Origin of the sequence: Flavobacterium sp. PL02 (assembly GCF_035013205.1) — a bacterium.
Lineage (GTDB): Bacteria > Bacteroidota > Bacteroidia > Flavobacteriales > Flavobacteriaceae > Flavobacterium.
Map to the genome: position 1 here is coordinate 173,014 of NZ_JAYGJP010000008.1, position 41,344 is coordinate 214,357.

33 protein-coding genes (1 of these 33 cut by a window edge) are annotated in these 41,344 nt (G+C 30.9%); 20 read left to right on the forward strand and 13 right to left on the reverse strand.

Features of this window, described 5'->3' with window-relative positions; genetic code table 11:
- From SHI72_RS19300 to SHI72_RS19335, 8 genes are all read right to left on the reverse strand, one after another.
- Positions 1-5,301: the 5' portion of a M4 family metallopeptidase gene (locus tag SHI72_RS19300; protein WP_323491079.1), read on the reverse strand. It extends 843 nt beyond the left edge of the window; only the first 5,301 of its 6,144 coding nucleotides appear in the window; the start codon lies at positions 5,299-5,301; the stop codon falls past the left edge of the window.
- Positions 5,302-5,714: 413 nt separating this feature from the next.
- Positions 5,715-7,328, reverse strand: coding sequence for a tetratricopeptide repeat protein (locus tag SHI72_RS19305; RefSeq protein WP_323491080.1), 1,614 nt, complete (start codon positions 7,326-7,328; stop codon positions 5,715-5,717).
- A 375-nt stretch (positions 7,329-7,703) separates the two neighbouring features.
- Complete coding sequence (locus SHI72_RS19310) at positions 7,704-8,717, reverse strand: hypothetical protein (RefSeq protein WP_323491081.1); 1,014 nt, start codon at positions 8,715-8,717, stop codon at positions 7,704-7,706.
- A gap of 263 nt (positions 8,718-8,980) precedes the next feature.
- On the reverse strand, positions 8,981-11,176 hold the full coding sequence (locus SHI72_RS19315) for a peptidase domain-containing ABC transporter (protein ID WP_323491082.1): 2,196 nt from the start codon (positions 11,174-11,176) through the stop codon (positions 8,981-8,983).
- Positions 11,173-12,165 carry a hypothetical protein gene (locus SHI72_RS19320; RefSeq protein WP_323491083.1) on the reverse strand — a complete coding sequence of 331 codons (993 nt, stop codon included), beginning with the start codon at positions 12,163-12,165 and terminating at the stop codon, positions 11,173-11,175. The genes SHI72_RS19315 and SHI72_RS19320 overlap by 4 nt, the downstream gene beginning before the upstream one ends.
- A gap of 3 nt (positions 12,166-12,168) precedes the next feature.
- A complete protein-coding gene (locus SHI72_RS19325; RefSeq protein ID WP_323491084.1) occupies positions 12,169-13,521 on the reverse strand; it encodes a radical SAM/SPASM domain-containing protein in 1,353 nt (450 codons plus the stop codon).
- A 55-nt stretch (positions 13,522-13,576) separates the two neighbouring features.
- Positions 13,577-13,756, reverse strand: coding sequence for a hypothetical protein (locus SHI72_RS19330; RefSeq protein ID WP_039113863.1), 180 nt, complete (start codon positions 13,754-13,756; stop codon positions 13,577-13,579).
- 145 nt (positions 13,757-13,901) lie between these two features.
- Complete coding sequence (locus tag SHI72_RS19335) at positions 13,902-16,298, reverse strand: TonB-dependent receptor (protein WP_323491085.1); 2,397 nt, start codon at positions 16,296-16,298, stop codon at positions 13,902-13,904.
- A 286-nt stretch (positions 16,299-16,584) separates the two neighbouring features.
- Here SHI72_RS19335 and SHI72_RS19340 point away from each other — a divergent pair, with 286 nt between their 5' ends.
- The 4 genes from SHI72_RS19340 (at position 16,585) to SHI72_RS19355 (ending at position 21,770) form a co-directional block, all read left to right on the forward strand.
- Entirely contained in the window at positions 16,585-18,813 is a 2,229-nt protein-coding gene (locus SHI72_RS19340; protein ID WP_323491086.1) for a lantibiotic dehydratase family protein, read from the forward strand.
- 6 nt (positions 18,814-18,819) lie between these two features.
- Entirely contained in the window at positions 18,820-19,686 is an 867-nt protein-coding gene (locus SHI72_RS19345) for a thiopeptide-type bacteriocin biosynthesis protein (protein WP_323491087.1), read from the forward strand.
- Entirely contained in the window at positions 19,683-21,389 is a 1,707-nt protein-coding gene (locus SHI72_RS19350) for an AraC family transcriptional regulator (RefSeq protein ID WP_323491088.1), read from the forward strand. Before SHI72_RS19345 ends, SHI72_RS19350 begins: the two co-directional genes overlap by 4 nt.
- A gap of 228 nt (positions 21,390-21,617) precedes the next feature.
- Positions 21,618-21,770, forward strand: a complete 153-nt coding sequence (locus tag SHI72_RS19355) for a hypothetical protein (RefSeq protein ID WP_165572111.1) — start codon at positions 21,618-21,620, stop codon at positions 21,768-21,770.
- 160 nt (positions 21,771-21,930) lie between these two features.
- On the opposite strand, the gene SHI72_RS19360 is transcribed toward SHI72_RS19355, so the two are convergent.
- The 5 genes from SHI72_RS19360 to SHI72_RS19380 all read right to left on the reverse strand — a co-directional run bounded on the left by SHI72_RS19360 (position 21,931) and on the right by SHI72_RS19380 (position 25,062).
- Positions 21,931-22,131, reverse strand: coding sequence for a dodecin family protein (locus SHI72_RS19360; protein ID WP_039113868.1), 201 nt, complete (start codon positions 22,129-22,131; stop codon positions 21,931-21,933).
- Between the two features lie 176 nt (positions 22,132-22,307).
- Entirely contained in the window at positions 22,308-23,213 is a 906-nt protein-coding gene (locus SHI72_RS19365) for a hypothetical protein (protein ID WP_323491089.1), read from the reverse strand.
- 301 nt (positions 23,214-23,514) lie between these two features.
- Positions 23,515-23,706 (reverse strand): cold-shock protein, encoded by a 192-nt coding sequence (locus tag SHI72_RS19370; protein WP_035621148.1) that lies wholly within the window; start codon positions 23,704-23,706, stop codon positions 23,515-23,517.
- Between the two features lie 288 nt (positions 23,707-23,994).
- On the reverse strand, positions 23,995-24,327 hold the full coding sequence (locus tag SHI72_RS19375) for a YegP family protein (RefSeq protein WP_086893714.1): 333 nt from the start codon (positions 24,325-24,327) through the stop codon (positions 23,995-23,997).
- 174 nt (positions 24,328-24,501) lie between these two features.
- Positions 24,502-25,062, reverse strand: a complete 561-nt coding sequence (locus SHI72_RS19380) for a hypothetical protein (protein WP_323491090.1) — start codon at positions 25,060-25,062, stop codon at positions 24,502-24,504.
- Positions 25,063-25,365: 303 nt separating this feature from the next.
- On the opposite strand from SHI72_RS19380, the gene SHI72_RS19385 reads away from it, so the two are divergent.
- The 16 genes from SHI72_RS19385 (at position 25,366) to SHI72_RS19460 (ending at position 41,112) form a co-directional block, all read left to right on the forward strand.
- Positions 25,366-25,770, forward strand: a complete 405-nt coding sequence (locus tag SHI72_RS19385; RefSeq protein ID WP_323491091.1) for a GNAT family N-acetyltransferase — start codon at positions 25,366-25,368, stop codon at positions 25,768-25,770.
- A 185-nt stretch (positions 25,771-25,955) separates the two neighbouring features.
- Positions 25,956-27,527, forward strand: a complete 1,572-nt coding sequence (locus SHI72_RS19390) for a glycoside hydrolase family 10 protein (RefSeq protein ID WP_323491092.1) — start codon at positions 25,956-25,958, stop codon at positions 27,525-27,527.
- Positions 27,511-29,046 (forward strand): MFS transporter, encoded by a 1,536-nt coding sequence (locus SHI72_RS19395; RefSeq protein WP_323491093.1) that lies wholly within the window; start codon positions 27,511-27,513, stop codon positions 29,044-29,046. Before SHI72_RS19390 ends, SHI72_RS19395 begins: the two co-directional genes overlap by 17 nt.
- Before the next feature lie 24 nt (positions 29,047-29,070).
- Positions 29,071-29,409 carry a hypothetical protein gene (locus SHI72_RS19400; protein ID WP_035621159.1) on the forward strand — a complete coding sequence of 113 codons (339 nt, stop codon included), beginning with the start codon at positions 29,071-29,073 and terminating at the stop codon, positions 29,407-29,409.
- A 31-nt stretch (positions 29,410-29,440) separates the two neighbouring features.
- The gene (locus SHI72_RS19405) at positions 29,441-29,893 is read left to right on the forward strand and encodes a GNAT family N-acetyltransferase (RefSeq protein ID WP_323491094.1); all 453 of its coding nucleotides are present in this window, start codon (positions 29,441-29,443) and stop codon (positions 29,891-29,893) included.
- Positions 29,893-31,503 (forward strand): glycoside hydrolase family 3 protein, encoded by a 1,611-nt coding sequence (locus tag SHI72_RS19410; RefSeq protein ID WP_323491095.1) that lies wholly within the window; start codon positions 29,893-29,895, stop codon positions 31,501-31,503. The genes SHI72_RS19405 and SHI72_RS19410 overlap by 1 nt, the downstream gene beginning before the upstream one ends.
- Before the next feature lie 135 nt (positions 31,504-31,638).
- Positions 31,639-32,277: a peroxiredoxin gene (locus SHI72_RS19415; protein ID WP_035621162.1), complete on the forward strand. Its 639-nt coding sequence runs from the start codon at positions 31,639-31,641 to the stop codon at positions 32,275-32,277.
- 165 nt (positions 32,278-32,442) lie between these two features.
- Positions 32,443-32,751: a thioredoxin family protein gene (locus tag SHI72_RS19420; protein ID WP_323491096.1), complete on the forward strand. Its 309-nt coding sequence runs from the start codon at positions 32,443-32,445 to the stop codon at positions 32,749-32,751.
- A gap of 121 nt (positions 32,752-32,872) precedes the next feature.
- Positions 32,873-33,130 (forward strand): DUF6952 family protein, encoded by a 258-nt coding sequence (locus SHI72_RS19425; protein WP_035621165.1) that lies wholly within the window; start codon positions 32,873-32,875, stop codon positions 33,128-33,130.
- Between the two features lie 937 nt (positions 33,131-34,067).
- Entirely contained in the window at positions 34,068-34,565 is a 498-nt protein-coding gene (tpx, locus tag SHI72_RS19430; RefSeq protein WP_039113879.1) for a thiol peroxidase, read from the forward strand.
- A 10-nt stretch (positions 34,566-34,575) separates the two neighbouring features.
- Positions 34,576-34,956, forward strand: coding sequence for a diacylglycerol kinase family protein (locus SHI72_RS19435; protein ID WP_323491097.1), 381 nt, complete (start codon positions 34,576-34,578; stop codon positions 34,954-34,956).
- Positions 34,957-34,978: 22 nt separating this feature from the next.
- Positions 34,979-37,429 (forward strand): DNA translocase FtsK, encoded by a 2,451-nt coding sequence (locus SHI72_RS19440; protein WP_323491098.1) that lies wholly within the window; start codon positions 34,979-34,981, stop codon positions 37,427-37,429.
- Between the two features lie 3 nt (positions 37,430-37,432).
- Entirely contained in the window at positions 37,433-38,122 is a 690-nt protein-coding gene (locus SHI72_RS19445) for a LolA family protein (RefSeq protein ID WP_039113882.1), read from the forward strand.
- 7 nt (positions 38,123-38,129) lie between these two features.
- The gene (locus SHI72_RS19450; RefSeq protein ID WP_039119651.1) at positions 38,130-39,581 is read left to right on the forward strand and encodes an LptF/LptG family permease; all 1,452 of its coding nucleotides are present in this window, start codon (positions 38,130-38,132) and stop codon (positions 39,579-39,581) included.
- A gap of 2 nt (positions 39,582-39,583) precedes the next feature.
- Positions 39,584-40,717: a 3,4-dihydroxy-2-butanone-4-phosphate synthase gene (gene ribB / locus SHI72_RS19455; RefSeq protein WP_035624622.1), complete on the forward strand. Its 1,134-nt coding sequence runs from the start codon at positions 39,584-39,586 to the stop codon at positions 40,715-40,717.
- Positions 40,718-40,722: 5 nt separating this feature from the next.
- Positions 40,723-41,112 (forward strand): acyl-CoA thioesterase, encoded by a 390-nt coding sequence (locus tag SHI72_RS19460; protein WP_039113884.1) that lies wholly within the window; start codon positions 40,723-40,725, stop codon positions 41,110-41,112.
- Positions 41,113-41,344 lie beyond the last annotated feature (232 nt).

Sequence of the window (41,344 nt, forward strand, 5' to 3'; positions counted from 1 at the left end):
CTTTTTACCAGCATATCCATGTATTGTTGAGGTGTCAAATATTTTGAAATCTGATGATACCTCCTGATATATATAATTTTTTATTTCGTTGTTATTTGGAATAGCATCATTATCTAATTTAGCATTAATATTGAATACATGAGAGTCACCGCTTGTATCAAGTTTAGGCTGTTTTTTGAAAATATATTCGATGCTTTCGCCAACAGGGATTCCTGCTTCAACAAATTCTGAAATACTTTCAAGCGTATTGATATATTCTAAATTTAGTTGAATTGCATTTCCATTAATTGGAGTTTGCCCTTCATTGGTTAACTTCAGTTTAACTTCAGATCCTCCGCATACATCTTTTGGAGACAATATTTGTACTGATACATCTAGAATAGGGTTAGTGATTACTTTTAAATCATCAAGCACCATATAAGAATAACCGCTTGTCAACGAATGTCTAAATCGTAGCATGATAGATTTTCCTTTATATTTATCTAAATTCACAACTCCTTTTTGCCATTCTTTATCTGAATTCATTACTTCTTTAGTGGTTTTCCATGCTTCACTCCATTCGCCTCCTACAGTTTTAACATCTACAATAAAGGTATTGTTGGCATTACTTTCGATTGCGTAATAAAACTCCATAGCAGTTGCACTTTCAGGTAACTTATACATAGGGAGGATTAAATCTCCATAGTTAGATCCATTTTCTAACGGGTGGTAAAGCATTTTTGCAGCAGCATCTCCTGTATGATCTTTAACAGGAATACCTAAGTATTTATTATCAGGTTTAACTACTACTCCCCATGGAAAAGTTCTATCACTTTGACTTGAAACGAATCCTTTTGTACCAAATAACACTCCTTCAGGTATAGTTGAGAAAGTTTCAATGTTTAAGTCTGGAGCCTTTGTAATAACTTCAAAAGCTTTTGTAAGACTTTCTATCAGAGCCTTTGGTTGTCCGTCTGTAAATACTTTTACGTTAATTTCATAATTTCCAGCTGGAAGCTGTGGAATACCATTTATTTTATAAACAAGAGTTTGATATTGCAATAGCGGGCTATTTTTTTCCAACAGAATTGGTTCTCCCACTGCAGCACCATTTTTGGTGATTTGATATTCGATAGAAACGTTGCCAATATTAGCGTATGATGAATTTCTTGCACTTATATAAAATTCATGTGAAGGTGCATCTTCATAAACATTTTCGGCTACACTTAAATTAGACAGCTCTAAATAATCTGCTGTTTCTTTAATTTTAATATTATCTACTGCAAAACCATTAGCAAATAATCCGTTATCATCATGTACAAATGCTACAAGAACACAAGGATTTCCTGCATAAGGGCTTAAATTCACATGATATTCTATCCAATTAGCAACATAAGGCATTTTAAATATTGTTTCCCAGGTTCCACCTCCATCTGTGCTTACTTTTACATATCCGTCAGAATCTCTTAGCCCGTCTCCAAAACCATCAAATATTAAATGTGCTTCTTTGTAATTACTTAAATCGAACACAGGTGAGATCAACATATCATTTGATGAGTCACAATTACATTTATCATCATTACTCGCCATAAAATTTGTATGGTCTGCTACTTGCCACGCTGGAGAACGTAAATCTTTACCTAATCCATGTTGCCAGCCTGTAGCATTTTTGTTTTCAGACGTTCTCCATCCTTTATATTTGGTTACATCTTCAAAATCCATTGTATAGGGAAGTACTGCTACTTTCATATCTTCATTGTTCCAATTGTCGTAGCCAAATGTGATAGAATTATTTTCAGGTTTAACATCCAGAGCCATATCTTCAGGAAAAACAGAAACTGTAACAGTATTTTGGCCTATGCTTTTTAAATTAATATTTGAAATAGAATAGGTTAGTGTATCTCTATATTTAGTAAATGCTAATGTTGTTTTTTCGGTTTTTGAAAAAACTTCATTTTTTTCATTATCAAGAATTTTTACTGTAACATTAACTTGCTCATTAGTAGTTCTGAAATTATTAATGATCTTAGTCTTTATGGTTATGTTATCATTGTTAATAGTACAGGTGCCAGCATCTAAGTTTGCAGCTATAACTTCTAAATCATAAGGGGCATTACTCACACGAATATTGTCTATAAAAGCACCTAAATAATTGCTATTATATTTATCTGTAACTACTCTAAAACGGATTGCAGCTTTTTTACCAGCAAGTTCATTTAAACGGATAGCATATGGTTTTTTATCAGTAGCATTATTAATTCCGCTAAACCATGGTCCTGTTACTAAATCATTGTAGTGTAAATTTTCTGGATAATCAATACCGGTCACTTTTTTCCAGTTTTGACCTTTATCTTCAGAATACTCCACAATTAGTCCGTCATATCCTTTAGAAAACAAATGGATCATATCAAACTCAACATACGGAGAGATAATGTTTGTAAAATCAAATATTGGAGATTCTAAAGTAAAATCAGCATTTGTAGGTATTTTTTCAGATGTACCATAAGTTACAGTACCCCACAAATATTTCGATTTTGTATCTCTAAATGAAATAACAGACGTCTGTTGCCATACAAATTTTTGATTTGTAAGTATTGATTTTGAAAACCAACCTCCTGGTGTTTTTTCGAAATCCTGATAATATGGTAATTGAGTTACAAGTCCATTGTAAACTGCATTTGTCGTACTGTTATTAGTTGTTACTGGATCTTGACTATAGGTCACAAAAGCTTCATACGTATGCAATCCAGCTGCAGATAAATCGATAGTACCATCAAAAGAAATTGTCATTTCTGAGTTTCCTTTAAAAGCAGTAGCTAGTGTAATATCTTTCCAGATAGTTTGATTTCCTGAAAGTGTATTAAGATATCCTACTTTTAGCTGAGCCCCAGCAGGTATATCCTGGCAGCCTAAATTGTAAATAGTAATAGCTAATGGATGACTTGCTGATAATGCTTCGCCTGAATACGCTGGAAGATTTAATCCCACAAGTTTAATGTCGAAATCTTTTTGCGCTGGAGGAACGACTAAACTTGCAATAAAAGATATGCCGTCTTTTGTACCAAACTCTGCAATAGGTTTAAAATCTAGTTTAATTTCTACATAATTTACGGTAGTCGGACTTATTATGTAAGGAAGTTTATCTTGAATTTTTATAGTCGTTTCTTCACCAATTCCCAGATCTTTATCAAGATTAATAGCATTATTGTTGGTGTAAATAGTATTAAACCTTCCACCAAAACCCGCAGTCATTAATCTCAATTTATAATTTAAGGGGTCATTTGCTTTGATTACAGTAGTCCCTGTGTTTTTTATTTTAATATAAAATGGTTCATCCCCTTTTAAGGAACCACAAGCAACAGAAGGTTTTTCAACCGCCACAAGAGCTATTTGTGTATCTGTATAAGGAGCTCCAATACCAATAGCATACCAGGCATTGGTAACTTGTTTGTATTCTTCAGAACCCAATCCGTATAAATCTTCAGTAACCATCAAAGTTACCTGACGCATATCGTTAAAGTTAGAAGAAGGGGATAAATACTCCGTAAGAGTTAAATAGGCTATTTGCTCAGCTTTAGCAAGACCAATAGCCTTAACGTCGTAACTGTTATTAAGGTCATTTACGCCTTGGCCACCTTCACTTAAAAGGTAAAACCAGTAATTTGTAATTCCGCTATTAATATGTACACCTCCATTGTCGTAACTAACGTTTGCTGGATTTGCCCAATTTACCCCTCCGTAAGTGTCAGGTTGCCCTTGAGCTTTAGGATTAGACATACTTCTCATACTGCCATGTGTGTAAAGCTCATTACCCAACATCCAAATATCTTCTTTTTTGTCTTTTCCAACATAAAATTCAACAGCTACACCGAAGATGTCGCTGAAAGATTCATTCATTGCACCTGATTCTCCTTGGTAGATTAATCCAGCCGTGAAACGTGTTACTCCATGAGTTAATTCATGTGCAGTAATCCCTAAACCAACATAAGGCGTGTTATAACCATCTCCAAATTGTGCCCAACCACCAGTCCAGGAAGCATTCTCGACGTTAGTGCCTAAATGTGCAAGACCAATAATTGTCATTCCTTTGTCATCGATACTATTTCGGTTAAATCTGTCACCATAATATTCTATGGTTTTTTGCATACCCCAATGAATATCTAATGCAACCTCATCATTATCTTTATTATGCAGTTCATTCCAAATGTTATCTTCGTCAATAAAATCTGTAATCACTTCATCTGAAGCCTGATTTGCATGATTCATGTTCATAGTATACATCGGAACATTGTATTTCCCTTGCAACCCTTCTAATCTGTATCCATCAGCATATTGCTTGGTATTAAAACTTACTTCACCAGCATATCGTGATTTACCTTTACCCAAGCTTTGGGTTTGGCTTTGACCTGAAATCTTAGCATCTCGACTTAAATCTATAGTAAGGATTATTTTTCCAGTATTTGCATCAACATAAATTGTCTGGCTAGATTGCGGATTGGTAGCAAAAATATCATATTTCCACGCTAGGTAATATTCCTTTAGTTCAGAAGAAAAGTTAGGTCCAACATAAACTAATTCCCCTTGTGGTTTTGCGCTTATCTTTTTGTCCAGTAAAGCACCTAATTTTTTACTTTCCCAAATATATTGTTTCGCATTTACGGTTCTAAGTGCATTTTCTAAACCTGTTGCAGCATTTATTTTATAATTGCTGTTTGCAGACAATTTTTTAGCTGTATAACCAAATGCATCAATCTTAGTTTTATTTTCTCTAACCTTATAAATTGCACCTTCTACAGGAACAGAGTTATGCAATTGCTGATAAGTGGCGAGAGTTCTTCCATGATTATTAGAAATTGATTTTAATTGCATTTTATCAGATGTTGATAAATCAAAATCTCCTTTTTTAACTTCAAATAAATTTTTCACAGTTAAATTTGAAGATTTTGCAAAAGACTTAACCTTTGTGCGAACTGTGTCTTGCGGATTTGTTTTCTCAGTAGCATTAGTTAGTTTTTCTACAAATAACTTTTGACTTTGTTGTACTTGTTTTGTCACAGCTTCACTTTCTGTAGCAGAAAGTTCTTTGCCATTTATAATTTCTTCTTTTGGCATGAAGAGATTATTGGCATCTTTATCCTGATTAGAATTAGGATCGCTAGTTTTTTTAGAAACTTGTTCCTTTGTTTCGTCAGGTGCTCCCAAGGCGGTTTTCACGCCATCATTTTTGATATTTTGAAAAGGTGACTGAGCCATTCCGACGGAACAGGCAAAGAAACTTAACAAAATAAACAAATACCTGGTTTTGAAGTAAATTTGATTCATTCTTTTAAATTTAAAATTAATACTTAGAGTTTGTTTGGTTAATAGTCATTATGCTTCTATGGTTAATAGCAAACCATAAAGCACTTTCGAAAAATCAATTAGGAAGTTGATTCTCAGAATCTTCATTTGTTATTTTCTTCAGAATCTTTAAGAGGATTTTCTTTTTTGCTTTTGTTTCTTCTAAAAGCTCTTCTAAACTTTTTTTAGGAGGGGCATTTTTCTTCTTCCGATTCATTACTAGATTTATTTACATCGCTTTCGTAAATGTAGAACGGAGGTAGGTGTTTTTGATAAAAAAGGACTATTACAAAAACACTCTGAGGTAAAAAACGGTCACTAAAAAAACACTCATAAATTTATAAGTATAAATAAATCAGTGAATTAGTTTTTATTTAATGTTTCGTTAAATCAGATTAAAATGTGTTTAGATAAGTAGAAAGATTTACTTTTTCATTGGTTAAATCAAACTTTTTGCGAAGTCTTGTACGGGCATTTTCGATCGATTTGAAAGATTGCCCCGTTATTTGAGAAATTTCTTTTGTGCTTAAATCCAGATATAAAAGGGCGCACAATCTGCGGTCTTTTGGAGTAAGTGTGGGATAATCGACAGTTAATTTGTCAAAAAAGGATTGATGAACCTGCTCGAAACTGATTTCAAATTCTTTCCAGATATCGATATTCAAATTCTTTTCCAAACGCTTTAATACTATATCGATAGCTTGCTGCATTTCTTTATTAATAGTTTTGAGTTTAATCTGTTTAAGGTCGGTAAGGATTTCGTTAATGCTATCTGTGCGATGTATTTCTGCCATAGCTTTCCCTATGAGAACCTTATTTTTGGCATCCAGGTTTTGCTTTAAGGCTTGCATCTTTGTTTTTAATTTCTCTTTTTCGAGTTGATTTTTGATATTCCTGTTTCTGTATTTTATCAAAAAAATAATTAAAATCAATATGCCGACAACTAATATCAATCCAACTACAGAGTACTTAAATAATTTCTTTTCTTCAATAAGTGTTTTTATTTGGGCGCGTACTTTGTAGTCCTGTTCTAGCTTTATTTTTTCTAGGTTTACTGCCTTTTCTTCTACATGTATACTATCATTTATCGCATTATATTTTTCAAAATAATGGACAGCATTTTTATAATCCTGTTTACTTACATATACTTGATAAAGCATTTTGTTGAGGTTTAAAACCGAAAAAGTATATTCATTTTCACTACATAATTCTAATGCCTTTTTTGCATTTACAATTGCAGCATCATAATTTTTTTCTTTTAACTTATAATCAGAATAAGATTCATAGACAAAAGCTTGTATTAAATTATCAACAGGCTCTTTTAATAGAGAAAAAGCGCGATCAAAATAATAGTCAGCATGTGTTTTATCATTTTTTAAAACATAAGTTCGGGCTAAATTGGTGTTGACATAGACTTTTAAAACATTATCTTTTATGGTCGCATTTATTAAATCGGCTTTGTGATAGTAATACAAAGAAGAGTCTAAATTTTTACTTAAGTAAGTAGTACCTATATTATTTAAAATTTTTACAAGCTTAACAGGATCGTTCTTAGTCTTTTGATAGCGATATACATTTAAAAAGTATTTTAATGCTTTTTCTTTGTTTTTTCCTTGCGCATAAATAATCGCAAGATTGTTTTCTACTTTAGATACTTCCTCATGATTACCGTTATTTTTATAAATCTCATACGCTTTTAAGTAGTATTGTAAAGCAATATCTAAGACCTCTTTAGAAGAATACATTTTGCCTGCTGTAGTATAAACAGAAGCCAAAGTGAGTTCTGATTCTTTAGCTTTTTTTGCCTCTGCTTCGGCTAATTCGATATACTTAATAGCTCTGTCCCAATCAGAATTTTGAAGGTTTAGTGCTATTTTGCGGCACAACTCTACTTTTTTCTGATTATCGTTAATGCTATTTAAATTATCAATCAGTTCTTGTGTTGAAGACTGAGAATGAATATTAATAGAAAGAAAAAGAAAAAACAAGGGAAAGAGTCGTGCCATCATAATATAAAAATGCTAAAGATGAATTTCAAATTTAAATAAAAAATAGGATTAGTATGACAATAAGATGTAAATCTTGTTAAAGTATCTAATTATTAATTGTGATTTACCATTTGAAGGAAAAGAATCAATTGTAGATCTCTATTTTTTTCAAATGTTTATTGGTAAACCTGAAAATCGAATCCGAAAAATACGGTATTTGCTTGTAACTCATTCAATCCAAAACTAAAAAATCCTGTAAATAGTGTTTACAGGATTTTTTAGTTTTTCTAGAGTTATAATATTTAAATGTGATCTTTTCAGAATTTCTTAGAAACATAATATTTCGTGGTAACATTTTTGAACTATGTTTTTCTTTAAAAATAATCAAGTAGTGTTTTATTCTTTTACCAAACCTGATATACTTTCATCAGCAGACGGATGATCACTACTAAAAATTTTATAATCTGTAATTTCGTGATTTTTGTTTAGTATAAATATAATACCAATTTGGTCAGCCCTACTTAAATTACAAATTAGTAGTAAACTACTTCCATTTGAAACTTTACCTAAAACATTTATGCCTTTATCATCATCAGTATATTCTCCAATTGAGTCATGAAACAATTTGTACACATCGCTTGAATGGCTTTTAGAAAATAAGATATTTTCCACATCCTTTTCATCAATAAATGTAGTGTTTGAAGTAGTAAACTCATCTGATTCTAAGTATGATTTTAAATTTACATTGTCACTGACTGGAGTTGTTTTTTTTATAATATATTCGAGCCTATCTGTAGCTGACATTTTTTCTTCATTAGGAGGGGTAAACTGATCGACAATTTCAAATTTCCCTTTATCATTAACCTTATAATTAACATAAGGATGAAAAGGCTTGCCTGATTCAATTTGACAATGAATAACACCCTTTTTGTCTATATATACTTTGGATGTGCATTGACAGATTTGTTGATTGAATTTTGATAAATCTAGAAAGTCTATTAGTTCGTCTTTTGAATTATAATTTAATAATGTGTAAACTGACTCTAGAGTTGAAAGTATTACTGTATTATAATTTGAATTCAAATTGATTCTTTTTTTTATTTTTATCCATTCAAATTCCTTTTTATCATTATATCCTAGTTTTTTAAAATCACCAGAACTCTCACTGTTTAAGGAAATTTTCTTAAACAATAATGATTTATATTGAGATTCATTTTTACCAAAATCAATATCTTCACCTAAGTCATCTCCATTATAGTCAAGTCTTAATGTATCTTTAATCTCCACTAATTCTATATTCCCTATACTCAAAGCATTGTTTTTAAATGCTTCTTTTGTAGATTCATTTTTACATCCGAACGCAACAAATAATGTGCAAATAATTGTTATTCTATAAATAATACTATTCATAATAATTAAATATAATTTTATCCTCCTTTTTAAATGATTAGATAATATTGACATTAAATGATTTAATAATTTATTGTGCCTGAGAGAGAACATTAATAGGGAAATAAGCAGTACAATTGTAATTAACCAGACTCTAAAAAAAATCCTGTAAAGATTATTTACAGGATTTTTTATTATATTTTCTAAAAGTAAGCATTTAAAAGTATTTTAATCAAAAAATAAATAGGTAAAATTTCTTGTTCGTCAATTCATTACTAAAACGTTTAATTTCCTAATTCCAATTGGTTTTTAACTAATTTAAAATAGTCAGCTTTGTTGTAAACCAATTCAGAATGATTTCCTTGTTCTACAATTTCACCATTTTTAAGTACTATGATATTGTCAGCATTTTTTACTGTGCTCAAGCGATGCGCGATAATGACAACTGTTTTTCCTTTAAAAAATTCTTGTAGATTATCATGAATAATTTTTTCATTTTCAGCATCAAGTGCAGATGTCGCTTCATCAAAAAAGATATAATGCGGATTTTTATAAATTGCCCGTGCAATTAATAAACGCTGTTTCTGGCCACCTGAAAGTCCATTTCCTGATGCTCCAATTTTTGTATTATATCCAAGAGGTAATGTCTCGATAAAACTTTCAATATTTGCAATTTTAACTGCTCTTTTTAATTTTTGTTTATCAATATTTTCATCTCCAGTAGCTATGTTTCTTTCGATAGTATCTGAGAAAATAAAACCGTCTTGCATGACTACGCCACAATTTTCACGTAAACTTCGGGAAGAAATATCGATAATATTTTTAGCATTAAACAATAATTCACCATGTGTAGGTTCGTAGAATTTTAATAATAATTTTAATAAAGTGGTTTTTCCACTGCCACTTGCACCAACAATGGCAGTAATTTTTCCTTCGGGGATACTAAAATCAATATTTTTTAGTACATATGGAGATTTGGGGCCTTCATATTGAAAACTTAAATTTTGACCTTTGATCCCTAAAGGAAAACAATTACTAATATCTCTTATTTTTAAAAAATTATTATTTTCTCCTTCTTCTGTTGGATGGTTTTGTACCTCGTTTAGGCGTTCTAAACTTAATCGTGCATCCTGAAAAGAACGGAAAAAACTAACAAGCTGATTTATCGGACTATTCATTTGCCCTACGATATAGGATACACTCAAAAGTTGTCCTAATGTCATTTGTCCTTTAACTACAAATGATGCAGCTAAAAAAGTGACTAAAATATTTTTGAATTGATTTAGAAATTCAAAACCAGATAACTGTATTTGATCTAATTTTAATATTCGGGTATTAATTTTAAATAACTTCTTTTGAATTTCTTCCCATTCGTTGCGTTTGAAATCTTCAAACTGGTTTAATTTCATTTCAGTTACTCCATTGATGATTTCCAGAATAGATTCCTGGTTTTGGCTTCGTTGCTGGAAATGAAAATAGTCTAGTATTTTTCGTTTTTTGAGCCAATAGAATGACCAACTAATAGATACTACAGTCAAAATAAGGTAAACGACAAGAATAGTAACATCATAATACCAAAGCACCCCAAAAAATACTGAAAAGGTAATCATCGAAAAAAAAGTGACTAGACTTTGGGATGTCAAAAACTTTTCTATACGTTCATTATCTTGTATTCGTTGATTAAAATCTCCAGTCATTTTAGTGTCAAAGAACTTAATTGGTAATTGTAATAATTTTTTTAAAAAATCGGATATGATGCGAATACTAATTTTTGTTCCTATAAACAGCATTAACCAGTTACGAATTATTTCTATAGTTATAGATCCAAAAAATAAGCCGAGTTGTGCTAATAGTATAAGACTTATTATGTTTAAGTTTTTCTTACTTACTCCATTATCAATAAGGTTTTGAGTTAAAAACGGAAAAACTAAAGTTAGGGCGCTACCTATTAATAACATAACAAAAAGAAAAGCTAATTGTTTTTTGTATGGATTTAAGTAGTTATAAATATATTTAATATTTAATTTGTCTTCTTTTGGAGGAGTTAATTTATAGAAAGATTCAGTAGGTTCTAGAAATACTCCAATTCCACAATCGCCATCAGATAACCATGATTTTTTAAATTTTTCTTCTGTTAAAGCAACAAAACCATGACCTGGATCAGCAATTTTGTAAGACTTTTTTTTTGTAAATAAATTCGTTTTTATTTTATTAAGAACTACAAAGTGATTTTTATTCCAATGAAGAATGCAAGGCATAGGCATTCCATTAAGCTTTTCAATGGTTAGCTTAGCCGTAAGAGTCTCAAAACCTATTTTGGTTGCAGCTTCTTTAACCCCCAATAAAGAAATTCCTTCACGTGTAATAAAAGAATGTTCTCTTAGGTATCGTAAAGAATATTTTTTTTTATAAGCACTTGCGACCATACATAAACAAGCGGGGCCACAATCCATTTGATCTTGTTGGGGTATAAAAATCATTTAATGTTTATTTTGGATGCTTTTTGAATTTTTTCTAGAATATTTTTATCATGAATTTGGTTTGTAAAAGTAGCTGTCAATGCTTTTACATTCTGTATTGAATCTTCAGATTGTAAGTACAAGAAACTTTTATTTAGAAGCGCATTTAAAACATATATTTTAAAAAAAGCATATTTATAGTCTTTTTTTAAAACATCTTTTAATAGTAAAGCAATGTCTTGAGAATTATCGTTAATTAGGCTAACTAAAGCCAACCAATCGTTTAGATATTTATTTTCTGTATTATGTTTTTTTTCATTTAATGATTTACAGAAAAAATCAAAATCAAATGATTGCGTATCTATAGTCATTTGTGTCACCAAAAATTCAGTAAAAATCTGCATTAACATTTCTTCTTTATATTGAAGTTTTGTCTGATTTAATATCGAATTTTTTAAGTTATATTTATTCTTTATTGGTTCTACTTCCAGAAGAATATGTTCTATTATAGCAATGTTTAAATCGATGTAATCGCTGCTTTTGTTCGCTCTTAAAAATAATCTAATAACATTATGGATTTGCTGAATTTTGGCAGCATAAATATCTGGATATTCTTTTTCAATAATTTCGATGTTCTGAATTGCCAAAAGCAATAACTCTAAAGCTTTTTCATAGTTTTTGTCTTTATATACTCTAAATGCCAGATTAGGGTATATATATACATTTAAATATAGTTTTGCTCTTTCATTTAAATCAGAATTATTTAATGCTTCTAAACCTTTTGTATAGAAATAATCTGCTTTTGTTAACCTGTTTTGCTTACACTCATTTAATGCTTTAGAATAATAACTCCATATTAATTGAATGTCCATTCTTTCAGTTAACTCAAACTGATTAAAAACAAAAGAGGTGAATAAATCATCAAAACTTATGGCTCCTGATTGATTATCATTTACAAAATCAGAATTTACAATGTCTGATAATGATAAGGAGATGTCATCTTTTCTCATGGTTTATGCTATTTGAGTAATATTATCTTCTTGAATTAAATAGTTTGCAAGCATTAATCTGTCTTCAATGTTTAATTTCATACTTGGACACGGAGGAATTCCATCTTTCCATGATTTTGGGCATCGTCCTCCACATAAAGGCAAAATTTTGCATGATGTACACCAATAGCCATTGCTTTTATCCTGAATTTCATCATACCATTTTGTATAAGGTCTTTCAGCGTATTCTTTAACCTCAGTAAAACTGGTTTTTAAATCTCCTATTAAGTATTCGTCTCCGTACATAGATACCAATGGAATTTCGGTGCAATTAAAGATTTTTCCGTTAGGATCTATTAATTCATAATTTGGCGTAACTGCCGAACATACTACATCTTTTGTTTGTGGAATGGAGTTAATTTCAAATCCTACTTCATGAAGTTTTAACAAATAATCGATTTCATTAATCGCATATTCTTCTTTAGTATTTGTTAAATGCGCATCATTACCCCAGCTATATACAGGAGCTGTATAGAAAATAACTTTGTCTTGTAGATTATTTTCGGCTAATAATTCTATTAAAGGAATTACACCTTCTTTATTAGTGTCGTCTACGTTGCATCTTATTTTTATATAACATCCATTAATAGGGTAGTCCTTTAAACTTGTAATGGATAAAATGTTATTGAATATGAGGTCAAACGTAGGTTCTTTTGCTTTTGTATCTCTTCTGGTATCATGAAACTCTTTTACACCATCTAATGTGATTTCTATAGATGTACAATTAAATTCATGGGCTAATTCTTCGTAGATATTACTTTTAAGAGAGAGTCCATTAGTAACAATATGAGATCTATAAATAGCATCATTGCTCTTTGAAATCTTTTTGGCAAAAGTATTAACCAGTCTCATTTTATTTAACGCCATTAGTGGCTCTCCTCCGAACCAACTTATGCGGAATTCAGAAAAGGGTTTACTGCTAAATAAATGTGTTAATCTCTTTTCTATCAACTCGACAGTATCGTCTTCCAGTTTTTTCTTAGAATGGACTTGTCCACAATAAGAACAGCCTAACTGGCAATTTCCAGAACTCATTACGGTAACGTGTAAATAACCATCTTCTGCCGTAGCGTCTAATTTAGCTTTCTCACAAAATTCGCTTAACTCATTTAAATCTTTTGGGACTATGATCTCAGCGATAATTAAATTATTAATTATATCTAAAGGGATTTCATCAAAGTCCTCTTCTTTTAAAAGGGCAATAATTTTTTGGTCAAGATTATAAGCTTTTGAAGTTTTTGTTCCGAAAATAACACAAACATTTGTATTAGGAATTGGATCCGTAATGATAGTATAATAGGATAATTTATATTTCATGATAAGTTAAATTTTATTTTAGGGGATAAGCAATGCCTATCCCCTAATTAAGAAATTATTTGCGGATTTCTATTTCTACTTTTGGATTACATCCTGAACCATTGCATCCTGACCCATTGTTTGCTGGAACTGCACCACCAATAATTTTTCTTAAAGAATCGTTTAATTCGATGATTTCAAAAGATTTAGTTGTAGTTAAACCTGAAAGCTTATTTTTTAAATTTGAATTTTTCATTTTATTAATGTTTTTCAATTGTTAAATAATTCAAGAGAACGATTCTCCTAAATGGTTAATTAATTTGCTTGCAAGCGGAGATATTTAAGCTTCCTTTCTCTTTTCATTGGCCACTGAAAAAATACTTGGAGAATTAAATCAATTATTATTTTCCAGCTCTGCTTTTTTCATCCTGATTTCCTAAATCACGACTTTTAACAGAGATATCACTATTCCCAAAATTGTATTTTAATGATATTCTAAGATATCTTTCATCATAATAGTTCTTAGAAATTTGTTTGATTCCATTTGTCACATATGTATATTGAGGTCTATTGCTGCTAAATACATCATAGACATTAGCTGAAATTTGTAATTTCTTATTAAGAGACAATATTTTAATCCCAAAATCAAAAGAAGAATAATCACTAATGGTGTATATTCCGGAGAGTGCAGGGTAGAAATAGAAGTAGCTTACCTCTGCAAAAAAAGTTTTATTTTTATTTAAAGTGAATGTATTGGTATTTGTAAAATTAGATCCCCAGCCAGAAAATTTAGGCTGTACATAAATAGACTTAGTATTGGTCTCGCTGTAGTACATCGTTAAATCGGCGAAATAGTTCCACCAGCTAGTAAAATTATATGTTAGTGATATATCAAATCCTAAATCGGTTTGGTCAAAATAGTTAAGTCTTAAGAATTTTTGAATTTTCTGCCCATCTATTACTTCAAAAGTTGATAGTTGTCCGAAACCATTTTCTATTTTAGATACATAAATAGTACTATTTAAGATGTTATTATAGGAATGTGATATCTGAAAATTATTTGTAAAAGATGGCTTAAGAAATGGATTTCCTTCTGAAAATAGGTTTGAATTGTCATACCATCTAAAAGGATTCATTTCCCAATAAGATGGTCTTCCAACTCTTCTGCTATAGCTTAAATTAAAAACATTCTTTTCATTAAGTTGATAGGAGAGGTAAGCACTCGGGAAAAATTTTATATAGTTGTTTTTATTAGTCTGGTTTAGTATTTCAGAAGTACCAATAGTTTGAGTAGCTTCCATTCGTAGTCCGAATTTAGATTCCCATTTTTTGCCTAGTTTCTTACTTGCTAAAGCGTATAAAGCCTGAGTATTCTCTTTATAATTAAATACATTATTTTGTGATGGATCTAAAATTGCATCTCCAGATGTTAAATCATAAAATGAGGCATCACTCTTGTTATTTGTAAAACTAACTTTACCACCAAAAGATAAATCAGCAAATCCATAAGGCATATCAAAATCAATTTTAGCCGAATAATTACTAATATCTTGATTGCTTAGGTTATTACCAATAAGAGAAGAGCTTTGCGCAGGATTATTATTGTACGAATTAAAGTTTTTATCTTTATCTTCTTTAAAATTAAAGTAATCCAGATCTATCGAGAATTTTTTTCCTAAAGTGTCAATAAGAGTTGTTGAGTAAATATTTATTGAGCTATTATTGTTTTTCTTAGTATCATCTCCTATAGTATTAATATCATAGAGATAGTTATTAGAAACAGCTTCATTTATAGTTGTTATATTAGAGTTCTGCTTTTTTAGTTTTCCAAGACCACCTAAATATTGTATTCCTATATCTGTTTTCTTTGTGAGTTTATAATTTAAATTCAACGAAGAATTAAAGAAAGTATAGGAGGGTTTATTTTTATTTATAGAATTCCAGGTCTCTGTTGGGTAAAAAAAGGTTAAATCCTCTTTATCAAGTGCACTTCCTTTTCTATAGTTAATATCAAATAACAAATTCAGTTTGTTTTTTTTGTATGAAAAATTTCCGCCAAGGCTACCCGTCGGATAAGTTTGTTGTAGATATGTACTCCGTAATGTTGTGTTCCAACTGTCTTTTAATACCTTTTTTAACTTAATATTTAAAATACCGCTATTTCCTTGAGCATCATATTTTGCTGGTGGTGTAGAAATAACCTCAATGCTTTTTATATTATCTGAAGGAATCGATTTTAAAAAATTAATCAAATCCTCTCCAGAAAGCTGTATTAACCTATCATCAATCATTACAGCCATACCACTTTTGCCAATCATTGCAATAGAGTTGTTTTGTACTCTTATTCCAGGAGTAACTTTTAAGGCATCAATAGCATCGCCTCCTATCGCCGAGATAGAATTTTCGACATTGAAAACTAATCTGTCTACTTTTCGAACCATAATCTTTTTTTGGGTCTTTACGACTACTTCACTAAGTTTCTCCTCTTTCTCAATTACCTGAATAGATTTAAAATCGATATTGTCTATAATGTTTACCTTCTTTTTCCATAAAACGGTACCCATTTGTTTTATTTGTAATAAATAATTACCAACTTCTGTAAGTAGTATAAAATCACCATTACTATTGGTCATTTCGCTTTTTATTGCGGTTGAATCTTTATCTATCAATAAAACTTCAGCAAACTCAATGGGATTATTTTTAATATCTACCACTTTCCCCTTTATTTTTACTTGTGCTAACAAAGAAGGACTATAAAACAGGATTGCGGCAATTAGTATTCTTGTAATTCTAAACATAAAGTTAGATCCTGTTTTTTGTGATTTTCTGTAATCAAAACTAGATTAACAACTTATTAGATGCAAACTATGGTAGTCGACATTTATAAATATCGTGTCTGGATTTATAAATTTTTGGAATAAAAAAATGTAATTGCTTGATTTTAAAGGGTGTTTTAAAAGTGTTTTATTGCGTATATTAATCTGGTTTTAATATAAAATGAGAGGATAGTCTAAAATAAATGCTTAATTTCGGTACTTTAATTATTAATATTCTTACTTTATTGTTGATATATCAAAATTGCAGATGAATTTTTCCTTTTTTTCTTCTTTCATAATACGTACGCCAGCTTATTCAATTGATTTTTATAAAAATCTTACAAAAGAACTTTCAATTGAACCTGATGTTATAAAAGAATTAGTAAAAGATTCTCAAATAAACGAAGCATTATATTTAGCATCGCCCGAATTATATTCGGAAATCCAAAAATGGTGCAATCAAGAAGATTATGCTATTTATAAAAGTGAAAAAATTAAACTTTCTGTACTAAAATATCTTATTCGAATGTCTACTCGATGCACCCCATTTGGGCTTTTTGCTGCATGTGGTTCTGGGAATATTGGCGACGTAACAAAAATAACAGTCGATAGTAATTCTGTAGATAAGGAAAATTATTTTTATCGAAAGACACGTTTAGATATGCAATTTGTTGCTAATTTATACAGCAAATTAGCCGCGGATTTGACTATTCAGGATCAATTGCTTTTTTATCCAAATAGCACGCTTTATCAATTAGGGGATTTTTACAGATATGTAGAATATACATTGGAAAATAATAGCAGGAAGTATTCTCTTGAGGCATTAAAGCGAACGGATTATCTGGATTTAATTGTACAAAAAGCCAGTAACGGAATATCTAAAGAGGAGTTGGCTGACTACTTAATGATTGAAGATATCACCAAAAATGAAGCTTTAGAATTTATTGAAGAATTAATTTCTAATCAGATTTTGGTTTCAGAATTAGAGCCAAAACTTACAGGAAACACTTCTGTTAATGATTTAATAAGCGGAGCCAAAAAAGAAAGTGAAGCTGCAATTAAATTTGAAACTTTGATTAATGAAGTTGAGAAGCAATTACAGGATATTGACACAAAATTAGGAAACGATATATCTTATTATAGAGATATAGAAGAAAGCCTATCCAAAACAAAAATCTCTTTTGATAAAAAGTATTTATTTCAAGCCGATTTATTTCTCGAGTCTAAAGGTTTTGAACTAGAAAAAAAATATACATCTGAATTATATAATGCTATAAAATTTTTGAATAAAATTTCAGAAAGACCCAAAAATACACCATTAGAAAATTTTAAAAAAGCTTTTATCGAAAGATATGAATATGAAATGATTCCGTTGGTTAAGGCATTAGACATAGAAACGGGAATAGGATATTTACAAAATAATAATTCTGACTCGACTCCACTATTAGATTGTATAGAAATAAAACAAAAAATAAATAGCGAGAATCCTCAAATAAATTTGAATAAAGTAGACAGAATTATCTACAATAAATTGCAAAATGCCTTACAGAATGGTAAAACTAGTATTGCTTTAGAGTATTCTGATTTTAAAAATGAAGATTTCTCGACTGAAAACATGCCAAATACATTTTCATGTGTTTTCGAAATCATTGAAGAGGCAGGTAAAGAATGGATTGTAATCCAGAGTATAGGCGGTTCTAGTGCAGCAAATTTATTAGCTCGATTTTGTTATGGAAATGAAGGCGTAAATAGTTTAGCAAATGAAATTACACAATTTGAATCTGAAAGTTTTGCTAATAAAATCATCGCAGAAATAATTCATTTACCAGAATCAAGAACTGGAAATATATTAAGAAGACCAAGTTTTAGAACTTATGAAATACCGTATTTAGGTCAATCAAGCGTACAACCCTCAAATCAAATAAATATTGAGGATTTAATGGTATTTGTAAAAAAAGGCAGATTGATTTTGTGGAGTAAAAAACATAACAAAGAAGTGATTACAAGATTAACAAATGCCCATAATTATTCGTATAAAGCATTACCCATTTATCAATTTTTATGCGATATGCAATTTGAAAATTGTAAATCAGTAATAGGATTTAATAATAAATTTGAGAAGCTTTTTGATTACTTGCCAAGAGTAACGGTCGGGAATTGTATTATCTCTAAAGCTAAATGGATCTTTAATAAAAACAGATGTCCGGATTTTTTTAAAATAGTGAATGATAAAACAAATTCCACTCCAGATTTAGTTCGTTCAGCTATTCTTTCTATGAATATAAAAGGGTTTCAATATCTGTCATTAATCGATGGAGACAATACATTAGTAATCAATCTTGAAAATGATACTTGTATTGAAATGTTAGTTGAAACAGTTAAAAATAAAACACAATTTATCTTAGAAGAATTTTTATTCCCTTCTGGCAAAGTAGTTAAGGGGGAAATGGGCAGCTATGCAAATCAATTTATTGTTGGTATAAAAAATAAAACTTAAGTAACGATGCATACGCAAAAAGTAAAAAGAAGTTTTATTCTGGGAGAAGAATGGTTATACTATAAAATTTATTGTGGACATTATTCGGCAGACCTTGTTTTAGCTGAAAGTATCTTGCCAATTGTTAATGAATTGGTTCAAAAAGGACTTATCGTTCAGTGGTTTTTTATACGATATAATGATCCTAATAATCATTTAAGATTGCGTTTTCAAATAGAGAACCTAGATAATATTCAAGTAATAATAAAGTTAATGCAGACGCATTTTAGTGAATTAATCAAAAAAGATTTAGTGAGCGATATTGTAACGGCAACTTATAAAAGAGAGATTGAGCGTTACGGTGAATCAACTATAGAACTTGTTGAAAAATTATTTTATTATCACAGCGAAAAAACAGTAAATTTAATCACTAATACCACACCTCAGGAAGATGAAATCGCAAGGATATTTGCTTCATTACAAATGATTAATGATTTATTAGAATGTTTCAATATCCCTTTAAATAATCGAATTAGTTTTGTAAAGACAATGCAAGAAGATTATAAGAGCGAACAACACATTGAGAAAGAAAATAATAAGAAGTTAGATTTTTTGTATCGAACCTACAGAAATGAAATCATATTATATTTACAAGAAAAACAAGAGCCCGCTTACTTAGAAGGATTAATTGACTTAGTGAAAATAACCCAAAAAGAAATCGAGGTAATAAAAGAAATAATAAGTATGAAATCGTCAACTAGTTTAGAAGATTTTATTTCATCACTTATCCATATGAATATCAATCGTATTTTTAGATCAAAACAAAGACATTATGAAATGCTGTGTTATGATTTTATGAACAGATATTATAAAAATATAGCAGCCAGAATATGAAGAATTCTATATTAATTATTTTACTATTATTTACAACTGCGCTTTTCTCTCAAAAGGAAGAAACTTTTGTTATTCCAGATTCACTCAAGAATATATCTTTTAAAGAATTGGATGAACGTTTTGAGAATTATTTTATAGATAAAAAAACGAAAGCCCTTTACGCTAATGTGTATTATAAAAAATCTAAACTACAAAGGGATAAAATAATCCGGGCTAATGGATTGTATATGGCAGCTATGACTACTGCTAATGACACAGCTGCGTTACAATACGCTGATACTATCATTGCATTAACTAAGAACAGTAATGATTTTAATTATCCTGCTAAAGGATATATATTGAAGAGTAATTTTTTGATGAAAAAAATGGATTTAAAGTCTTCATTGGCTAATATCCTGGAAGCAGAAAAATATTCTTTACAGAAAGGAAATATTGAACAAAATTTATTGGTTAATCAGCAAATCGCATTAATTAAAATTGAACTTGGAAAATCAGAAGAAGCCTTACCACTTATAATAAGAAATTATAATCATTTTAAATCTAAGAACATACATTCTATCGATTATGTATATACTACTTGGGTCTTGGCAGATATTTATATTCGTTTAAAAAAAATAGATACCGCACTATATTACATTAAAGATTTGCAAAAACAAATAAAGTCGGATAATCGATTTTATAAATATTTGATAATGTATGAAGGAATTTGTTATAGTTACAAAAAGCAATTTCAGGAGAGTACTATTTTATTAGACAAAGCTATTATAATGCTAACTCCAACCAGTGATAAATTGAATTTAGCAATTAGTTATTATTACAGAGGTAAAAACAATTTGGAAAACGAAAAAGACATAGATAAAGCTATAAATGATTTCGAAACAGCAGATTCCATATTGGTTAAGAGTGGTTTAAATACTGCAGATTTACGCAATAATTGTATCCAATTAATTGAAATATATAAGAAATTACAAAATAATGAAAAGCAGTTATATTATTTAAACCGTTTGCTAGAGATAGATTCTTATATAAGCAAAAATGATATTATTTTAGGAGAGCAGATAAACAAAAATTATGATACGCCTCATTTATTATTACAAAAGGAAAAAGTAATTTTAAAAATAAATCAGGAAAAAAGAATTTACATTGGTATTGGTTTCATCGTTCTTATAGGACTTGGATTTTCTCTTTTTTATTTATTAAAAACAAAAAAAGAAAAACAACTTTATGAAAAAAGAGTAAATGAATTACTCGATATACATAATACAGAAAATAAAAGTAACGAAATAGAAAAGCCTGTTTCAGATATCGTTATTGAGCCAAATGAGAATGCCCAAAAAACAATTGTTCTGCCAAAAGAGAAAGCAAATGAAATTTTGGAAAAAATCGCGGAATTCGAAAAAAACAAAGGTTATTTAGAACCAAATATAAATCTGGCAGATTTTGCAAAAAGACTAGAAACGAATAGTACTTACTTATCCAAAACTATTAATCAATACAAAAATAAAAACTTCAGTCAATACATTAATGATTTAAGAATAGAAGATACTATTACAAGGCTAAGAGAGGATAAAAAGTTTAGAAATTATTCGATAAAAGCTATCGCAGAGGAGGTAGGTTTTAGTAATTCAGAATCTTTTTCAAAAGCCTTTTTTAAGAAAACAGGATATCAGCCATCTTATTTTATAAAAAATGGAGAGCAATAATTAGTAAAATTGCTTTTATATATTTAAAAGTGTTGATAAACTATTTTAATCTTATAGATTACTCAAACCACTATAAATAATGCGCTTTTGGGTAAATATCTTATATATTGTAGTACATAGATTGTTGAGATTTATGGGCGAAATTTATAAATTCAGACTACAAGAGTTTTTAACTGATTACAGGAGATAGTATATTCACTTAAAATAAAAAAACTTATACTAAAAACTATGAAAAAGCAACAAGTTAAAACGGTTAAGAAATTATCTTTGGATAAATTTAAAGTAGCAGAATTTAAGAATATGAAAGCAATTATTGGAGGTGATACCGACGAGGAAAAAATAAAAATTACGCCTCCAACGAATTCAGGCCAACACGGATAATATCGTTAAATAATAATATGCCTAAATATTAAAAAATGAAATTATTATAGAAGCCTGATTGTTAATTCCAATAAAAAATCCTGTAAACAATGTTTACAGGATTTTTTTGTTTTTAGTTGGCACTTTAATTCAATTGTTTTGTGTTAATAATTCATTTGCACTATTCGAGTTCGAATGTTATTTTTAGATTTACTCTAAACTCAGTGACTTTTCCATCTGAGACTGTTACGCTCTGTTCTTGAACATATGCAGAACGAATGTTTTTTAAAGATTTGGATGCTTTGCTAACTGCTTTCTGAGTTGCATCTTCCCAACTAGTGTCTGAACTAGAAAGAACTTCGATTACTTTTAATACTTTCATAATTTCTATTTTTTTAAGGAGAATAAATTTACCTCTTTTCTTTTGAAATTTAGTTCTAAAAATATTTTATTTGTATTTAAAGTAAAGATTTTCAATTGTTTATGTTGTGTGTTCATATAATCGCATTATATTCCACAAAAAAATCCTGTAAACAATGTTTACAGGATTTTTTTGTTTTAGTTCTTTTTTTCAAGAACCTCTAACCTTTTATTTTGCTCTTCAATAATTTTAGTGAGTTTATCAGTGTTTTTTTGTTGTTCTATTGCGTACAAAGTTAATTCTTCAATTTTTTTTAATAAATTTAAGTTCATTTCTGCTAATAGAATGCCATCTTTTTCTAATTCTTTTGCGGAAGGGATTTCGGGTAAATGACTGTTTTGTTTTATAAATGATTCTACTTCCTGCAGTGATTTTAATTTATATCCTTTTGCGAAAACGTAATCAGGAACAGTCTTAGGGGCGGAGATATCTATTCTGACTTCTTGTGCATGTATTTTACCATTTACAGTAAGTTTCTCGTCTGGTTTTGTTGTACCAATCCCAACATTACCATTTCCTTGAATTCTAAGTTTTTCTGTCTGACCAATAATATACGATTCTTGAGTGAAAAACTGTAATCCGTAAATATTATAACCTGCGCTTTGGGTTATTGTGTTTATAGAAGTCCCAAAAGTGGTGAGATTAGCTTCATTGATAGATTGGGCTATCATAATAGATGAGCTATTATCAGTATTTATTGCATTTCGTACTAAAATATTTCCATTACTAACTTGAAATTTTGCTAATGGATTTGTAGTACCAATTCCGAAATTCCCTGAATTGATAAATGAATTACCACCATCTTTGAAGTATACATCATTTCCTATTCTTGTACCGCCAGTAAAATCACTTTGAAAATTTATAGCCAAAACATTATAATCTGCATGCACAAATGCTCGTCCTCCTGATCCTCTTTCAGGATATTTAAAGTGTACATCAGCAAGACCATTGTAATAAAAAAGATTATCGCCATTAGGAGAATTAATTTGCGAGAAGGTATTGGTAGTGAGAAGAACGAGTACTAGAAGGTAGAATTTTTTCATTTTGTATTTATTTTTTTAAGTTTCAAAATTAGTGAATCAATACTTTTGAATGACTCAAAGTCGTAATATTTAATTAGCTTTAAATTAAGTAGATTTAAGAATCTGAAATAAAAAAGGAATCAGTTTTAATAATATGATTACATCGACTCCACAAAAAAAATCCTGTAAACATTGTTTACAGGATTTTTTTGTTTTTCAAACTGTTGTGAGTAATGTGTCGGGTTTTATTATTGAGAGTATATCGAATATTATTCTTTTATCTTCATATCAAACCAATAGGCAAACGTAATCGGTACAAGTATTAAGCTACTGTAACCTCAACTGCGTTTTTACCTTTTTTTCCGTCAACTACTTCGAATTGAACAGAGTCACTTTCTCTAATTTGTTCTTTTAAACCTGATGCATGAACAAAAATGTCTTGTCCTGTACCTTCTTCTGTAATGAATCCAAATCCTTTTGCTTCATTGTAAAATTTTACTACTCCTGTTTTCATAATTTATATTAATTTTATTAGTAAATGTACTCTAAAAAAATATTTAACTAACTGATAGTTAGTTTTTATTTTAAAAAAGAATTTTATATATTTTAACGTTTAGTTAAGAATTAAGACTGATGTTGAGTTTTTTGTACTTCTAAAACCAAATATCTTAAATCATTTTTAAATCATTCCTTGACATAATGACTTACCTGATGGCTGATTCTTAAGCTTTGGGAGTTCCTAAAAAATAAAACCACTCGATAAGAGTGGTTTTATTTTTTAAGAGATATGTTTAAACTATTTTTAACTAGTTTGGTCATCTGTAGTTGCAGATGGTGCATTGGTTTTAACCGATTCGATACCGTTATCTCTTGCTGCTACGCTTTCGTACATTTCGCTCGTTCCGATGATTTGACCATTGGTTGCTTTTAGATTAAAATAAGGTTTGCCATTTTTAGCCGTTTCTCTGGCAAATTTTGAATCGTCCTGTGAGTTAGTTTTTACCGATTCGATTCCGTTTAAACAACCTGCTTTTGCCGAATATCCTTCGCTAGCAAGAATTGTTTGTCCGTTACCGGCTTTTAAATTAAATTGGAACTCTCCGTTAGTTCTTTTTGTGATTACAAATTTTCCCATTCTAATATGGTTTAAGGTTAAAAATAGTTTGTTTTATTTCATAAAAATACAAAAGAAAATTATTCCAAAGATTATGGGAAACAGTAAAATGTTTATTTTTTTTATAAAAGGGCAAAAAAAACGAGAACCTAATTTTAAAATTAGATTCTCGTTTATATGATGAGGTTATTTTTTTTAGAATTTAAAACCTAAGCTGATATTCGAAACAGCAGTTTTTGCTTTTAAACCAGATGCATCAATATCTGTAACTCCTGCTAAATATCTATAATCTAGAGTGAATTTCCATAAATCAACACCTACACCACCAAGAACACTATTGTTATTTTTTACAATGTCGATGTAGTTTAGATTATTATTGACATCTATATTTGAATAGTTTTTCCAGTTGTAACCACCAAAAATCCTTACGTTTCCTAGTTTTCCTAGAGGTACAATTTTAAAACCTACAATAATTGTAGCTTCAGTACCAGATAATTTATAATCCGTATTAGCAATTCCAGTTTCGGAAACTGTAAATTTTGATTGTGCATATCCAAATTCTGCTTGTCCATAAAGCATTAATAAATTAACTCTGGCAAATCCTCCAAAACCCATTGAAGTCCCTGAACTATCGGAGCTATAATCATCTGTTAAGATAGAAGTTATGTTAGAAGAAACTATAGGACCAAATTGTATTAATTGGGCAAAACTGTTTGCACTGATACATAATAGCGTGATTAAAAAGAACTTTTTCATACGTGTGAATTGTTAGAGTAATTATTATTTAGACATTAAAATTAATTATTATAAACTGAAATCGAAAGATATATCTTATTTATTTTTTATGCTTTTTTTAAGAATGTGAATTGTATTTGTTTGGAATATAGTAGGATGAGGTTTTTATCGGAGAGATTTGCAAATTAAAATGCACACATATGTTTGAAGTTTAATATAGGTGAATTCTGTAAAAAAATATAAAAGCTTTGTGAACCAAACGAGGTTCTCTTGCAATAATAAGTTCTAAATTTGGGTTCTTATCCAAATTAAAGAAAAGTAATTATGATAATCAAGGAAATTCCAGCTTCGGAAACTTGGGAAATCAGGCATAAAGTAATGTGGCCCGATATGCCTTTTGAATTTGTACAATTAAAGGAAGATGATTTAGGAGTACATTTTGGATTATATAATGAATCTGAACTTGTTGCTATTGTTTCTTGTTTTGAGGATAATGAGGAAATGCAATTTAGGAAATTGGCTACACTAACAAAACAACAAGGGCAAGGTTTTGCAACAATGCTTTTAGAATATATTTTGCAACGCTCTAAAAACAATGGCATAAATCGAGTTTGGTGCAATGCGAGAGTAAACAAAAAGTCTTTTTACGAGAAATTTGGTTTAGTAGATACTCAGATAACCTTTTTTAAGTCGGGGCAGGAGTTTACTATAATGGAAATTCGATTTTAAAATCAGATTTAATTCTTAACGAAAATAAATATATTTAGTTCATATATAGTTGTTTAATTAAATGTAGACTCTGTTTGAGTTTATTAAAGCTTACCTTTCTGTAAGTTATAAATTTTTATTAATAAATTATCCTGTAAACTTCACTAAAAAAACTATTTTTGGTTTCTGTATAAATTAAGATTGAAATGCATAAAAATCAGCACGTAATATTATTTTTTTTATTTTTTATATTTTCGGGGTGGAATGTAACAGCTCAGAAAAATTTGCATCCTAAAAACGAATTTAGAGGAGTTTGGATTGCAACTGTTGTTAATATAGACTGGCCTAAAAGCAGAGTAGATAATGCAGAAAAACAAAAAGCTGATTACCTAGAAATATTAGATACTTATAAAAAATTAAATTTTAATGCAGTAATTGTACAAGTACGTAGTGTTGGCGATGCTATTTACCCAACAAAACTTGCACCTTGGTCCCGTTACTTAACAGGAAAAGAAGGTCAGGAACCAAAACCATATTACGATGTTCTGGCTTGGATGATAGAACAAGCGCACGAAAGAGGATTTGAGTTTCATGCCTGGATGAATCCATATAGAGCAACATTCGACTTAAAAAAAGATAGTTTATACACAAACCATGACGCAATAAGACATCCAGAATGGATGATAGAATACGGAGGGAAATTATATTATGATCCAGCTTTGCCTGAAGTACAAGAACATTTAACAACAATTGTAGAAGAAGTTGTAGAGAATTACGATATCGATGCAATCCATTTTGATGATTATTTTTATCCTTATGCAGTACCAGGAAAACAATTTAACGATACAGCTTCTTATAAAAAATATGGTAATGGACTTAGTTTACCCGATTGGCGTAGAGCCAATGTGAGCAGTTTTGTTCAAACCATTTCAACTACAATAAAGAGCTGTAAACCTTGGGTACAATTCGGGATTAGCCCTTTTGGGGTTTGGCGTAATAAATCTAAAGATCCAAAAGGTTCAGATACACAATCGACATCTAATTATGATGATTTATATGCAGATCCTATTTTATGGATGGATCAAAAATGGATTGATTATATCTTGCCGCAATTGTATTGGAGTATGAATAATACAAGAGCTAATTATTCTAAACTAGTAAAATGGTGGTCAGAAAACTCTAATAATACAGCTATTTATATCGGGCATAGTCCTTATAAAATTAGAGCAGATAGTGATAAAAGTTGGAACCTTCCAACAGAAATCCCAAATCAGGTTGATTATGCCAGAAGTTTTAAGAACGTAACCGGAAGTGCTTATTTTAGTGCCAAACTGCTTATTAATAAAAACCAAGATGTAGTACGCCTTTTGGCAGAGAATCAATATAAATATCCTGCAATTCCGCTAGCAGTTCCTAATCTTAGAAAGGTAGTGGCAGATGTTCCCGTAGTAAGCGAGTTTGTAAAAGATAGTGTTAATTATTCATTTAAAGTTAAATATCCGCTAAATACCAAAGTACGTTACATAGTTGTTTATGGTGCCGAAAGTGAGGCAAAACTAGATATAAATGATGCTACACAAATTATCGATAAATTGACAGTTCATGAAATTGATGGAGCCATATATTTTGTTCTTTCAGAAAGAACGATGAAGAAATTTAAGGCATGTGCAATCACTTTTATCGATTACTACGCAAACGAAAGTACACCAACTATTATAGATTTAAAAAAAGGATTTAAAATAAACGTAGCTGAAATAACAGATGAAAACAGAAAATAAACCTTGGTTTTGGATTCCATTCTTGAATTTTGCATCTGGACTGCCTTATGCGGTAATTATTTCGGTTTCGGTACTTATGTACAAAAACTTAGGAATTACAAATGAAGATATTGGTGTTTATACCAGTTTATTATACCTTCCTTGGGTAATTAAGCCATTATGGAGTCCGTTTATAGAATTAAACGGAACCAAAAGAAAGTGGTTTTTATCGATGCAATTAATTATATCGATTGCGTTTTTAATTGTCGGATTCACCATTCCGCTAAATAATTTCTTTATAATGACCTTAGCCATATTTTGGGTTGCGGCATTTGCCTCAGCATCAAATGATATTGCTAGTGATGGATTTTATTTATTGGTTTTGCCCAAAGACCAACAATCTTTTTTTCTCGGAATCCGAAGCACATTCTACAGACTTTCGATGTTGGCTGGTAACGGATTAATAGTGCTTTTAGCAGGTTATCTGGAACATAAATACGGAGATAATCGCAAAGCGTGGTCATATACAATGATTTTTGTTGGATTATTAATGACGTTTATAACGACTTACAACTATTTCTCGACACCGCGAACAGAGGTTAATGCAGCAGGAACAGCAAAAGAAATTGCAGACCAAAGCTTTGCATCTGTTTTTGCAAGTTTCTTCAGAAAAAAGCAAATTGTACTAGCACTAGCTTTTATCCTATTGTTTAGATTAGGAGAATCTCAATTAATGAAAATGCTAACCCCATTTTTGGTAGATCCAATAAAATACGAATTAGTCGAATCAAGTTCAGATGAAAGTCAGGGTAAAGCTTTAGCAATTTACAATTCGAAAATTAAGACAGGAGAAAAATTATCAGATGAAGAACTGAAGCTACTGTATGCCAAATTACCAATTCAGGTAGAGAAAAGAAATTCGAAAAACCTATTACAAGAAGTAGAAAACAAAGATGCAAAAGAATATAAAAGTCTAAATAAACCTAGAATAGATTTTGTAAATCAATTAGTAGCTACAAAAGGAAGTAACAAAATAATTGAAAAAGGGGGAATGGGATTAGATACCGAAGATATCGGTTTGATTTACGGAACCTTCGGATTAATTGCATTAATGCTTGGCGGAGTTTTAGGAGGAATTGCCATTTCTAGACATGGACTTACTAAATGGATGCTTCCTATGATCCTAACAATGCATTTACCTATTATTGGTTTTATATTGTTAGCCTATTTTCATCCATCGTCTATTTATTATATCTACGCAGTTGTAATTATAGAACAGTTTGGTTACGGTTTCGGATTTGCAGCCTTTATGATGTATTTAATTTATGTAGCCGAGGGAGAATCAAAAACGTCGCATTATGCTATTGCAACTGGATTTATGGCATTAGGAATGATGTTGCCGGGAATGGTAAGCGGATATATTCAGGAATATTTAGGATACGGAAATTTCTTTATTTGGGTATTCTTGGCCACAATTCCGGGAGTAATACTTTCCCGATTTTTATTCTTTCCAAAAGATTTTGGTAAGAAGGTAGAATAAAGATTTAATTAGAATATAACATCCATGGAAATCAATGAAAACATACAGGTTGAACGTAACCTGAAAGCAATTGAATTTGAAAAAGCAGGAGAGATTGAAAAAGCAATTGCGTTATACGAAGAAAATAGTAATGAAGGTTTTAAAGGAAATCACTCTTATGATAGACTGGCAACCATCTATAAAAACCAGAATGATATAGATAATGAAATTCGGATATTAGAAAAAGCCATTCTAATTTACGAAGAAATTACACTCGAAGATAGACTCGAAGGAATGCCAAAACTTTTTAGGTTTAAAAACAGACTTGAAAAAGCATTGCAAACCAAGGCACTACTTGCAAAGCAGAAGAAAAAGAAGCTTTAATAGAACAGAAAATTTATAGTTTTTTATCATCATGATTATATTAAAGAGAACAACATCAGACAATATAGATTTTACAAATTTGGTTTATTTACTAGATCAGGATTTAAAAATTAGAGATGGAGAAGATCATGATTTTTATAATCAGTTTAATAAAACCGATAAGATAAAACATGTAGTTGTGTATTATGAAGATGGAGTAGCGGCAGGTTGTGGCGCTTTTAGGAGATATGATGATCAAACTGTCGAGATTAAAAGAATGTTTGTACATCCTGACCATCGCAAAAAAGGAATTGCATATAGGATTCTAGCCGAATTAGAACTTTGGGCTTCAGAAATAGAATACAAACAAACCATATTAGAAACTGGCATAAACCAACCAGAAGCTATATCGCTATACAAAAAAGCAGAATATTCAATAATACCCAATTATCCTCCGTATGACGTTATGGATAATAGTGTATGCATGAAAAAAACAATTAACTAATGAGCAAAATACCACAAACATTGCAACAAAAAGTAGGACAGTTTTTCTTTCCTGCAGTTTTTATAAATGATACCGAAGAAAATATTCAAGAAACCGAACGATTAATTCGAGAATATAATATTGGCGGACTTACATTTTTTCATAGTCGTGCCAGTGCCGCAACAAATTACGAAGGCAATAAAAAAATCGTTTTTAACGATGATAGTTACAAACAATTAAAAGAGAGGATAGAGCGTTTCCAGAAATGTGCACCAACACCGCTTTTAATAAGTATCGATGCCGAATGGGGATTGGCAATGCGTGTCGAAAAAACACCACAATATCCGTATGCAATAACCCTTGGAGCTTTGCCCGAAAGTAAATCAGAATTGGTTTACGAAGTAGGAAAACAAATAGGACAAGACCTTAAATCGGCAGGGATTCAGTATAATTTATCACCTCTGGCAGATATAAATAACAATCCAGATAATCCAGTTATTGGGTATCGTTCATTTGGAGAGAACAAAGAAAAAGTTTCTCATTTTGCATTAGAATATCTAAGAGGAATGTCTGATGTTGGAGTTTTAGGATGCTTAAAACATTTCCCAGGACACGGAAACACCAATGTAGATTCTCACTTAGGATTACCAGTTCTAAAAGAAACATTAGACGAATTATTAGAAAACGAATTATACCCATTTATAAAAGGAATCGAGCATAACGTCGATTCTATTATGATAGGACATCTTGCCGTTCCCGCTTTAAACTCAGGAAAAGATACCTCAGCAACATTATCAAAACCTATTATCGAAACCCTGTTACGAGAACAATTAGGTTATGATGGTTTAGTGATTTCGGATGCATTAAATATGCATAGTGTATCTAAATTATATGATGTAAAAGGACAACTAGAGTGGGAAGCATTTAATGCAGGAAACGATGTGTTGTGTTTTGCAGAGAATGTACCTGAAGGAATTCAGGCCATTCTAGAAAACGCTTCGGCAGAACGCATCGAAGAAAGTTTTAACAGAATCTGGAAATGCAAAGAAAAAGCAGGAATCCTAGATCAGGCAGAAGCAGGATCAGGAATTCTGGATTTTGAGAAAACAGCTTTATTAAATGAAAAAATTGCGCAAAACAGTATCACTAAGATTATAGATAATTCCAATACCGAAACTGTTTTTAAAGCACATACAAATAATACACTTGCCAAATTAAGCTTGTACAAAAGTGTCGATAATGAATTTTTTAAAACATTAAATACACAATTAGAAAGCCCAGAATTTGCAATCGAAGCAGGAAATACTACAATTTCCTCAGTCGAAAAAGATTTAGAGCCATACGATACAGTCATTATTTCATTGTTTGTACCAAAAGCAAAACCACTAAATAACTTCGACATCGAAGAACAGGTTATAGCACTTTTAGGGAAACTATTGAAAACCAAAAAATGTATACTCTACGTTTTCGGAAATCCATATGTTTTACCAATAATTCCGAATGCAAAACAAGCTTTAGGACTTATCGAAGTATATCAGGATTTTATTACGTTTCAAAAAAATGCAGGAATTCAACTTTTAGAAAATTCTAATTGTATTGGTAAATTACCAGTAAATATTGAACTTCAGTAATTTATGAAAATACATCTTTCGAGTATAGTTTAAATTTATTAACAGATAAATATTTATAATCGCATCCTATTGTTTCCGGGAGGGTTTATATACTATTTTTGCATCAAATAAATAATTAATTTAAAAACGAAAGATATGTCTTTAGTAGGAAAAAAATTCCCAAGTATTGCAATTGATGCCATCTCAGAAATGGGAGATAATTTAAAAATCAATGTTTTTGAAGAAGCAGTAAACAATAACAAAAAAGTACTTTTGTTTTGGTACCCAAAAGATTTTACTTTTGTATGTCCAACAGAATTACACGCTTTTCAAGCTGCATTACCAGAATTTGAAAAAAGAAATACAATCGTAATCGGAGCTTCATGTGATACAAACGAAGTACACTTCGCTTGGTTAAACACTCCAAAAAACAATGGTGGAATCGAAGGAGTTACTTACCCAATCTTAGCAGATACAAACCGTAACTTAGCTAACATTTTAGGTATCCTAGATATCGAATCTACAAGCTACAGTGAAGAAACAGATTCAGTTATCATCGAAGGTTCAAACGTAACTTACAGAGCTACTTACCTAATTGATGAAACAGGAAAAATTTTCCACGAAAGTGTAAACGATATGCCATTAGGTCGTAACGTAAACGAATACTTACGTATGGTAGATGCTTACACACATATCCAAGAAAAAGGAGAAGTTTGTCCTGCAAACTGGGAAGCTGGAAAAGAAGCAATGAGCGCAGATAGATTAAGTACAGCTGAGTATTTAAGCGCAAACTAATTTTAAAAAGTTTCTAAGATATAAAGATGCTAAGGTTCTAAGATTTACTCTTAAAACCTTAGTAACTTAGAATCTTCGTGCCGTAAATTATTCAAAAGAGACTGAGAAAAAGAAGCTAAAAAAACTTAGAACCTCAGTACCTCACAACCTTAAAAATAAAAAGAAATGTTAATCGAATTAAATGAAGATACTTTAGCAGATTTAGTTGCTAAAAATGAGAAAGTTGTCGTGCAATATTCGGCTTCTTGGTGTGGAAATTGCCGCATAATGAAACCAAAATTCAAAAAATTAGCTACAGAAAACGAAGCATTAACTTTTGTATTGGTAGATGCCGAAAATTCACCAGAATCAAGAAAATTAGCTAATGTGAGTAATTTGCCAACATTTGCAACATTCTTAAATGGTAAATTGGTAAACGAAACACAAACCAACAAACAAGAAGTTTTAATTGAGTTAGTAAACGAGATTCTTTAAAGTTTTTTTAGTTTAATGTTTAAAGTTGACGAACTTAACAGTTAAACTTCATCGAGCAATTTTTACTCGCAAACTTTGAACCTTAAACTTTTTAAAACCTTAAACTTTAAACAATAAAAATATGAAATTACCAGTAATAAAACAATTAACGCAGTTTATAGAAGAAAACGATCAGGATTATATCATCGAAACTATTGAGGTTTTGGAAGCAATGACCGAAATTCCGTCTTTAAAAGATGAAGAATTAGATGTAATCGGCGAATTGATTTCTAATATGTACGGAGCATTAGAAGTGCATAAAATGGTAGTTCAGGGAACCGATAAAAAAGAAGCATTAAATACGTTTATGAAACGTGTTTTAGGGTCAATCGATAAATAATTATTAAGCTTAAAAGGTTAAAAAAAATAATTATTATTAAAAACGCATTCTTAACGGGGTGCGTTTTTTTATTGGCTATAATCAAGTTTTGGGCGAGCCACCATTAAGAAAAGGGGTAAATTAAGCATGTCTATATACGCCCCTTTCCTTAATGCTGTCGGGCTGTTTGCGCTACTTCGGTAGCCAGCGACCATCCCTCTCGCGGAAGAAAGAGAATAGAAGAAAGAGAATAGAAGAAAGAGAATAGAAGAAAGAGAATAGAAGAAAGAGAATAGAAGAAAGAGAATAGAAGAAAGAGAATAGAAGAAAGAGAATAGATAAGAGAGAATAGATAAGAGAGAATAGAAAAAAGAGAGTAAAAGCTATATATAAAGTAGAGTATATACTATTAAATAAAATTAGTAATGATATCGCAACTGTAGAGACGCACAGGTAGAGACGCACCGCAGTGCGTATCCGCAATCAAAATCTACAATCAAAATTTACAAAATTTCATCATAACCTTTGTCAAAGTTTTAAACTTTGACAAAGGTCTCACCATGAAGAACCAAAGAGGTGTTGGTTTAGACGCACACAGGTAGAGGCGCACCGCAGTGCGTCTCCGCAATCTTAATCTACAATCAAAATCCACAAAATTTGAGCACAACCTTTGTCAAAGTTTTAAACTTTGACAAAGGTCTCACCATGCAGAACCAAAGAGGTGTTGGTTTAGACGCACACAGGTAGAGACGTACCGCAGTGCGTCTCCGCAATCTTAATCCACAATCAAAATTCATAAAAATTTGAGCACAACCTTTGTCAAAGTAAAAAAACTTTGAAAAAAAAATCCCTTTGTAAAGACAAACTCACGTTAGGAAACAATCCCTAAACCGATAACAAATTCTTTTAGATTCAAATTTTAATCCTTACTTTTGAACCTCATAAAAAAACAAACAACATGGCATCAATAACATTAGGAGGAAATCCTATTCATACATCTGGTGAATTACCAAAAGTAGGTTCACAACTAGCTGATTTTAAATTAGTACAAAACGACCTTTCGGTTGCTTCATTGAGCAATTTTGCAGGTAAAAAATTAGTTTTAAATATATTCCCAAGTATCGATACAGGAACTTGTGCAACTTCAGTTAGAAAGTTTAATGAGAATGCAAGTAATCTTGAGAACACAACAGTTTTATGTATCTCTAGAGATTTACCATTTGCTCAGAAACGTTTTTGTGGTGCCGAAGGATTAGAGAATGTAGTTAATTTGTCAGATTTTCAAGAAGGAGCTTTTGGTAAAGCAAATGGATTAGAAATCGTAGACGGACCATTAACAGGATTGCACTCAAGAGCGATTATTGTTGTTGATGAAAACGGAAAAGTTACGCATACAGAACAAGTTGCAGAAATTGCAAACGAGCCTAATTACGAAGCTGCATTAGCTGCACTATAAAATCCAAAGAATGGAATTTAAAAAAGATAATACTTTTTTTAAAGGAAGATTAAAAAGCGTTACCTATGCTTATAAAGGAGCTGCAAAGCTTATAAGTACAGAGCATAGCGTAATGGTGCAATTTTCATTAGGAATTATAATGACAATTGCAGGGTTTTATTTTCATATAACTAGTACCGAATGGCTTTTTCAAATATTAGCCATCGGTTTAGTATTAAGTGTAGAAGGACTGAATACGGCAGTAGAAAAAGTAGCCGATTTTATTCATCCTAATTATCACGAAAGGATAGGTTTTATTAAAGATATTGCTGCAGGCGCAGTGTTTTTTGCGGCAATGACAGCAATAGCAATAGGATTAACAATATATATACCATATATACAAAATATTTAAGCGGTTAGTACCCAAAATAAGAATGGCAAAAACAACAAAAAAAGAAACTGTAGACAACAAAAGTAAATCCAAATCTGAGACAGTTGCGCCTCGGAAAATGACCAAGCAGCAAAAAATTGTCTTGGGATGCCTTTTGGTATTATTTTCAGTTGCATTATTGGTTGCTTTTATTTCCTTTTATATCTACGGACAAACAGATCAGAGCGCATTAAATGCACTTACAGATCGAAGCGAACCTGTGCAAAACTGGCTCGGAAAATTTGGTGCTTTTTTAGCCGATTTATTGGTTTACCAAGGATTCGGATTAGCATCTTTTATATTTGTTCGTTTGTTTTTCTTAACAGGAATGTTTTTGATTTTGGAGCTTTCATTAAGAAAACTCAAGAACATCTGGTTTTGGGATTTATTCGTTATTATTATTATATCAGTATTGTTTGGTTTTTTTGCTACTTCGGCACCAGAACTAGGCGGAACGATAGGGTATGAGCTTAATTTGTTTTTACAAGATTATATCGGTAAAACAGGAACTTTATTGAGTTTGCTTTTTGGATTGATTATTTATTTAATCTTCAAAATAAAAATATCACCAGATAAAATTCAGGCCTTTTTTGATAATACCAAAAAAGAACTTCGTTCTGATTTAAATGCAGCATCTTCATTAAATACAGATAAAGGCGCTTATAATTTAGAAGAATTTGCGATTGATGAAAATGAAGAGTTAGATAATATCCATTTAAAAACTCCAGATTCACAATTCGAAATTAATAAAGAAGCTTTAAAGCCAACGATTGCTCACTCATCAGAGATTAATTTGGATCCGGTTATAAAGCCAATCAAAATGGATGTTGCGTCTAAAGCACCTGAAGTTGTTGCTTCGCACGATGAGTCTTTTGTAATAGAACAAGCTCCGGAAGAAGATATAATCGAAGAAAATTTAGCATCACGTTTAGTTGCCGATTTTGGTTTGTTTGATCCTACTTTGGATTTATCTAATTATAAATTCCCTACAATTGATTTATTAAAAGAATATTCTACCGGAGGAATTACAATCAATCAGGAAGAATTAGAAGAAAATAAAAATAGAATTGTAGATACACTTCGAAACTATAAAATCGAAATTGCACAGATTAAAGCCACAGTAGGTCCATCGGTAACATTGTATGAGATTGTACCAGAAGCTGGAATCAGAATTTCAAAAATTAAAAGTCTGGAAGACGATATTGCATTGTCATTATCGGCATTAGGAATTCGTATTATTGCTCCAATTCCTGGAAAAGGAACAATTGGTATAGAAGTTCCTAATAAAAACCCAACAATGGTTTCGATGAAAAGCGTTATTGGTTCGGCTAAATTTCAAGAAGCTGAAATGGAATTGCCAATTGCTTTGGGTAAAACAATTTCTAACGAAACATTTGTTGTCGATTTAGCCAAGATGCCTCACTTATTGATGGCAGGAGCTACGGGACAAGGAAAATCGGTTGGATTAAATGCAGTTCTTACTTCATTATTATATAAGAAACACCCAGCCGAAGTGAAATTTGTTTTGGTGGATCCTAAAAAAGTGGAGCTTACATTATTTAATAAAATCGAAAGACATTATCTGGCTAAACTTCCAGATACCGAAGATGCAATTATTACCGACAATGCAAAAGTTGTAAATACATTAAATTCACTTTGTGTTGAAATGGATAACCGTTATTCTTTATTAAAAGATGCAATGGTTAGAAATATCAAAGAATACAATGATAAATTTAAAGCTAGAAAATTAAATCCAGAAGCAGGACATAGATTCTTACCTTATATTATTTTGGTAGTCGATGAGTTTGCCGATTTAATTATGACAGCAGGAAAAGAAGTTGAGGTTCCTATTGCTCGTTTAGCGCAATTGGCTCGTGCTATTGGTATACACTTAATAATCGCGACACAAAGACCATCGGTTAACGTAATTACAGGTTTGATAAAAGCCAATTTCCCTGCGAGAATAGCCTTTAGAGTTACCTCAAAGATCGACTCGCGAACTATTTTAGATACGCAAGGAGCAGATCAGTTAATAGGACGTGGAGATTTATTATATACCAACGGAAACGATGTTGTTCGTGTACAATGCGCCTTTATCGATACACCAGAGGTTGAAAAAATTACTGATTTTATTGGTTCACAAAAAGCATATTCTACTGCTTATTTGCTTCCAGAGTTTGTAGGAGAAGAAACTGGCATTAATCTTGATATGGATATTTCCGAAAGAGATACTTTATTTAGAGAGGCTGCCGAGATAATTGTGAATGCCCAACAAGGTTCGGCCTCATTATTACAAAGAAAATTAAAGCTGGGTTACAACCGTGCAGGTCGATTGATAGATCAATTAGAAGCTGCAGGAATTGTAGGCCCATTTGAAGGTAGTAAAGCCAGAAGTGTAAATATTTTAGATTTAAGTTCTCTTGATCAATTTTTTAACAATGAACAAAACAATTAAATCATGAAATCAACGATTCAAAACTTCAAAAAAAATAATGTAAACGGCCTTACGAAAAAGGTTTTTCAAATTGTTTTTTTATTCCTTGTCACTTTTTCTGTTCAGGCCCAAGATAAAAAAGCCAAAGAATTATTGGATCAGGTAACTGCAAAAGTAAAAAGCTACGATAATATCGTAATCGATTTTAAATATACTCTGAATAATGCCAAAGAAAACATTAATCAGGATAGCAAAGGAAATGTAACTATAAAAGGAAATCAGTTTGTATTGAATTTTATGGGTGTTACCAAAATATTCGACGGACAAAAAACATATACAATTGTTCCTGAAGACGAGGAAATTACGATTTCTAAAGTTAACGAAAAAGATGATAATGCAATTACACCTTCAAAAATGTTGACTTTTTTTAATTCTGGTTATAAGTATGCAATGGATATTGTTCAGAACGTAAAAGGAAGAAAAATTCAATACATAAAATTAAATCCAACAAGCGCTAAAGACCAGCGTAAAGAGATTCTTTTGGGGATTGATGTGCAAACAAAGCATATTTATAATTTAATCGAAATGGGTAAAAACGGAACAAAAACTACTTTAACCGTTAATTCTTTTAAAACCAATCAGCCATTATCAAAAAATCAGTTTACCTTTGCGCAAAGTAAATATCCAAATTACTACATCAATAAACTAGACTAATTACGGGTTGAAAATACTAGACAAATACTTACTAAAAACTTTCCTTCTTACATTTACTACTGTATTTGTAATTCTATTCTTTATATTCATTCTTCAAACCGTTTGGCTATTTATAGCCGAGTTGGCGGGTAAAGATTTGGATTTAATTTTAGTTGTTAAATTCTTATTGTTTTCGATGCCTCGAATTATCCCGTTGGTATTGCCATTATCGGTTTTACTGGCTTCGATTATGACATTCGGAAATCTGGCTGAAAACTATGAATTTGCAGCAATGAAAGCTTCGGGGATTTCGCTACAGCGAGCTATGAGAGGTTTAATAGTGTTTATCTGTTTTTTAAGTATTGTTGCCTTCTTCTTTGCAAACAATGTAATTCCTTACGCTGAATATAAATTTATTAATTTTAGAAAAAGCATCGCGCAAGCTAAGCCTGCAATGGCTATAGCCGAAGGACAATTTAGTGATGTTGGTTTTTATAATATTAAGGTAAATAAAAAATCAGGCGAAAATGGAAATAAGCTTACAGGAGTAACCATTCATGAAAAAGCAAATAATAGTGGTGAAAATAAAACCGTTATTAAATCTAAAACTGGCGAATTAATAAGTAATGATAAATCTAGTATTCTTCAGTTAGTTCTTAATGATGGTTACTACTACCAAGATGTAACGCCTAAGAAATACGAAGACAGAAGTAAAATGCCTTTTATAAAAGGGAAATTTAAAAAGCAAATCATCAACATCGATTTGTCCGAATTAAATAAAGTAGATGATAGTCAGGAAATAGGTAATACAAACGGAATGCTAAATGCTAGTGAATTGCGTTATACGCTGGATTCATTAAGTAAAAATTTAGATACCGAAATACTTTCTTTCTCAGAAAACATCAATCAAAAAGTGGGTATTGCCAAAGGTATACCAACAGCTAAATTAGATAAAAAGAAAAAACCTTTGCCAAACGATATTTTATCACTCTATGCCAATGATAAAAAGTCGGAAATACTTAAAGTGGCAAGTAGCAATCTTACAAGCGCAATGTATTCTATTGACGCTACAAAAAATGAATTAAAAGAGAAACAACGAAATATTAACCGACATCTTACGGCGCTTTACGAGAAATTCGTGATTGCTTTTGCTTGTTTTTTAATGTTTTTTATTGGTGCACCACTCGGGGCAATTATCCGAAAAGGAGGACTTGGATTACCAATAGTTTTTGCAGTTTTGATATTTATTACTTTTCACTTTATCAATACTTTTGGAAAAAGAATTTCACAAGAAGACGGATTAACTCCTTTTATGGGAGCTTGGATGTCTACTTTTATACTTACACCATTAGCCGTTTTGTTAACTTATCGTGCTACAAACGATATTGGTTTAATTAATATGGATACTATTTTGGCTCCATTGAACAAGTTATTTAAAAAACTCTCTGAGAAGTTTATTCCTTCTCAAAACAAAACCTAATTATGTCAACAAATAAAATACAACTCAACACCATTGAAGAGGCTATTGAAGCTATTCGTCAAGGTGAAGTAATCATTGTAGTAGATGATGAAGATCGCGAAAATGAAGGTGATTTTCTTGCTGCAGCCGAAAAGGTAACACCAGAAATGATTAATTTCATGGCAACACACGGACGTGGATTAATTTGCGCGCCATTAACAGAAAGTCGTTGCAAAGAGTTGGATTTAAAACCAATGGTTACCAATAATACAGATCATATGGAAACTGCTTTTACAGTTTCGGTTGATTTAAAAGGAAATGGAGTTACTACAGGAATTTCTGCTGCCGATAGATCTCTGACTGTATTTGCATTAACAGATCCTAATACAAAACCATATGAATTGGCAAGACCAGGACATATTTTTCCTTTGGTAGCTAAACAAGGTGGTGTATTAAGAAGAACAGGACATACTGAAGCAGCTATCGATTTTGCAAGACTAGCAGGATTTAAACCAGCGGGTGTAATTTGCGAAATTTTAAATGAAGACGGAACTATGTCTCGTTTACCTCAACTTGTAGAAGTTGCTAAAAAATTCAATTTAAAATTGGTTTCTATCGAAGATTTGGTAGCATATAGAATGCAACACGATAGTTTGATTGTAAAAAAAGAAGATTTTGATATAGAGACTCGTTTCGGAACTTTCCGTTTAAGAGCTTATGAGCAAACAACAAATAAACAAATTCATATTGCTTTAACAAAAGGAACTTGGAGTTTGGGTGAATCTATCCTTACCAGAATTAATTCATCTCAGGTAAATAATGATTTATTAGGTACTTTAACTAATAATCCAGAACAACAATTGGATGATATGTTTAAGGTTATTAATGAGAACGGTAAAGGTGCAGTATTGTTTATTAATCAGGATATGCAAGCTGTAAATTTATTAAACCGTATTGCTGAGCTTAAGACATTACAATCTCAAGGAGTGATGAAAGCGCCAAAAGTAATCATTGATAGTAAAGATTACGGAATAGGAGCACAGATCCTACATGATATTGATATCTCTAAAATTAGATTAGTATCAAATACAGAACAAACTAAACGTGTTGGTATGATAGGTTACGGACTTGAAATAACAGAATACGTAAGCTATTAAAGTATATGGATACATTTGAAGAAAGAATTGTAAAATCTGAGACACGTATATTTAAAGCTGTTTTTCCGAGTACAACGAATCATTATGACACTTTATTTGGGGGAACTGCTCTTCATCTTATGGATGAAGTTGCTTTTATTTGTGCTACCAGATTTAGCAGAAAGAAAGTGGTAACGATTTCAACTGGACAAATTGACTTTAAAAAAGCAATTCCGGCTGGAACATTAATTGAATTAGTTGCAAAAGTTGATAGTGTTGGGAGAACAAGTTGTAAAATTCATGTAGATATTTTCATGGAACAAATGTACTCTGAACTTCGCGAGACGGTAGTTTCAGGTACTTTTTCGTTTGTTGCTGTTGATGAAAATAAAAAACCAATCCCGATTATGGACTAATTTGCAAATTAGCGCAAAATTATTTTAAAAGAGAAATACTGATAATTAGGTAGTTGAAAATTAATTTAAAATAATCGTCAAAAAAGCTCTAAAAAAGTTTTGAGAACCGAAAAAGCGTCTTATATTTGCACTCGCAATCAGGAAATGAAAGCGACATACTGGAGAAATGGCAGAGCGGTCGAATGCGGCAGTCTTGAAAACTGTTGACTGTAACAGGTCCGGGGGTTCGAAT

Bases quoted from the DNA above. Each gene is read 5' to 3' on its own strand.
- SHI72_RS19460 (WP_039113884.1), top strand. From the start codon at position 40,723: ATGGATACATTTGAAGAAAGAATTGTAAAATCTGAGACACGTATATTT.
- SHI72_RS19350 (WP_323491088.1), top strand. From the start codon at position 19,683: ATGAAGAATTCTATATTAATTATTTTACTATTATTTACAACTGCGCTT.
- SHI72_RS19340 (WP_323491086.1), top strand. From the start codon at position 16,585: ATGAATTTTTCCTTTTTTTCTTCTTTCATAATACGTACGCCAGCTTAT.
- tpx (WP_039113879.1), top strand. From the start codon at position 34,068: ATGGCATCAATAACATTAGGAGGAAATCCTATTCATACATCTGGTGAA.
- SHI72_RS19330 (WP_039113863.1), bottom strand. From the start codon at position 13,756: ATGAAAAATTCAAATTTAAAAAATAAGCTTTCAGGTTTAACTACAACT.
- SHI72_RS19435 (WP_323491097.1), top strand. From the start codon at position 34,576: ATGGAATTTAAAAAAGATAATACTTTTTTTAAAGGAAGATTAAAAAGC.
- SHI72_RS19360 (WP_039113868.1), bottom strand. From the start codon at position 22,131: ATGAAAGTATTAAAAGTAATCGAAGTTCTTTCTAGTTCAGACACTAGT.
- SHI72_RS19440 (WP_323491098.1), top strand. From the start codon at position 34,979: ATGGCAAAAACAACAAAAAAAGAAACTGTAGACAACAAAAGTAAATCC.
- SHI72_RS19315 (WP_323491082.1), bottom strand. From the start codon at position 11,176: ATGATTTTTATACCCCAACAAGATCAAATGGATTGTGGCCCCGCTTGT.
- SHI72_RS19365 (WP_323491089.1), bottom strand. From the start codon at position 23,213: ATGAAAAAATTCTACCTTCTAGTACTCGTTCTTCTCACTACCAATACC.
- SHI72_RS19415 (WP_035621162.1), top strand. From the start codon at position 31,639: ATGTCTTTAGTAGGAAAAAAATTCCCAAGTATTGCAATTGATGCCATC.
- SHI72_RS19305 (WP_323491080.1), bottom strand. From the start codon at position 7,328: ATGATGGCACGACTCTTTCCCTTGTTTTTTCTTTTTCTTTCTATTAAT.
- SHI72_RS19395 (WP_323491093.1), top strand. From the start codon at position 27,511: ATGAAAACAGAAAATAAACCTTGGTTTTGGATTCCATTCTTGAATTTT.
- SHI72_RS19385 (WP_323491091.1), top strand. From the start codon at position 25,366: ATGATAATCAAGGAAATTCCAGCTTCGGAAACTTGGGAAATCAGGCAT.
- SHI72_RS19405 (WP_323491094.1), top strand. From the start codon at position 29,441: ATGATTATATTAAAGAGAACAACATCAGACAATATAGATTTTACAAAT.
- SHI72_RS19410 (WP_323491095.1), top strand. From the start codon at position 29,893: ATGAGCAAAATACCACAAACATTGCAACAAAAAGTAGGACAGTTTTTC.
- SHI72_RS19445 (WP_039113882.1), top strand. From the start codon at position 37,433: ATGAAATCAACGATTCAAAACTTCAAAAAAAATAATGTAAACGGCCTT.
- ribB (WP_035624622.1), top strand. From the start codon at position 39,584: ATGTCAACAAATAAAATACAACTCAACACCATTGAAGAGGCTATTGAA.
- SHI72_RS19400 (WP_035621159.1), top strand. From the start codon at position 29,071: ATGGAAATCAATGAAAACATACAGGTTGAACGTAACCTGAAAGCAATT.
- SHI72_RS19420 (WP_323491096.1), top strand. From the start codon at position 32,443: ATGTTAATCGAATTAAATGAAGATACTTTAGCAGATTTAGTTGCTAAA.
- SHI72_RS19425 (WP_035621165.1), top strand. From the start codon at position 32,873: ATGAAATTACCAGTAATAAAACAATTAACGCAGTTTATAGAAGAAAAC.
- SHI72_RS19375 (WP_086893714.1), bottom strand. From the start codon at position 24,327: ATGGGAAAATTTGTAATCACAAAAAGAACTAACGGAGAGTTCCAATTT.
- SHI72_RS19370 (WP_035621148.1), bottom strand. From the start codon at position 23,706: ATGAAAACAGGAGTAGTAAAATTTTACAATGAAGCAAAAGGATTTGGA.
- SHI72_RS19320 (WP_323491083.1), bottom strand. From the start codon at position 12,165: ATGAGAAAAGATGACATCTCCTTATCATTATCAGACATTGTAAATTCT.
- SHI72_RS19325 (WP_323491084.1), bottom strand. From the start codon at position 13,521: ATGAAATATAAATTATCCTATTATACTATCATTACGGATCCAATTCCT.
- SHI72_RS19335 (WP_323491085.1), bottom strand. From the start codon at position 16,298: ATGTTTAGAATTACAAGAATACTAATTGCCGCAATCCTGTTTTATAGT.
- SHI72_RS19380 (WP_323491090.1), bottom strand. From the start codon at position 25,062: ATGAAAAAGTTCTTTTTAATCACGCTATTATGTATCAGTGCAAACAGT.
- SHI72_RS19345 (WP_323491087.1), top strand. From the start codon at position 18,820: ATGCATACGCAAAAAGTAAAAAGAAGTTTTATTCTGGGAGAAGAATGG.
- SHI72_RS19390 (WP_323491092.1), top strand. From the start codon at position 25,956: ATGCATAAAAATCAGCACGTAATATTATTTTTTTTATTTTTTATATTT.
- SHI72_RS19310 (WP_323491081.1), bottom strand. From the start codon at position 8,717: ATGAATAGTATTATTTATAGAATAACAATTATTTGCACATTATTTGTT.
- SHI72_RS19355 (WP_165572111.1), top strand. From the start codon at position 21,618: ATGAAAAAGCAACAAGTTAAAACGGTTAAGAAATTATCTTTGGATAAA.